Raw genomic sequence first — 57671 nt, 5'->3', positions numbered from 1 at the left:
CCTCAACTGCAGAAGTCCATTCATTCTAATGTAGCAGGAGGAACGTTACTATGACCGTTGAACGCTGGCTTCGCCTTATCGCAGGTGCCTTTGTAATGCTGAGCGTCGCTTTGGGCTATTGGGTAAGTCCCTGGTTTTACGCCTTCACGGCTTTTGTGGGGCTTAATCTGTTCCAATCGGCCTTTACAAACTGGTGCCCTATGGTTTGGCTCTTGCGGCGCCTCGGCGTGCGGCCTTGCGTGCCACTAGAAAGCAAGTAGATTCGGGTTAACTCCGCTTTCTAAAAATTAGGCGTGGGATGGGGGCTGCCAATCTCGCGGCTCTAGAGCCAGTACTGCAAAGCGTGCTTGTCTTGTTCGCCCCCTATCCCGGCCTTTCCGTCTTGCAGACGGCGAAGCATCGGCCAGAGAGATAGCCGATGAAGGGAATAAAACAGGCAGCAAAGGCGCCGTCCGCTAGGACGCCCACCGCGAGGTGCCCCTCTCCCTGTAGGGGAGGGTGTCGGTCTTGCAGAGCCGCAGGCACCTGTCATTTCTCGTGAGATAGACGCTTGTCATTTCGAGCCGTAGGCGAGAAATCTTAAGTTTCCGTCCTTCACGGCTCTAGAAACAGTTTTGCAAAGCGTGCTTGTCTTGTTCGCCCCCTATCCCGTCCTTTCCCCCGATTCGGGAGGTGCTAGCGCACGGCGATGCAGCGGCCAGCGAGATAGGCGATTAAGGGAATAAAACTGGCCGCTGAGTTGCCCACCGCGAGGTGCCCCTCTCCCTGATAGGGGGAGGGGGAGGGGGTCGGCCTTGAGGGGCGGGGGGGTGGGGGCTTGTAGGGGTGAGGCTGACAGTCTCACGGCTCCAGAGCCAACCAGCAAAGCACAGCGACCATGCTCCCGCCTACAAAACCTCCTCTGATGGAGAACTGCTACTCTTGCTTTATGAGAAACGCCCATTTTCGAGGAACAACGGCTAGAAATCACATACACTCCCCTCGCTATTATTTAAGCTAACAAATCCAGCAGGGAATCGCGTTTCTAAAGATGAAGATATTTGTAACAAGCTTTCGCGTGCAACGAGGCAAACGAAAGCGAGGAGAATGGGTTATGCAGCTAGAGGAAGAAAGCGTCTTTCCCGAAACACGCCCCCTTATCTATCATGCGCGCTGCCTCTCAAATCGGCCATGGGAGCAGCGCTTCACGCCGTTTGATAGCGTCGGTCAGCTTCTTCAGACGCGGGCGCAAGAGCGTGCAGCCGAGCGCTACTTGACCTTTTACGATGAGAGCGGGCCGGTAGTCTCCTACACCTATGCCGAATTTCTACAACGCGCCTCTCAGGTTGCTTCCCTTTTACAGAGCCTAGGTGTTACCGAGGGACATCGCGTTGCAACCCTCATGGCCAACGACCCCCGTACCGTGTTCCTCTATTTCGGCGCTTGGCTTCTCGGAGCTACAGTCGTTCCGCTCAACATAGGTTCAGAGGACGAACAGCTTGCCTACATCCTCTCCAATGCAAAAGTGAAAGCGGTCTTCGCCTTTGACGATCAGCTTTCTCGGGCACAACAGATGCTGCCTGCAAATGCCGCCTCTCATGTCCTCATCGCAACCGGCAGCAGCAACGGCCGTAATGGCATACCGTACTTTGAACAACTTCTCAACAACTATGCAATCCCCTCCTCTCTACCGAGCCAATGTCCCGATACGGAGGCGCTGATCGTCTACACATCGGGCACCACCGGCCCCCCCAAGGGGGTTATTCTCGATCACGCCAATCTGCTGGCAGATGCTTGCAGCATCGCCGAATGGAACCGTTTCGGCCCTAACGATCGAGCCATCAATGTCCTTCCTATCCATCACGTGAACGGAACCGTAGTGACCCTGCTAACTCCGCTCTACTCAGGTGGCAGCGTCGTGTTGAACCGGCGGTTTTACGCGCAATCCTTCTGGAAAACGGTCGAAACGGAGGGGTGTACCTGGAGCAGCGTGGTGCCCACCGTGCTGGCCTTTCTCTGTGAGCGTAACGACGATATAAGCCAATACAACCTGTCGCGCTTCCGCCATATCCTTTGTGGGGCCGGCCCTCTCACCACCGAGCTGGCGCGTCGCTTCGAAACCCAGTTTCGCATCCCGCTCATTCATGGCTACGGCCTTTCCGAAACGACCTGCTACTCCTGCTTTTTACCCATCTCTCTTGATGAACCCACACGCCGTTACTGGCTTACCGAATGCGGATTCCCCTCTATCGGCTGCCCGCTGCCGGTGAATGAGATGGCCATTCACGACCCCAACGGCAACCCTCTTCCACCCGGCGAGCGGGGAGAGATCGTCATTCGTGGGCACAACGTCATGCGCTGCTACTATGCCCGCCCGGAGGCCAACCGCGATACCTTTGCACATGGGTGGTTCCGCTCAGGCGATGAGGGGTTTTATCTTGTCGGCCAAGATGGTAATCCTTACTTCTTTATCACCGGCCGCATCAAAGAGTTGATCATTCGCGGCGGGGTGAACTACTCTCCCTTCGACATAGATGAGGTTCTTAACGCGATTCCGGGGGTGCGTGCTGCCATGGCAGTAGGCTTCGAGAACGACTATTATGGAGAGGAGATTGGGGCCTATGTGCAGCGTGAAGAGGGCAGCGATCTTACCGAAGAGGCCATTCTAGCCGCCTGTAGAAAGCGCCTGCCCTTTGAAAAATGCCCCAAAGTGGTGGTCTTCGGCGATACTTTCCCGGTTACCTCTACCGGCAAATATCAAAGAAACAAGCTGAAGCCCCTGTTCGCCGCCTGGAAATCGGTACAATTTAGGGAAGAAAAGCATACGAATTAGGAGCGTGTCTCTCAATGCAGCTTGGAGAACAGAGTTGGCCGGAAGCCCGTGCTCTGGCGAATAAGGTTGTTGTGCTGCCCCTCGGCTCTTTCGAGCAACACGGTCATCACCTTCCCCTACTCACCGATACGCTCATCTGCACCGAAATCGCTCGCCGTGCCGAAGACGCACTTGGCGATGCCGTTCTTTTTCTACCGGTGCTCTGGGTGGGAGCTTCCGATCATCATCGCGCCTTTCCGGGAACCGTTAGCATCGGCAATGAGCCATACGTCGCTCTTCTGTGCGATATGCTCGATAGCCTTATCGGGTCGGGCTTCCGACGCATCTTCCTTCTCAACGCCCACGGGGGCAACATTACACCGGGGCGTATGGCCATCTATCGCACTCAGATGCAGCATAAGCACCTCACCGACCTGTGGATTGCGTTAGGAACCTGGTGGACACTCGCTGCCGACTCTGTCGCGGCCGTGCCGGGGCTTCGGCAACCTGTCGTTAGCCATGCCTGCGAACAAGAGACCAGCATGATCCTCTGCCTCCGTCCCGAACTTGTGCGTTGCGACCTCGCCACCGGTGCCAACATCCCTTTTGAATCGGCCTTCTATTGCCCAGACTTCTCAAGACCTAGTCGAGTGGATGTGCCGCGTGCTTTTGATCAACTAAGTACGACCGGTGCCTTCGGCCACCCAGAACTCGCCACTCCCGAAAAGGGCGAGGCGCTTTTTCAGGCCGTAGTCGAGCAGGTTGTCAGCTTTCTACGCGAATTTGCCACGTGGCCTGCACTAGCACCCCGATGAAAGGAACATCCATGCAAAACCCTAATCTATCGCATCCTCTACAGCGGCATCTGAATAGTGTAGTAACTATTTACTACCATACTAACTATTCCGATAGCGGTACGCTTACCTATCTGGATGCCCATTGGGTGGAGTTGGTAAAAACAAATGGCGAGCACCTCCTTGTGCCCACCACGGGCATTCGTCTTATCAAGTTACAGACCGTGGCGGAGACCGAGGCGAATACTTTAGTTCGTGCCAGCGCTCCCGATTCGCCTCAAGGAGACCAGTAAACTAGCTCTCGGTTTCCTTTCATATCCTTCCTTTCGGAAACCGACTTACTAGCCCCCTTTCTCCCGAATCGGGGGAAAGGCCGGGATAGGGGGCGGGCGAGGTAAGCTTGCTTTGCAAAACTGTCTCTAGAGCCGTGAGATTGGCGGTTTCTACTGCCCCACTCCCTACCCCCTCGGAACTGGTAGAAATTGAAACTCAAGATTTCTCGCCTTCGGTTCGAAATGACAGGAGTTCATCTCGACTTCAGCCCCGCAAGCCCTCCCCTCCCCCTACAGGGGGAGGGAGACCTAGCGATAGGCGCCTCAAGGCCGACGCCCCACCCCACAAGGGTACCCTCTGCAGCCCCACCCCCACCCCTATAGGCGGTCGCCTTGCTCGCACGCATGGGCAAGAATGGTGCAAACATGCCCCTCTAATCCCACATCCATCACGGTGGGCAGGGTTTTTGGGACGGCGATCAGCAATTGCAGGATACGCGATAGCGTTGGCCTATCGCCTACAGTCTCTGCAGCCAAAGCCCACCATACCACATAGCTTAGCTCATCTTCCGTTATAATGATGGAGGGCAGCTTCAACTCCCCCCTACACAATGCAGAGTAGAGGCCACACGTTCTGCTCGACTTGGGCAGCCACGCGATTGCCATAAGCTGAGCCACCTGATCGGGATACCACACCATCGGCTGTTTAACCTCAATGCTTGCCCCATTGGGCTGAATGCCGATAAGAAAATGGCCCCCTCCTCGGTTATCGTGTACCCATAGCAGTGTATCAATAGCATGGAGGGTTGCTTTTGCCAACCTCCCATAGATGTGGGCGAGATCGGCACGATGCATTTTTTGCGCCAGTTGCGCCGACGCAACCCATCCTTGATAGACCTCAACGTTATCCATGGTATACATAGCAGGATAGTTCGGTTTAGCCGTGGTTAGCCCGTCACCTTGCAGAGTTAGACGAATTGCATTGGCAAGTTTTGGTAACTCGGTTAGCAGGTGCCGAACCCACAAAGGGTCTTTAGCGACTTGGGCATACCTCCAGACTAACCGCATGAAGGTGGCGGCATAGGCATCGGTGGAGTCATAATCGTTGGTGGGTTGCCAAGCGCCCACATCACCCGAATAATCATAGATCGTTCCATCCACATTCAAGTGAGCTAAATACCACTCCTGCCATCGCTTCACGGCCTGAAGCAAGCTAGGGTCGTGGGTTATCTGGTAGGCACCGAGCAACCCGAGAGCCGCGTAGTTCGCGACGTAGGGCGAGAGGCGATAGGGGGCCCGATCACCCATAACAATGGCACCATCCGATCTCTGCTGTGCCCTAATGGCTTTTGCCATAGGCACCAAGCAGGCTATTAAAGCCTTTCGCTGCCATTTGGAAACAGCGGTATTGGGAGCAGAAGTTTGCCATGTCCCCTCTCCCATGGCGAACATAGGTAAACAGATAAGCCAAAACAGAAGATGCCCGTATTTCATCTACAATTCCTGTTACACTCCTTCTATTTTGAGAGCATATGCCTAGTTTACCCCGAGTCCGTAATGCCTCCCTTGACTCTCAGAGTACGGTGCAGGTAAACTCCCAAAGTAAAATTTTTCATAGAGTAAATGAGGGTTTGCAAGCTATGGTTTCTGGAACGCCCCAACCTGTTAGCCCCGAACGAATTCTTCAACTTATGTGGGGGCATGCTGCTCCCATAATTATCCATGCTGGAATTCATAATAATATATTTGAGGAGCTGGCATCAGGCCCGCTGACCATTGACCAGCTCCACGCTAAAACAGGTGCTTCATTTCGTGGACTGAAAGCACTTTTAAACGCTCTGGTCGGCTTGGGCCTGTTGGCCAAAGATACAGAAGGCCATTATCTGTTAACCTCAGAAAGTACTACCTTTCTTGTGCGCAAAAGCCCACACTACTATGGAGAGCTTTTTTGCCATATTTGCGAACAAGTTATTCCCAACTGGCTGGGGTTGGCCGAGATTGTACGGAGCGGAAAACCCGCGCTGCATGTTGATCAGGCCGAGGATGGTGCCGCCTTTTTTGAAAGGTTTGTTGAAGCGCTCTTTCCACTCAACTACGGCGCCGCGAATGCGCTCGCCGAGTCGTTATGCCTTGCGCAACTCAATGCTCCCTACTCTGTGCTCGATATTGCTGCCGGGTCGGGTGTGTGGAGCATCTGCATTGCCATGAAGTCGCCCCAGGTACGGGCTACGGTGATAGACCTACCGGCAGTTTTGAACGTGACACGTCGCATGCTTTCGCGCTTTGGGCTTACCGATCGTTTTCGACTGGTGGCGGGAGATATGCATACAGCCGATTTTGGCAAAGATTACCAGGTGGCTATTCTTGGACATATTTTGCATAGTGAGGGTGAGATACGCAGTCGCGAACTGCTTGCAAAGACCTATCAGGCGTTAGCGCCAGGAGGAACGATCGCTATCGCTGAATTTCTCGTGAATGAAGAGCGAACCGGCCCTCCCCATTCGCTCATTTTTGCCGTTAATATGCTTGTGCATACCGAGCAAGGCGATACCTACTCTTTTAACGAGATCAGGCGTTGGCTTGAAGAGGCCGGCTTTGAGCATGTGAGGCCTTTGGAAGTCCCTGCGCCCTCGCCCCTTATTTTGGCGACGAAACCTTCGGCTTAGAATGCTGGACTGCGGCCTGCTAGCACCCGATAACGCTCACCTCTCCGAGGAAACCTCTGTTTAACTTGCAGGTCTCCCCTCCCCCTGTAGGGGGAGAGCGTCGGCATCCCATGTCACCTCGAAGCAAAGCTGAGAGGTCTTCTCATTTCATTCCCACTGAAGGCGAGAACGTTGGACTCGAAGTGTGGTACGCCTGCCATTTCTCGTGTGATAGACGTCTGTCATTTCGAGCCGGAGGTGCCTGTCATTTCGAGCCGAAGGCGAGAAATCTTAAGTTTCCATTCCCACCAGTTCTGAAGGGCAGGGGTGGGGGCTGCAGAGGCTGACAATCTCACGGCTTTAGAGACAGTTTGTAGAGCAAGCCGACTTTGCTCGCCCCCTATCCCGGCCTTTCCCCCGATTCGGGAGAAAGGGGACTATAGCGTTTAGTTTCCACAGGGAAGCTTAGCAAAGAAAACCGCAAGTTAGCTTGTTGGTCTCCCCTCTCCCAAGTTGGGGGAGGGGCGGGGGGGTGGGGGCTTGTAGAGCCAAAAGTCCGCAGGGGTAGGCACAAGGCCTACCCCCAATACACGAAGCGGAACTGTTTACTGCCCCACCAGGTCTGGATAAAATTTGGGCGCGAGAGCGGCCATGTAGAGGTCGGTTGTGCCGGCGCGGGTACTTGCCCAGAACACCCAAAGCCGGTTCATCAACGGGTCTTTTAACACGGCGATCTGCCCTTCGTTAACAGCCCCATTTACCGGCAACGGCGCCTCGTAAACATCGTTGCCGAGGGTGTCGCTCATCTCATCTCCCCAGGCGACCTGATAGGTTAGCGTGCCGGAGTTTGCCGTGGTGTTGGTAGCCGGATTGTAGTAGGTATAGGCCACCTGTACCTGGTTGCCCTCATCCGCTTCGGTGAAGTAGATACGTCCACGCTGCCAGTCTACCTCATAAGGCCCTCTAGCCCCTGTTACCGTAAGACCTACTATCTGGGTAACTCCATTGTTGTTTTTGGCGACTGCTACCGGGTAGGGCAGCTTGATCATCAGGCGCATCGTCTTGAAGTAGACGGCCGACTTCGTTTTGCCCGTGACGTCTGTTTTATGGTAGAACAGCCACAGCCTATCCGTAAGCATGGCCGGCCCATTGGCTCCTAGCGGGTTCCCCTTAGAATCGAACACAACGGTTGGATTAGTAAGCAGTTGGCGTGGGTTGGGGCTGCGATCCAGCAGCACCTCCGGCGCGGTGTTGATGCCCACCGTATCCACCGCAGGATGCGCTTGGAAGGCCGGCGGCAGCGGGTTGGTTGGGATATTCCCATAACCGCCGGCAACAACCAGGTTGCTATCGTCTCGGCTGGTGTTCAGCCGCATGACCTGTGGAATGTAGCTTACCCGAACAATATCGGTACTTTTCGGAGGAACATCCGGGAAGCGTACAATGCCAGACTGTGGGTCAACGACGATACGTCCACCGAGGGCTGAATTATAGGTGATTGTTTGCGAAGCGGGATCAAAGGTGCCTGGGCCCGCCAACAACTGAAGCACATTGCCGTTTTGGTCAATCCGTTCCAGGGAAATGTAGGGCTGGACGTTGCTAAACGGCTGCTGATTGTTGTAGCCGATATACCAACCCACATCGCGTGAGACGAAATGGTTTGTAGCCCCCGCTCGGGTCAGTGTTTCATCCGTTACCGGAGGCAGCGGCAACACGAAGAGCTGGCCGGGCACCATAGCCGGAGCATTCGGGCCTAAGTTCTCCCCACGATATATTCCGTACCGGATCATGAGCGTCTCGGCATGATCGCCGCGACCTGGCAACACACCGGTAAAGTAGAGGTCTATGGCATCGAAGACGCGCACATCCGAACTTGTATTGAACGGATTTTGCGCATAGACGCGCCGATAGATAGCCGACGGATGGCTCTGTTGCCCTAAGGTGATAGGCGTGGGCAACAGAATCCCATCCGGTTGCCAACCCGCTTGCGAGATGGAGCCGTTCAGACTGGTGCTTAGGTTAAAGTTGTAGTAGATTTGTGTATGGTCTTGGCGCCCAACCGAGTAGAACAGATAGAGGAGCTTCTGAGCAGGAACGTTTCGTCCGCTATCGGCAGCCAGCTTTACCAGCAGTGGGGCAGGGTCGTACTTTGGCACATAGGGATTTCCGGGCACAAAGTTCGGTGTTCCCTGTGGTACGTAGGGATAGGTTGTGCTCAAGGGCTGCCAGAAGAACCGCATTTCGGTAACCTCCTGGTTTGGCGCCGTCTGTTTTTGTACCTGGCCTGCAAAGAAGAGATAGGCTTCGTTGTCGCTAGGCGGCCCCACGGTAATGTTGCCGTTGGCATCCACATCGTTCGCTGTCGCTATGGCGGGGCTGGCAAACTGCACCGTACCCGGTATCGGGGTACCGGGCACCGTGTTGTCACCGGTAGAAGGAAAGAACGTCTGCAGTAATCCGGTATTGGTTATATCCAGCAGAGGTGTCATGGGATTCCACCACTGCTGCTGATTCGGTTGGCCGAACTGAGCAAAACTCATGTATCCTACCCCACCCAACGAGCCTAGATTAAGGTAGGGCATGGTAAGCCAGCTGTAGAGAATATCGGATGGGCTTGTAGGGCCTGGAGCCGTATTGCCGCGCAGCGAGTTAGAGGCCCAGTAGAGATAGAGGCCGCTGGTATTATCGCTTGCGGGATAGAGAACGGCTGCCGGCAGCATATTGAAACCGGTGGGCAAGGTAGCGCTCGGGCTGGATTTGCCCAAGTTGTTCGGCGCAGCAAAGTTCACCGTATCTATCTGGCTCAAGCTGCCCTGCGTGGTTCCCCCTGTAAGGCGGTTCGGCACCACAGTTACCTTCACCTGAATGTCCGGATTCGCGTAGGCCTCCAGCGCTTGCCCTACAGGATTAGTATTCAAAATATCGTCATCGTTGCCGGCCAACGCACTACTGCCATAGTTACTCCCCGATGTGGCCAGCCATTCCCGCCACTGTAACGGCATCTCATCCTCATAGGGCACCACCGTTCCTACGTAGGTTCCCACCGGTGTGCCGAGGGGGACGGCGATGCCGAGCTTTGGCGGCTGAGGTTTCAAACCGTTACCGCTCGGCACATAGCCATGCGGCACATCGGGAATGGTAGCCACCGTGCCCTGCGCATCTCCGGGCAGAGGTTTGTGCAGCGTGGGATAGGGCTGCAGTCCGTTGGTTGGCGTCCAGAACGGATTGGGGATCGGATAGAACAGGATGTCGCTCAGGTTCGCCTGGCCGTTGTTGTAGGGATGGTCAAACGAGGAAACGATCCCGATGTTGCCCGTTCCCGGCGTGGGAATGGGGCTGTTCGCAGAGCCGAAGGGGGGCGCAAGCAGCCAGGAGGAGAATAGTTGGTCAACCTGATCGCTCTGTAGCCCTTGCGCCACGGCGGCCCCTGTGGAAGGTGCGAGGCCAGGGGCTAGGGAGGCAGCGCTGAACGTAGAGCCGGGCTGCCCGATCAGCGTGGCGATGCGCAAATCCACGAGGTTCACGTTGCTGTCGCTCATCAAGGTGAACGGTTGGAAAAACTCGCCGAATTGCTTTGGGTCGTCCCACGGTGAGACCGTATTGGCATAAGGTGCCGTCCCCGTTGGGGCAAACGGAATGCTATGCACACCGTTATTGTTAACCGGCGAGTAGCCCGTGCCTGCCGGCACGTTGCCGAAATCGAGTGCAGCGCCCTCCACATGGAGGCGGAACGAAGGTGCCACGCACATGCCAAGGTTGAACTGGCGGCGCGCCTCCTCGATTTCTGCGCGATTGTATCCATTAAAGACCCCGGGTCGCAAAGGCCGCCCTGGCAACTGAACAACCACCTGTGCCCTCTGGGCGATGTAGCCTAAAGCGGGGAAAGTACCTGTTCCCGGCGTGGTCGGCGGCTGTCCATCGTTGAATGTGCGGATGGGACCGAGCACCGGCGAACCGAGCGCCCCGAGCACCTGCCCTGCCTCATTCGTAAACGAGTCGCCGAAATTCCCGAAGGCAGTCTGCACGATGCCGCGGTTTACATTGGCCGGTTGATACTTCGGCACGTTCACCGTAAGGTTCAGCTGTTCCGGTGTGGGGTTGCGGTCGGCCACATTATTGTCTCCACTAGGCAATGCGGGAGCAGGCAAAGGCAAGGCAGCACGGGTAGCATCCACCCCGTTTTGCCCTACGATAGAGACATTGGAAGCCGCAATGGCCGGGTAATCCGGCGTGCTTGTGCCGTCACCGGGAAGCTGCTCCCAAGGCAGCGGGTTCATCACCGAGCTGGGTCCGCCCCACCAAACTAGCGAGGGCATCTGCACAATAATGTTGAGCGGACTCCCCGTAAGTAACTGGTAAGCGCTTCTATCCTCCACATAAAACGCCGGAACTCGGTTCCCGTTTGCATCTATGCCACGATACTGCACGCTGTTGCCATCTACGGCCATATCAAGTGGGGCAAAGAGCGACTTTACACCGAAGTTGCCTATCCAACCGGTCTGTGCCCCGTTGCCAAGTAGTTCGGCGATGTTATTGATGGTGATATTGGGATTATCCGCCGCCGGCGCCCAACCAATGATGTTGAAGATGTTGCTGCCTGTTTGGTCGGCACTTCCTGAACCGGACGGGTTTGTACCGGCGACGGTAAGCGCCAACGGGTTTGTAATGTAGACGCGTCGTGGCCGTCCACGAGCCGCGATGTTATTCGGAGAGCTTTGTAAGGCACGACTTAAATTGCCTAAAATGTAGCCATGGTCGGCCCCGTTTACATCCCGTTGTCCGCCGAAAAAGAGCGGTGAATCGAAACGAGCCGGCGTGTAGTTGATAGTTTGGTTGCCGTTTTTGTAAACAACGTTCTGCTCGATATGGGCGCGAGCCGAAACCCGGTAGCCGGATATGCCGGGGGCTACCGGGTTATTCGCATCCGGCTGAATCGGAATAGAGGCCACTGCCACCCACGGAAACACATAGTGTGTGGGGCCGGTAAGCAGACCCGAAGCGCCGTTCTGCGAGTTAGGAGGCGGATTGTTGGGGTCATCACCCCAGATAGTAAACTGCTGGTTTCCGGCACCGGCATCGCCAGGCCAACCGGCAGGCTGCCCATTGGCGGTGGTGGCAGGCACCTGAACGGTGATGGTTCGGTTGCCACGCGGCACATCAATGCGGAACGTCACCGTTATGCGCGGCGGCGCGGTGCCGTAGGCCGTCAACCCAGGCTGCTGAGGCTCCGCATGGTAGACTCCCCATGCCGCCACATAGAGATGGTCGCCCCAGTCTACAGCGAGGCCATTGGTACCGTCCGGCACTTGGCCAACAAGGGCGTTCGCGCTAAAGGGGGTTCCTGTGGTTCCATTCGGCCAGAAGGTGTTCCATACGTTCTGCGCGAAGTAATCTACGCCACGAATATCAATATCCACCAGGCTTTGGTCGTTCCCGCCGCCACGCAGCTCAACAGACGGCAATGGACTTACTAAACCGTTATTTCCCGTTCCATTTGTAAATGCCGTTACCTGTCCGCCCTCGTCGCCCTCCACAATGTAGCTATTGATCAACGCCGAGGCGGCAGAGCGTACACTACCAGAAGTTGTAGGCGGATTCCATATAAGCGGCAAGAAGATATTGCCGTTGCCATCGTTATAAGCTTGGAGGCCCACTCCATAGAAGTTGCCCGTATCGTCAGAATAGACGAGACAAGGATAGGGTACGTTATAGCTTAAGGTGGTGCCATCTAGCAGTCCCTCCGATGGATCGGCCTGGAGTTGGGCTATGATCGGCGATGAAAAGACGAAGCCCGATTGAGGGATATTCGTGGCGTAGAGCTTTGGATTCAAGCCATTGCCGTCCACCTGTATGCCGTCTACCGTCCCGTCGCTCTGCACCACATAGATCACGTCGGAAGGCAAAGTTCCCTGTGGAAGCAGACCGCTGTTGACCGGAACGGGCGCATTGCCCCCGAAACCGGGCACAAACGGTGCCGTTCCATTGGGGTTATTGGGGTCTGGATTCGGTGGATCGGGCGTTGGCGGAAAGACCCACGTTAATTGATTTGTAAAGGGCACGGTCTGTCCGTTGGGCGTCGCTTCGGGTAGTGCATAGACCCGTCCACCCCCATCAGGAGTGTCGCAGGTGAACACCAGATAGCGATTATTGGAGCCTGTTGGTTGGTAGAAGGCAACGGTGCTGGGTGCTGCCCCCAACCCAGGGCCGGCCGTAGAAGGATAGGTCCAGTAGAGCCGCTTTGTATTATCGTAAGTCACCTGAGTGCCGTTCACGTTGGGAACCGTGTCGTGATGAGCGAGGATGGCGTAGACATGGCCATCGGAAGCGCCCACGACCAGAGGCTTCTCGGCAGTTCCTCCGGCATAGTTCGGGTCGTACATAGGGGACCCAGCAAGGAACCCGATTTGCGGCTCATCGCTAAAGTTGTCGGCCATGTTAAATCCGCCGGTGGCGCTCGGTGTATTCACCCTATGGAAGGTATCGGCGCCGAAGCGTGGCCATGTCCAGATGCGCTGGGTCGTTCCTGCAACGGCCAACTGCTGATTATTCACGTTAATCGTGCCGAAATCTCCACGCCCCCCGGCGTCGAAGGCATAGACACGCCCATGCCCACTATCCGATCCTTGTGCGGTTACGATCAACAGTTGGGGCCCATTCGGGTTATCGGGGTCGTCTACTAGCGTGGGCGTCCAAGTCATTCCCGTCATGGTGAGAAGTGTATCGTTACGCACGATGTAGGGGGTCGTGGCCGCCGCCGTCGTGTTGGGATTGGGAATAATATCTCCATCGTAGATGAGGTGGCCGCCCGAATCGGTGGGCTGATCCGGCCCGAAACTGAAGGCCGGATAGCCGGTACGGCTATAAGCCCCCGTATTTGCCGGAAGGCTGAAGTTGGGGTCTTCCCACTGAGCCGGCGCATTGGGTGGCTCATTTGCCGTTCCTAACAGGGGTCGCACCGACGGATAGACCCAATAGGCCGTTGTGGTACGAGTGGACAGATCGCCGGGGTCTGGGCCGAAGGGGTTATTTCCAACCGGGTCCAGGGCGTAGATATGCCCCAAAGCTCCGCCGGCTGCAGTGGTCACAAAGTAGACCATCGGGCGAACCTTGCCATCACGGCAGCGCACATTGGCAAGCAGAGGTGAGGCCGTGCAGGTACCCGTCCCCGCATCCGGTAGCGCCACATAGCGCCAGCGCACACGGGTTTTAGAGGGCAGCTCTTGGGGCTGGCCGTTTACAATCTGAATGCCGTCTTCATTGTTGAGACAGTAGAATACCGGTACGGTGAAAGTGGTGTAAGCATCGTTGCCAGGCGTTAGGGGCGTCTGTGTTGGGTCTACCGGTGACGTAGGTGGTGTGTTCGCAATTGCCTCTTCACGTGCCACGTAGTAAACGGTTTTTCCAAACTCCGGATCGTTGGGGTTTGTAACCACTTTGTTGCTACCAACCACCGGAGCAAGAATACGGCCTTGAGCGCTGATGGGGCCTAGAGGTGACTGCGCAATGGCGCCGCCATTATTCCCTGTGTTGGCGATGCCAAGCGGCACAAACTCCACAGCGTCGGCGGTGACGTAGGGCGGATGAAGATAGAGGGAGGTATCGTTGGGATTATCCGGGGTGAGCACGTAAAGGGTCACCACGATCTGGCTGGTAGGGTCGTTGCTGTTATAAGGAAAGACGGCAGGTGTCACCGATGTAGTACTAGAAGCCGCATAGGGGCCGATAACGCGCCAGCCCGGCCCGCCGGAAAGGTCTATCATGTAGATACGGCTGTTAACCACATCGTAAACTCCGCCTCCGCCCGGAGTGCCGGTGTTGTTGATGGTATTGCCGTTAACCGTGTGAAACCAGCTTACCCGCACAAAAGCGTGCTTGAGATCGGGATGAGGAACGTCGTTGGCATCTAAAGTCCCATCTCCTGGAGACCAGATGGACACGGTGTAGTTCAGGGTAACCCCTTGTAGGGCAGTGGGGAGTATGGGGTTCCCCATAGTCCATTGGGCTACCGGCTGGGCATTATTGAGCGCGTTGTTCACCGCAGCGTATAGCTGAGGAGGAACATAGGGCAGCTGGGTTAGCTGGTCTGTTGTTGCCGTCACCGTGCTGCCGTTCGAGCCGGTATAGGTAATGGTAACCGGCTGCGGCGTGGCGATGCCGTAGTCGAAGTTGTTGGGGTCGGTGGGGTCGGTTCCAAAAGAGAAGCCGGCCTGCGGCACCCGCTGCGCTATGGGAGGAACGGTAAAAACGTTCGTATTCCACACCGAAAGGGCGTTCTGGGTGACGTTAGGATCAAAAATCTCCTTATTTCCTGGAAATCCAGGAGGGTTATCCACGATGATGGGATTGAGAGCGGAGACGCCAGAGGTTTGGTTTGAACCACCGTTCTGTGCGCCGAGCAGGTCTACGCCGGTAGGCCATACCCACCGTGGAAGGCCATGAAAAGGCTGGTTGGCGAGGTCGGTGAAGTTGTTATAGCCTTGGCGCAACGCAAGCCCATTGTTATTGGCATCCAGCGTTAGCGCACCACGGTCTAACGTCCAGTCGTCGTTGGTAAAGGCGAACTGAGCGTGTGCCCCCATCGCCGCCAAAGCGAGGAGCAACCCGCACAGTGATATTATCCCAAAGGAGAGCGCACTCTTGTGCCTCATCTCTCGTTCCCTCATCTTTTTCCTAAGGCTGAAGACTTGCTTTTGGATCTTGTAACGTAAAGCTCGAAGCAGCGCTGCCTGTAAAGCTTATGCTGCGCAAAATAGGCAGTTGCAGTAGATTCCCCACCGCATCCGACTGGATTAAGGTCTCATGCGGCACCATGCGCACGATGCTACTCAACGGATTGCCAAGCAGCAGAGTCTGATTTTGGAAAGGTGTCGGTCCGGGGCCTGGAGCATAGAGCCTTCCTGCATTTTGATATCCGTTATAGGTACCGTTCGGCCCCGTTGCCGTCGTATAATAGTCTATCCCACGTATCTCGAAGACCTCTCCATGCACCTCACCATCCCGCACGTTTGGGTAGTTTCCAAAAGCCTCTACCACGTTGTCCGGGCCGGTGTAGGCATTGGTAATGAGATAGTGCGGCACAAACTGCCCCAACACAGAGCTATAATCGCCCTGCGACAGGCGCTGAATGCTTACGGCATGGAGATGCCGCCCCGTGAGATAGTAATAATCTGCATCCGTAAGCTGCCAAACGATGTCGAGGTTTTTGCCATCGGCATCCGGCGCCAACTCGTAGCACCCGGCATTATCTGCGAGCAGATAGCGAATCGTACGATTACCCGTTTTCGGATCGGTGTAGGGAAAGGCATGGAAGTAAACCGGATTGCTCACCGGCACATAGGCGACGAACTGCCCCTGCGCATTATAGAGTTTAAGCTGGCTGATGGAGGCGATCACATTTCCATCGGTATTCCCGTTCGGACCGAAATAGTTGTAGCGCGACAAGATCATTAAGGCGCCTCCCAGCCCCTCCTGGTTATCCGAAGAATCCGCAACCGTCTGTCCACCGGAAACCGTTGGTAAACTCACATCGCTCACCGCCGCCACCATGTCAATCTGGTTCGGATTGGTTGGGTCTACAAACTGCTGTATAGTTCGATAGCGAAAACTGCCGTTTTGTTCCCCCAACGAGCGGGTGGTAAAGATCACCTGATGATACATGGTAACCGCCGGATAGTTCGAGTTATTCGGTGTTAATTGGATGTATTGTCCCGTATTGGGATTAAACACATCCACCACTTCAATAGCGCGATAGTTTCCGGCATCGGCGATCACGTAGTGAACGGCATAGTAGGGGCCGGTGTAGGTGTAGGTAACCCCTGTGAGCCGGCTCAGGATGGTAATGGTACCGTTGGTTTGGCTATCGGTATAGATTTGAGCATCGGTGGGATGATTGAGGGCGAGCGGCTCTCCGGGGCGAAGCGCTTGGATGTCATTGTTAAAAGTCGTTATCTCTTGCAACACGGTGCCCGATGGGTCGAATACCACGACGCGATTGTTGCCCGAATCGGCCACCACGTAGTTGCCCCGCCCGAACGTACCGATAGAGGAGGGTTGCCGGAAAGGTACTCTCACAGCGCTGACCGTGTTTCCGTTTGTGGAAACCGCCTGCGTGGTGTTGAGGCTCCAAACGGCGCTCCCGCTGGCATCTACCTCCAAAACACGATTGGCATCGGCGATCACCGTCAACTGGTTGTTTAAAGCGGCGATACCGGCACCCGACCCCACGGCCACGATGCCCTGAGCCGCAGCCGGAGGATTGATCATAACCTGGGCAACCGGGCTTCCGGTGCTCGGATCAGTAAGCGTGGTGATGACATGAACGCTGATTTTGCCTTGTTGAGCGGCGTTCAAATCTACGGCAGCGATGCGCCCATCTACCGTACCGTAGTAGAGCGTTTGCGCGGCAACCGTTGGCCCCGAAGCAGGAAGCGGAGTGGCCTGAGTGCCGAAATTGGGAATAAGCAGGTACCAGGCCAAGTTATCGAGCGGCCCGAAGCCGTTACTGCCATAAATTGCCTGACGCACCCCTGTATTGCCCAACGAGATAAAGATGGGCAATGCCGTGTTAAAGGCATCAATGCCGTTGACCGGGCGCATATTCAGGATATGGATGGCCGTGGCAAAAACCTGCCCGGTCTGCGCATCCGTCTGCGTATCCAGCGTGTAGCCGGTACCGGCCGGCAATGTGATATAGGCGGGTGAGGTGGTGGAGTTAACAAAATCGGGCTGCTGCACCTCCAACTGAACGGGTGCGGCGGTCGCTGAGGTTTTGTACAGGATCGGTGGGTTCAACGGTACCACAGGGTTGATCTGGCTGTTGAGCGCGAGAATGGCAGTGAACTTATCCCCATTGGCATCCGCAGCCACTCCAACCACATACACCGTACCGTTCAGAAGCGCGGGCTGCCCCACCACACGAAACTGCACGATGGATGCCTGGGCATTGGTAGTTGGATCGGTATAGACCAGCCTCGGGCGAATGGTGTTGCCGTCGAAAGTGCCGCCGTACATGGGGGAGAACATCCAGTTAACCACCTGTCCGGAGGCGGGGCCGCTCAACGTCGAGTATTGGCCGATAACGCTGTAGATACGATCGGGTAGCGGATTGCCCGATATCATCACCTTGTCCGTAAGGCCTTGCGGTGAGGAAGCAAAGATGGCCGCCCCCTGGTCATCAAGCACAGCCCCACCTATGAGATAGTGTGGAGAGGAGACGGAGCTTTCCGGGTAGAGCGTAAACGTCCTCCGCTGCACGACAAGCTGCATATCTTGTTGGCTTGGGCTTAACCCGTTAATTGCATCGCCCGGCCAATCAAGCGTATAGTCCACACTGACCGTGCGAACGATATGGTTCTGAGTATCGTTCAGCAAAATCCCGTTGTTGGGATTGAAGGTCACCATGATCTGATGTCCACTCGGCGAGCCGGTTCCATCGGGTGGCGTAGGTCCGTTATAACTCACCGTAAAAACGCCGTCGCTTAGATGATAGGTCTTTACATCTATCACATTACCGGTGTTCGTATCAGTCTCGGTAACGTGCACCACCGGTGTTAAATCGAGCGTGTTGGCACCGCTCGGTGGTGTAAGGTACCACGGCACCCAGGCTCGTGCTCCATGCGGTTCAAACTTATAATTAAGCCCGTTCTGAGGTTGGTCTACCGGCTGCAGAGGCTCATTTTTGGTTGCGAACCAAAGCCCTACCAGTTGTCCTTGTGACGCCGGCGTTCCGTTCGGCTCGGCCTGTGCCGCAGCATAGACCACCTCATCTTCCGCCCCGGTCTGCTGGTCGGGTACCCATCCAACCGTCAGCGGCCCTACCAGGTCGCTCAATCCGTTGGCCAAAGCGCTTGGTGCCACAGAAGGAGCCACTCCATTGGCGTTGTTGGAAAAGGCGTTGACGACCTGTCCTGCGGAGATCGAGCCGAGCAGGTCTACGGCCACCACGTGCCAGGCATGGCCGGCATCGTTGTTGGCATTGTCATAAACCGGTGCAAACAGCACCCCTCCGGCGTAGGCAGGGCCGGGAACCGGCAGCGGATCGAGCAGCGAGGCCGTGTCATCAATGGCCGTGTTGGCCTGCCCGGCCTGCCCGACCTGAAACAGCAACGGCGATGTGGACTGTAGAGGGCCGGGAAAACCGGGCAGCGCGTTAAACACACCGGTCACCCCCAAAGAGTTGGTTACTGCACATACTTCCACTGTTTGGCCGTTGGCCGGGTTTGTCACCGATGCCAACAGAGGTGTGGAGTAGCGGCTGTTTGCGCCCAAAAAGGTGTTCCATATCTCATCGTAAGGGGTGCCATACACGAAGTCGGGAATGCCGTTATCCGCAAAAAGGGAATAACCCGTTAAGGCTTGTCCAGGATGCAGGTTATAAACATGAAGTCCGTTATTTCCGTCTACATAGGCGGCAACGTTTTGGTCAATGGCCACTCCGGAGCCTGGGTTGGGAGGATTGTTCAGGGGCACGGTAGACCAGGCCGTTTCCAAGTTCGCCCCGATGATCTCTTGGGTGGACGAATCGCGATGGGAGTTGGCGTTCGCTGCCGGCATCGCCCCTGTCCATGCGGCAACGTTGTAGGCGAACTTCAGCGGTGTGGTGGGAGCGGCGATCACGGTATCACCGCTAACGGCCCCATCGTTGGCGCTGCCGGTAACATTGGTAGGATTTGGGGCACCCAGAGCGGCATTGATTGCCGCCGCGATGCCAACGCTGGAAAGCAGAATATGCCCTGCCCCATAGTTGCCCGCATAGACAAACGGAGCCGAAGCGCCCAATATCGGTGCCATTGTGTGCGGGTCTACAAGCCCTCCACCTAGGGCAGCGAAAATATTGCCACTAAACGTATGCACAAAGTTGACCGTATCCGCAACAGAGAGCGGATAGGGATCGTTGAAGAGGGTGGATAGGGGCTGCAAAATATTAAATCCAGGGCTGTCGGTTGCAGCGGTCAGTTGCAACGGAAACAGGAAGTTGCCACCGTCCGAAGTGAAGCCGGTAGCTCCATCGTTCTCTATCCAAAGGATGCCGCCCGAATCGACGAACTGGCGGAGTTTCTCGACCTCGTTTTCATCGAATTGAATGGTTCCCGACCCCAATCGGCTACCTTGCAGAGGGAGAAACGCGATGTCGTAACTGTCGAGCGCCTGCTGGCTTATCGTGTCGAGGTCTTCCTCCCAATAGGCGCCCATATTTTTGCTAACCGACGCTCCCACACGAAAGATAAGCGACTGGGGGGTGCCGTTTTGGAAGGCCGGGTCGGGATTGATCTGCCGCGCCAACCAGCGGTTATAGATGTCTTGAGTAATCGTGGAGGGGGCTAATGGGTTGACGAACTGCCAACCCGCCGGTTTATAATCGCTACGCGCATCAAGGGCATAGAAGAGATAAGGAACCGGATCGTTCTTAATGACCTGTCCGTTCACCACCCGCGAAGTCGCGTTGGAGACAAGCACACAAGCCTTGATCTGCCGGGTTTGTGTGGTGTAGCGTGTGGCATCGGCGATCGCCTTAGGACAAGACAAGATAAGGCCTAATATCCCCAGAACCGGCCCCATCCACATAGCATGTTGTAGCGGAGATATCTTGCATCTCATAGTCGGTTTATCCTTATCGAGCACAATGCCCTCTTCGGTGCGCATGGCAACCACCTATCCTCCAAAAGCGGTAAGGTAGCCCAAGTTATCGGTATCCGTCGGGTCAGACCCGATCTTTGTCGAGTTCTCACCCGCATAAAGATAGTTGGGGCATACGGGCAGATCGGGTATCGGCGGCAAGGTCTGAACGAATGTATAGGCAGTGCCGTCGGCGCCCGTCGTTTGAATGATGTTCACCCGCAAAGCTCTCTGTCGCCGCAGAAGCGCCGAGTTGGCCAAAGTAAGGTCGGTAGCGCGATAGTAAGGCATGGCCAAGATCGGTGCGTACTCGTAGCGCAGGCCGTTGGTAATGGCCAGAGCCGGGTTGGCGGTGACGTTTTGCAGGTAGTTGGCGTTCTGCTGTTCCAGCGGAGTGCGATAGTCTATGGTATTATCCTGTCCCGGATCGTAGCCCTCAAAGGGCGCGTTCGGGTCGTCGAAATCCCTATTAAAGAGATGATCGTCGGGCACCTGAACACGTGCCGCCGTATTCTGGTAGTAGGCCGTCGAGCCATAGTATTGCGGGATATAGCCCCAGCGATGCATCCAGGCCGCCTGATCGCCCTCCGAGGCCGCATAGTTCTCCGCTATCGCTCCCCAAATGGTGATGCGCACGTCGGGCGGCTCATCGTAGAAGGGAAACACATCCTTCGAGGCGCGTTCGGCCGAGGGCGTTGAATTGGCCACATCCGCGACATCTTGCGCGTTATAAGAGACACGCACATTGTTGCGCGCCAGATAGGCCGAGCGAGAATCGTTGGCATCCGGGTTGAAGGCGTAGCCCGGTATCACGAAGAAGGAGCGGTTTTGGGCATAAAGCAGGGCCTCGATGCGCACATCGAGCGGGGTAATCATCGCCGCGCTTAACTGATAGTCGCTCCCGCTGATCGGCGAACCGGAAAGCTGTTGCGCCGTCTGATCGAACTGGAAGCGCAAGAGATTATCGTATCCCGGTGCGTTGATCGGCGGGTAGTTTTGAGGAGCAAAGAAGTTATTTGATGAAAAGATGCCGGGATAGCTGGGTCGTGGGCCATTGATCAGCAGTCCGATCTGTTGGAAACGCGGTAGAAGAGAAGAATCATCTAGCGGTAGTCCCGGAACCTGCGGAAGAATTCCCAAAGCACCTGTCGGCGACGGACTATTGCCAAACCCCAAGAAGAACGGGAAAAGATAGAGGGCGTTGTTAGGGTTGTTGGTAAGGCCGGGGTTTACCAGAAGGTTGAAAAAGGCAGGATTCGGACCGGTTGCCGCGTGGCGCATCATGAGAAAGATGGGCACGGGGTTCCCATTGGAGGTATAGGTAGACGGATTAACTCCCCAGTTAAACTCCATGTCCAAATAGGGCAACGATTCGCTCCCTACCCCGATCGGAGTAGAGAAGATCGGCAAATCCGGGTTCACCCGGCTGAAGACATTGGCCGAGACGGTGCGCATGAACTGCGTTGTATTCACACAAACGTAGTCCTCGGCGAGAATGGCACAAGTAGAGGCGTGCTCCATATGAATGCCACCATTCGAATCCACATAGCCATCGCCGGCCACCACGCTGCCGTCAATGTAGGCCGTACCACGGGTGACCAGAGTGATATGAACCCGCGCAAGCTTGCTCGTCGTAGCGCTCTCTGCCGTATCCTGAACGTTCGTGATGGCTCCATAGACGCCATGAACGATGATATTGCCCTCGGCAAACAGGGTGAGATTCACCCCATAGGCATTCGGGTCGCCACCAACAGGGGGCAAGCCGGCAGCTTGACGCGCCGCAGGGTCATCTCCATCATGCGGCAGAGGCGGCAAGCCCATCTGCTTTCTGGCGTAGTCCCAAAGCGGAATGGTGATGGTGCTGCCGGCGGAAGAACCATCCGGATTATAAAACACTTTCCCATCATGCCGAGTCAGCCGAATAGCGTTGCCCAGCAGCGTTACCTCCACTCCAGGCGGAACATAGAACGGCCCATTCCAGTAGTTATGCACAGCACCGGGGTCTATCCAGTTCGCCCTTAGCGAATAGCCGCCGTTCACACCGGGCACGCTCGTCTCTTTTTGCAGATCGCTCTGATTATCAATGTAGATGTTGGAGCCTAACCCATATTGCCCCGTGTTGAACTGGCTGCCGTTGGGTAGCTTCACCCAAAAACCGGAGTTTTTCGTCAACACTCGATAGCGAAGGTCGCTGCTGTTATAGAGATCGGTATCGAGGCTAGGTGGGTCGAGACGGGGAACGCTGCGCGTAAAGCCGTTGGCATCACTGGAGCCTGCTGCGTCACGAATGACGCCGCCGTAGGTGTTGAATGCAAGGTTTTGCTGCTGAACCGTAATGCCGTCGGAGGGTATCACTGCCCCACCGTTATTGTTCGGGGATAACAGGGTAGGAGGCAGATTGATCGGCTCGTTAAGATAGGCAGGAAGCGCCGTGTCATCTAGAGTAGAGTAAAAAGCTTGTGGATGGTTGGAGGCTACACGAATTTTGCCGTTCACAAACACCCCTTCTTGAACCACGCCGGTGTTGCCCCCACGATGGCTTTCATAGAGATAGGTATCCCCTCCCAAGGTGAGATCGCCGTTACAGTAGATGGGAAAGCCGAAAATGGAAAACCGTTGGTTGCCCACCTGTGCCGCCCCATTGGCATACGGAGCAAAGCCCAGCATAGGGTTGCCCAACACGGTGGCCGGGTAGGCGCCAATGGAGGGCGTTCCCACGTAGTTGGGCACGGTACGTCGGTCTTTACCGGTAATGTAAAGCCCGTAGTCCGTCAGCCCGATCTCTTTATAGGCCACCAGCTCGCTGCGCAGGGTTGGCGAGTTGCCGTTTGGGACGAAAACGGTTGGGTCACTGCCTGGTGGGTTGGGGAGTTCTCCGGGACGCCCCACCGATTCGATGGTGAGAGCTTGGCCCAACGGATTATTCGGGTTGGGATCGTAGGCTACACGCACCAGGGCGCGTCCGCCCTTCATGGGAATACGAGAAAACCCGCGAACCAGCCAGAAGTAATCGGGGTCGGTAGGGCCGATAGGGGGAGTGGGGTCGGGGCGCCAATCCGCCCCTTCCAGGCTACTATTAAGCATGGTATTGCAGTAGTCCAAGCCGGCTTGAGCGAGTTGCCGTGCCTCCGCCGAATCGCGGCTGTTACCGGCAACAACGAGGTTGCGGGCGATGCGGGCCACGAAAAGCCCGCCGATCACCAGCAAGAAGAACATCACCGCCAGGGCGATGACAAGCGTTTGACCGCGCTCGGCAGTGCGGCGCCTAAAAACCCGATCGAGCGATATCTGCGGATTGGACATGGTTTTTATTCTATTCGACCCAAAACGGCTCGAAATTCATGATGATATTGGCCAGCAGCCACTCATTTAGAAGACATTTTAGCGCTGAAGGTTCCGTACGCGCACTTTAGAGACGAGATTGGTATCTTGGGCTGTCGCCGAAGAGGGATCAAACAGACGCGCGCTCAGCACCACATCTATTAGGCTGCGAGTACGGTAGCTCACCTTCACCACATCCGAAGGCTCGTTGAGTTGGAACTGATAGCTCACCTGAACCGGGTCGGCAGGCACATCTTGGCCGTTGACGACCTTCTGTGTGGGCAGGTTATTCCGATAGAACAGCCCGGCGAGGGGGTTATCGCCACCAGCAGACTGTAACGTCTCCGGCTGGTTATCGAAGGCGATATACCCCACCATTAAACGCGGGTCGTTAGAATTAGAGCCGGGCAGCGGCATGTAGTTGATTTTATACTGGTTAGGCCCTATCACATCCTGGCTCGACGGCACACGTGTGTACTGTATAGCGTAACCATAGTGCGGGCCAGGACGCTGATCAGGGCCGACAACCACTTCACTACCGGGAACGATCTCCGGCGTTACCCCCACCGCATTCAGGAAGTATCCGAGCGGTGAGATGGTATTCTCCTTTTCTGGCGGCGCGCCGCTGAGATCGGACAGCAAAATATAGCGTGAGTTATACGTCCCGCCGTAGCCCGCATTGATGTCGGCCGGGAAGTAGACTTGCGGCCCCTTATAGCCACTCTGAAGGTTCAGCACCCACTGCGGAAAGGCGAAATTGACAAGGCCGGACGCCGGGTCCACGGCAAAAGCAAATTTCACATTGGTGTTCGTCCAGAAACCGAGCGGGTTCGGATCGGGCCCGATATCGGTAAGCGTTGCGGGGTCGGGTGGCAAAGCGCCCTGACTGACCGTCTGTGCCACGATGTGCCCGTTGCCGAAAGCATCCACATAGTACTGGAAGTAGGTAAGTGGGTTTTGTGAAAGGGGATCGGCACCAGGCGTGCTCGAACGATAGACAGAAACTCCATAGGGCATAGCCCAAGCCCCGTACCGCGCCTGATAAAGCGGAGGCGCCGAGTAGGGCGTCTCATCTCCGGTAGCGCTCGCGCTCATCGGTGTTGCCGACTCGTTTTGCACCGAGGAGGGCACGAAGCTGATAAGGAGATGCGGCGTTGGATGACCATTAGCATCGTACACGATGTTGCCGCTGTTATCTCTGTCGAGGTAGATGGCGTCGCCTTTATTGGCCTGAATCAAGTTTTGTGCCAAGGCGGCCCAATTCTCCCAGCGATAGACCACCGTTGTGGGCATGCCATACCGTTCGGCTATCTTTTGCCATCCCGGCACACCCCATTTGGGGTCGCCCGTATCTCCCGCCCCTGCTTTGGTGGCATCGTAGAAAAAGTTCGGATCGTCTAGGATGAGCGGATCGGTTTTGGAGTCGGTGGGCGCGCTAGGATTTGTGCCCGTATGCAGCAAAGAGAGATTAGGGATGAAGGTACTTGGGTTATCCGGGTCGGGAATATAGGGAGTAAACTCCACCCGATAAAGTGTCATTCGGTTGTCTTTGGAGGCAAGTTGGGGGTCGGTCCAGCGGTTGGCATAGCCGTGGTAGTTTCCTTGGCCATCTACCGGCATGCCGCTCTGCGCATTGCCTGAGGTATCCACACCGGAGCGATTATCGTGTAGGCCGATGAAGAAACGTGTGATGGTGCGACCCGGCGCCAAAGGCAGCGAGACCTGAGCGCCTGGCACAATAGGCAGACCGGTGGTCGGGTCTATCGGCTGGTTCGAATTGTTGCCCTGCTCCCCTTGAAGGCCTGGGGAGACAAACTCGATGAGGCCATAGGGCACAGAGGTTAGGTAGGGATTTCCTTTCATGTCGTAGAGCCAAAGGTTGATCCTGGTTTGCGGTGTGTTGTTGTCGTAGACAAAAACCGCGTTGGATAGCTGAGCCGACAGCTCCCGCAGGGTATCACGGGCCGTATCCTGGCTCTCTATCTGCGTGCTGGCACGGTTTACAAGGTTAAAACCATCTATGAGAGGCTTCGTGATGATCACCAACAAGATAGAGGTGATGGCGATCACCACAAGCAGCTCAATCAACGAGAACGCATGGTTCGCGGTGCTTTTTACCCTCTTTAGTTGAATCCCACCCATTGTTTCCAGCTCCTTCATACCACGCAACAGAGGGGTCTACTGCGCGCTCGGCCGCGTCAACACCGTGTCGCGGTCAATATGTCGCCACAGAATATAGTTCGAATTGCCTGGGTCACTCCATACCACGCGGCTACGCACCGACATGCCGGACACGTAATCCACCGCCCGCCCCGTCGGCACCGCCGACAGGGCAGTCGCATTCGGAATTTGATCGCTAATATCGGCGTAAACGTACCGCGCCCCATTCACCACATCCACCCGATTAACATCGCTGATCTGCAGGGTCACATTATGGACAACTCCGTAGGTTGTGGGGTCGTTGGGGTTCGTATTGGCGGTTGCATAGTGCACCTCGCCGATTGTCACCGTTTTCCCGGCTTCACTCAGCGCAAAGTAGATGCGCGTGGGTGAAGAGCCGTTGGTGCCATCTCCCACCCAGCAGGTCGTTGAGGTGATTTGGGTCGGACTACTTACAAGTTGATAATAGGGGTTTGCCGTTTGGATCTGCATCCCCCAACGCCTATCGGCTCGATAGAAAATACGAATAGGTGCGTTTTGAAGATTGTTGTTCTCGATTCCGGCCTGACTGAAGGTGAGAATGCCGTTTTTTGCATCCAAAGTGGCCGCCACAAGGCTCCCCTGTGTGCTCTGCCCGGCCACGATGCGGCACAGTTGCTGCCCGTTATCCATATCCTGCACGATCAGGTCGGCATCATCCGGGGAGGTATCCGCCGGGTCGTTATGAAAGAGGCCATTGTAAGTGGTCTGATCGGGCAAGGTATCGCCCTGAGACAGAATGTGTCCTAGGGAGAGACGAATGGTGTAGGGAGCTTGGCTTGGAATGACCGAATCGTCTCGAATAATGTGGTTATCATACGTCAAATAGTCCACATAGGCCACGAGGTTTTGTGGCTGAGTGAGTGTACCACTGGCGGTAGGCGTCGGGGAGGAGACATGGCCCAGCGGATTAAAGATAAGCACGCCTCGGTTTGCATTGTTCGGCTCTTGGGGGCTAAGCCAAGCATATTCATAAGGATCATCGGTGAATGGCGGGTTCGGCCCCGGCGTCATGGAGACAAGCCGAAACTGACGGCTTACCTGATCGCTGTAGGGAACGATATTGGGCTGTGGCGACGTGTTTGGGAAGATCGGCTGCCAAATCGGTACCAGCGGTTGACCTGCGGGAATATCGGGTACCGTAATGGTAACCGTTTGGGTTTGATAAGAGCTAGGAATCGGATAGCCGTTCGTATCCGTTTGGTAGGTTTGATAGCGCATCAGAAAGAGGCGGAAATTGGGCCGATTTTCGGTGGGAGTAGGCGCCGGGCGTGGATAGAAAGCGATCTGATTGTGCGTGTAGTCTATGGCGTACTCGTTAGGCGAGTTGAGCACGGGGATAGGATTTGGGTTGTTGATATTGGGTTGCGAGTCCTCCACGGTCCGAGTCATAGGAGGGCCATAGACATTGAGACTATCCACGGGGTTCCCGTTGCTATCGGTATGAAACACGTTATAGACCGGGCCATACTGCAAAATATGGATGGATCCTCCTACCCCTGTGGCCTCCACGGGGATGGTAAACGATTCCCCTTGAATATAGCGAATGCGGTTAACATCGGAGAAGAAGTAGGGCAGAAAGCCGGTGGGTAAGGTAAAGTTGTACTGCGCCTGCAGGGCTGTTAACTCTTGCGCCGTCGCCGGGCTGAGGTCATCCGGGTTCGTGCCGTTGAGAATCTGGATGGTTCCATCGGCCTTTGGAAGCGCAGAGAGCACGGCGATGGGAGGACCTTCCATGTGGCGCAGGTCGGAGAGCTGCTCATTGGCCAGAATTTGCGCTGTAGACATTTCGCTGGTGCGCTGCAGCACCACGAAACCACCGGGGAAAAGGCTGACCAGCGAGAGAATGCCGATGGCCAAAATAACCATCGCCACCAGAGTTTCGATAAGCGAAAAGCCGCGTCTGTGCGAGCAAGCCTCCCTTGGAGTGTTTAGAGGAGACCACGGCACAGGCCACTTCAGAGTTGGTTCTTTGCAGGAATAAGACGGTCTCATAGTCAATTTGCCTTCTCCCGGGCGTAGGTACGGCGGCGCTAGCACAGTTCTGCCTAGACTCCCGATTTTCCTTCTTTTGAGACTACCACACCGAAAAAATTGTTCCATATGTTGCCGCTTCTCTCCGATTTTCCGCGACAGCACGTTTTCTAGCCCTCGCCCCTACTCCTCCTCTTAGGAAAAGGGGCACCTAGGCGGTGAGCATCCTCGCGGACGGCGCCTTTGCGGCCTGTTTCCCTTCCTTAAGGAGTAACCTCAAGGCCGACGCCCTCCCCCTCCCCCCATTGGGGAGAGGGGAGACCAGTAAGCTTACTAGCGGTTTCCTGTGATAACCTTTCCTTCGGAAACCAACCATTACCGCCCCCTTTCTCCCGAATCGGGGGAAAGGACGGGATAGGAGGCGAACAAGATAGGCTTGTTTTACAAACCACCTCTAGAACCGTGAGATTGACAGTTTCTGCAACCCCTCACCCTTCCCCTCGGAGCTTGTGGGAATTAAAACTTAAGATTTCTCGCCTTCGGCTCGAAATGACAGGTGTCTATCTCACCGGTACTTCAAAGCCGACGGTGCTGCGCTCAAGGCCGACGCCCTGCCCCTCAAAGTCCCCACCCCCTCAAGGCCGACGGTGCTACGCAATGCGCCTTTTCCCTCAGCGGCCTATGCTATTGCCTTACTCGTCTATCTCTCTGGCCGCTGCATCGCTGTCTGCAAGACGGAAAGGCCGGGATAGGAGGCGCACAGAGTAGACTTGCTTGCTGAATGGCCTCTTGAGCCGCAGCATTGGCAGTCTCTGCAGCCCCCCAATTGGGGAGAGGGCCTACCCTCGCCTCAGCGGCCTATGCTATTGCCTTACTCGTCCATCTCTCTGGCTGCTGCTTCGCCGTCTGCAAGACGAAAAGGATGGGATAGGGGGCGAGCTAGACAAGCTCATTCTGCGAACTTGCTCTAGAACCGTGAGATTGTCTGCCCTCATGCCTACCAGAGGGAAGGGCGACCCGATGGGTCGCCCCTAACACAAATTCAAAGCAGCGTGGCGAGCCTCAAAAACAGTTTAGTGGTAGTTGAGAGGGAGCTGCTGTTGTGCCTGCTGTAAGCTTATCTTTCGTGCCGTACCGGAAAGCAACAGCACGATCACGTTGCCGGAATGCGCCACGCCAGCATGATAGGTGTTCCATGTGATGACGGTGGTCTCCGGCGAAGGGTTTTTGTATTTTAACTGATTGCTCAACACCACCGGCGGGTTGGAGGGTAAACCGTATACCGAAACCTGAGCAGTGGTATCGCAGCCGTTTTTCTGGTTATAGAGCTGATGGGTCCAGTCTACTGCATAGTGATACTCATAGAGCGGGTTTCCGTTGGCATCGTGTATCCAGTTACCGTTACTGTCAAGCAGAGGGCCAATATCCATACTATCCATCACGTAAAACAGTTTTGGTTGCCCCACATAGGTGGCACCAGGGTTAGGCCCGTTCGGTTGCCGTGTCGGCAGATCTGGGTCGGAATAGTTAGGGCAGGCAGGCGGTGGGTTGGTGTTGTTATTCCCCTGCACCCAGGTAACCGGAACCAGTTGGCCATTTGTTAAGGTGAGTGGCCAGTAGGCGATCGTCACTTGCGTTTGATTGGTTGCCGGGTTATCGGGGCAGAAGAAGGCGTTCAGGTCTTTCAACTTGTTGGGATAAAGGTAGGCGCCTACACCCGTGGCCTGAAAATACTCGGTCGCCTGCCCCATCGGCACAATGGGGTCACCGGGCAGCGCAGGTTCCCCTGTCGGCATTCCCGGCTGAACGTTCGTCAGCGCCGTCTCGGCATACCCAAACAAAGCCGGCGGATAGGTGCCCTCATCCTCATGATAGAGCCGAACGGCCTCATACACGTCGTGCATGTTGCCCATTGTGGTCGCTTGACGTGCCTGCTCTCGTGCAGCCGCAAATACCGGAAACAGAATGGCCGCCAATACGGCAATGATCGCGATAACGGTAAGAAGTTCCACTAAGGTAAAAGCACGTGATGCAGTTGTGTGCGACTTTGCAGGCATTTTCATCCCCCATTCAGCTGCCTATGTGCTCTGGAACGCTTCATAGCAGCTTTTTTGTAGTTTCTATCGGACTCACCATGATAATGACGTAGTTACTGAGCGAATTTGAGCGGCCCTTTTTGAGCAAAAGTTTTTGCATCCACCGCCTTGGCCGTACCGTTCAGCAGGATAATAAGCGTTTTATCGGCGCCATTGACCGCAGCATGATAGGTACACCAGGTAACAACGGTTTGGGATGGGTTTGCCGTCTCGGCATACTTGAGCTGATTTGGGGCATCCCCAGGCCCCGATGCACCTGTCCAGTCCAAACTGTAGTGCAGTTCGTAAACGTAGCCGCCGGCGTTGCGCACCGGGTTGCCGTTACTATCCAACTGCGGGCCGATATCGTAGGAATCGAACGGATAGTAGGAGGCGTTCTGCCCCACCGGCAGAGTCACGGCGTTGCCGGCGTTGTGTTGCATAAGCGGCGTGTAGACAACCGGCTGGTTCGCCAGTGTCGAGCTGGCCGTTGCAGGATAGACCACTTGGTTCACGGTAAGGGTTTGGTTGTTGGTGGGGTTGTCGGGACAGGAGAAAGTGGCGTCACTGTTGAGGAGCTTGGCGCCAAATAGAGGTTTATAGCCGGATATACCGGCAAACTGCCATAATACCGGTGGATAGGAGTGATTGTCCGTTTCATAAAGCTTGAGGGCTACATAGATATCGTGCAGGTTGGACATGCAGGTCGACTCGCGAGCCTGCTCTCTGGCCCTGCTGATAACAGGAAACAGAATGGCAGCAAGTATAGCGATAATCGCTATAACTACAAGCATCTCGATCAGCGTGAAGGCCGAACGACTTTTGCGCACAGACGGCACGAACATGGCACGAAGCTCCTCTAAAAACTCCCTCTACAGAAGTATAGCACGCCTCTGTTGAAGTTTGACGACATTTGTCTTTTTTTGGTTCCTCACCGAGGGAATGCGTAAGCGAGATAGGCATCGGTGAGCGCATTGCCCCAAAAAAGCGCTAAAAAGAAGCCGATCACCAGGAAAGGCCCGAAAGGAATGGCGGTTGGTGCAGGCACCCAATCGCCGGTTGCGAGGTGTTCATACTGAACTTTCTCCCCTCTCCACCGTTTCCAGAGGTCGCGCAGATACGCCCAGAGATCCCCTAGAAGCAAGCACCAAACCACAGCCCAAATCTCGTGCAGCAGATACTCTGCCGGGCCTACAAGTTCGCCCTCTTGTTCTCCCTCTACCGGAGCGGACTCTATGGGGGGAGTTGGGGATCGGCGCCTCCGAAGATAGATTAAAACAGGCCCGACGATGAGGCCAGATAGGCTCGACAGCACCACCCACACCGGCAGCAGACGCAGCGGGTTCTCGCCTCGTGCCACCTGCAAGGCCAGCATGGCGCCCATTCCGCGCCCTAACAGCACATCTCCCAATCCCATGGCCTCGATGCCTTTCCACAGCCAGCCCAAAATGCGAATGATTCCGAAGATAAGCGCCCCGATAACGGCGCCCCACACCGAAACCGGCAGCCATCCCCTCACAAACGGATGGATGGGAGTATGTCGTCCCCACTCGATAAGCTCTAGCCCCACCGGAATACAGAACAGAAGGATGTTCAGTGTATCCGGTATGGTGAAGGTTTCCAGGTCTATAAAAAAAACCGGTATCAGCACGGCCGTATACGCCAGTAAGGCGAGGCAGAAAAGCGTCCCCGCCTCCACAAAGCGCAGCACGATGAGGACGAAGAGAACACCGGTCAGCAGCTCCACCCCGAAATAGCGCCAGGCGATGTGTTTTCCACAGTAGCGACATCGGCCACGCAGCAGCAAAAAGCTTAGCAGCGGCACGAGGTCTATGGCGTTTAAGCGATGCCCACAACTCGGGCATATGGAAAACCGAGGTTCTAAAAGCGACAGCCCTTTTGGAAGCCGATAGATAACCGCGTTAAGGAAACTGCCTATCGTGACGCCAAAAAGAAAGGCCACAGCTCCTAGAAACCAGAGGGGCACAAGAATCATGAGCGTGCTTCTACTTCAACAGTTGGCTGCAACCAGGCTCCCCTTGGGGGAGCCTGGTTGGTTCAAACAGAGTGCGAGCAAGGCGGTTGGGATGGTTTAATCTCCGCCGCCGCCACCGCTCAGGTTGGATACCACCTGAATCAGCGGCATGAAGAGCGCGATAACGATGAAACCTACGCAGAACCCTAGGAACACGATCATTATCGGCTCGATGGCCGCTGTGAGCGACTGGAGCTGAGCATCCACTTCGCCCTCGTAGAAATCGGCCACCTTCGTAAGCATGTGATCGAGCGAACCCGATTCCTCCCCGATGGAGATCATATGGACGACCATCGGTGGGAAGAGCCGGCTCTTCTCTAGAGGGTCTTTAATGCGCTCGCCCTCACGAATGCGGGCACGTGCCGCCATAATGGCGTCGCTTACAATAACGTTGCCCACCGCTCCGGCCACCGTCTCCATCGCCTGCAGAATGGGCACACCGGCGGAGAGCAGCGTTGAAAGCGTGCGGGCAAACCGTGCCAAAGTGACTTTGTGGATCAGCTTGCTGAAGACGGGTATCCAGGAGATTTTGAAGCGGTCAATAAACCTTCGGCCCGGGCGGGTACGGCCTAGCATCTTGATGGAAAACCACACGAGGAAGATGATAAGCAGCCCGATGTACCATTCGCTCTTCAGGAAGTTGCTGAAGTCCACCAGCACCTGTGTCATCCAGGGCAGCTCTTTCACGCCCAGGTCTTTAAACAGGTCTATGAATTTCGGCACGATGAAGGTGGTTAAGCCCAACACAATGAGCACCGCCACGATCACCACGATGGTGGGGTAGGTAAGAGCCGATTTCACCTTGCGCCGCAGCTCCATATCCTTTTCGAGGAAGTGGGCAAGGCGTTGAAGTGACTCCTCAAGGACACCGCCGACCTCTCCGGCTCGGATAAGCCCGATGAAGAGGTTATTGAACACGGCGGGGTACCTCGACATGGCCTTTGAGAGCGTGGAACCGCCCTCCACCTCCACCTGAATCTCTTTAATGATGCGACGGAGCTTGGGGTTTTGGGTCTGCTCTCCCAACACATCGAGCGTACGCACCAGCGAGACGCCCGCGTCAATCATGGTAGAGAACTGGCGACAGAAGATGGCAACATCGCGCAGTTTTACCCGGCCGAAGCCGGTGCCGGAGGTCGTCCCTCGTGCTTTACCGGTTTTCTTTATGGTGGTGACGCGAAAGCCCTGCTCTTGTAGGCGTCGAGTAAGTATCTCTTCGCTTTCGGCTTCCGACGTCCCCGTGCGCACGTTACCCGTGGCGTCGCTTACGGTGTACTGAAAGATAGGCATGAGCAGCCTCCTAGTGTCGGTTCATACCGCCCTGGCCGCCGGGTTGTCCCCCTTGCGGCATGGTGACGGTACGGATCATCTTTTCGAGTTCGGTTGGGTTCATCGCGCGCGACATGGCCTCTTCCAGCGTAATCAGGCCGCGTAGATAGAGGTCGCGCAAAGCTTGATCCATCGTCTGCATACCAAGGCTTCCACTGGTCTGGATCATCGAGGTGATCTGGTGGGCCTTGTTTTCACGGATGAGATTGCGAATGGCCGGGCTGGCCCGCATGATCTCCATGGCGCACACGCGACCGGGCTGGCCGGCCCGCGGAAGCAGCTGCTGGCAGAGAATGGCCTGAAGGTTGTTAGAGAGCTGCAGACGCACCTGCTCCTGCTGGCCTGGCGGGAACGAGTCGACGATACGTTCCACCGAGGTTGCCGCAGAGTTCGTGTGGAGGGTTGCAAACACCAGGTGCCCCGTTTCGGCGGCGGAGACCGCCATCTGCATGGTTTCTAGGTCACGCATCTCTCCAACGAGGATTACATCGGGGTCTTCGCGCAGAGCGGCACGCAGAGCCTTGCTGAACTGGCGCGTATCCTGCCCCACCTCGCGCTGGTTTATGATGCTGAACTTATGCGTATGAAGGTACTCGATGGGGTCCTCGATAGTGATGATATGGCGGCTCTGCTCCGAGTTGATGCGGTCAATCATGGCCGCAAGGGTGGTGGATTTACCGGAACCGGTAGGCCCTGTTACCAGCACCAACCCGCGTGGTAGGCGCGTTAGCTCGATAAGCACGGACGGAAGTCCGAGCTGTTCGATGGTAGGAATTTTTTGCGGAATTTGGCGGAAGGCGCTCGCCACATTCCCCTTATCTCGAAACACGTTTACGCGGAAACGAGCCGACCGCGCCATCTGATACGAAAAGTCGAGCTCGAGGTCGGTCTCAAAGCGCTGTATCTGCTCGTCGGTGAGGATTTCGTAGACGAGGCGCTGCGAGTCGCGCGGGGTTACTTTTTCGAACGGCAGCGGCTGTAGAGCGCCATCTATGCGCACGACAGGCGGGATGCCCACGGCCAGATGCAGGTCGGAGGCTCCCTTCTCTACAACGATGCGCAGGAGGTCATCTATGTGTGCGTCATCGAGCGGTGCGGGGCGTGCGCTTGTTACCTGCACCGCCTGAGGCGGAGGGCTTACCGGTGGCGGGGGCGTTCCTCCGGTTGTCGGAGTGCCCATCAGTGGATTGGCCACCGGTGGTGTCCCTTGTTGGGGTGGACGATTAGGCGGATTCAAATTTGACACTTCCGTAAAACCCTTTCAGAATTCAAAAGAGTGCTTTTTCAGAGAGCGCAGCAAGCATAGCGCGCTCTCTAAATAGTATACGCACCAAATCTTCAAGAAGGCTCAATAGCCTGCCGTGAAGACCGTACGCATCACCTCTTCAGGAGTGGTAATACCCTGGAGCACCTTCGCCAACCCATCCTCACGCAACTCCATCATGCCGTTGGCCTTTGCAGCCTCCTTCAGGTCGGCCAAAGGGGCGCGGCGCACGATCATTTCGGCGATCTCGGCATTGAGACGCATCAACTCGTAAATGCCGATACGCCCTCGATAGCCGGTGTGGCGGCAGGCCTCACATCCACGCCCACGCGCCAACTGCACGGTTTGGGCCGGGTCTTCCACCTTAAAGCCAAACTTCCTCAGGTCGGAGGCCGGCGCCTCATAGAACTCTTTGCACTCATTGCAGATGCGCCGTGCGAGGCGCTGTGCCAGAACCCCTATCACCGTTGCCGAGATAAGGAAGGGTTCCACGCCCATGTCAATAAGGCGGATGGTGGCCGACGGCGCATCGTTGGTGTGCAGCGTGGAGAGAACGAGGTGACCGGTAAGAGCAGCCTCAATGGCGATCTCTGCGGTTTCGAGGTCGCGCATCTCTCCTACCATGATGATGTCGGGGTCTTGGCGGAGGAAGGCGCGCAGGGCTGTGGCAAATGTAAGCCCGGCCTTTCGGTTGACCTGCACCTGCGTAACGCCGCTAAGCACGTACTCTACTGGGTCTTCAATCGTTAGGATGTTCTTCTCCACTGTGTTCAATTTGTTCAGCAGGGAGTACTGGGTAGTGGTTTTCCCATGTCCGGTAGGGCCGGTGGAGAGGATCATACCGTTCGGCTGCGAGGCAAGCTCCTCGAGCTGCGCCTGCACCTCCGGCAAAAAACCGAGTTTGTTTAGACCGATCATCACGCTGTTTTTGTCGAGGATGCGCATGACGATCTTCTCACCGTGCAGGTTGGGCAAGCAGGAGACGCGCAGGTCGTACTCTTTGCCCTGATAGCGTGTGGCAATACGACCATCCTGCGGCACGCGGCGTTCGGCGATGTTCATTTCGGCCAGGATTTTGTAGCGGGCCACGAGAGGGAGCTTGAGATAGGCGGGCATCTGCATGATCTCATGGAGCACGCCATCAATGCGGTAACGCACGCGAATTCCACGGCGATCCGGCTCGATATGAATATCGGAGGCACGCTCTTTAATGGCCTGTTGCAAGATGGTGGCCGCCAGGCGAACAATGGGTGCTTGATCCACCAGCTCACGCAAGTCCGATTCCTCATCCACCTCTTTAGCGGCCTCGCCACGGGCGCCATATTCGGCCATTGCTTGCGCCATGGCGGAACGCGCATCCGAGTCGACCAGCTCTGTGCTCGGCTTGGCGCCGTCCGAGTTGGCATTGGCCGACACGCCTCCTCCATAATAGGTGGTAAGCGCCTGCTCTATCTGGTCGGGCACGGCGAGAACCGGCCGTATCTGGCACCGTGAGACCATACGCAGTGTGTCTTGCACTTCGAGGTTATTCACGTCGCCCATAGCCACATAGAGCACCTGGCCATCTTTTTTCACCGGCAGCACATTGTGGGCCTTGGCCACATGGTCGGGCACCACGTTAATTGCGCTCGGATCCGGTTTGTAGGTGGTGAGGTTAACGAAAGCGACTCCCATCTCCTGGGCTTTTGCCTCGTAGACGTGTACGGGATTAATGCCCATCTCGATGAGAATGCGCGCAAGGTCTTGCTTTGTTGTCTGCTGGATTTTACGAGCCTCTTCTATTTGGCTCTGGGTGGCATAGCCCTTCTCCAGCATATAGTCGCCCATACTTTTGCGTGCCATTACCATGGTAGTTATCTCCACCCTATGCGAGTTCGTGTTGGTTTCTATCTATCTTCCTATCGCTGCGACGAACGCAGCCACCACAGAACTGCGCTTGCGTTTACTGATGTCAAACGCTGCGCCGATTATATCACAAGCTTTCTGTGAGTGCAAGCACTTTTTTTGTGCTGCCCGAAGGCACCCTTCGGCAGAAACGGTCTACTAATGAACGAATAATGAGTGCTTTCGGATAACCGTCTCCGCTACCACGCATTTTTGCCAACACTGGCCGAAAAGACACGCAGACCTTGCTAACTATATAGAACACTTTTGTAGTCTTTTTTGTTCCCTACCACCAGGAGCATCTGTTCTATTTTCGGCTACGCCTCTAGGCTCCCTGTAGTTTACCTCTTACGGCCGCTTCCATCGTTGCCACCGGTGGGCTTTGCCCTACCCATCTTTCAAAAGCCGCAGCGCCTTGCCATACCAACATCTGCACGCCGTCTATGGTTGCGCAACCGCGCGCCCGCGCTGCCTGCAAAAGGCGTGTCTCCATAGGATTATAGACGAGATCATACACTAAACAATTCGCTTGAAGCCACTCCGGCGGGATCGGCGGCTCGGCCTCGTGATGAGGATACATCCCCACACTCGTTGAGTTTACCAGAAGCTGGGCCTCTTTCATCACTGCGCGCAGACGCGACCGGCAGTCTAAGCTTATGGCCTCTACCTCACAACTCAAGGGACAGCGTGCATGTACCCATTCCGCAAGCTGTTCGGCACGCTCCGGTGTGCGGTTTGCGATTGTCAATTTCTTAATGCCTTTCTGAACTAACGTGTAGGCCACTGCCCGTGCCGCTCCCCCAGCTCCCACGAGAAGCGCGGCTTTTCCACCCACATCATAGTGGCGCTCCTGCAAAGGGCGAAAAAACCCCTCCCCGTCGGTGTTATCTCCCAAAAGCCCCTCCGGCAGACAGTGCACCGTGTTAATAGCACCAATCGCCTCCGCTATGGGGGTGAGTTCGTGCATATATTCTATAGCCCGCTCTTTATGGGGAATCGTTAGGTTTACCCCTACGATCCCTAAGGCGGGTAGCGCCGCAAGTGCCTTTTGTAGCCCATCCGGAGGCACCGGGAATGGCACATAGACCCACGAAAGCCCCAAAGCGGCAAAGGCGGCATTGTGCATGGCCGGAGACAAACTGTGTTCTATCGGCCAACCGAACACCCCTACCACCCGCGTTTTTCCGCTTATCTCATGCATGAATCCCTAAAGTCGCGCCTCCTTTAAATGCCCTCTACGCCGAAAGTACCATAGAAGCAGCCGCTCCGGTGGACGACTTACCAAACGTGTGTAGAGAAACTCATGCGGATGCAACGGCTGCACCATAATGGTGTATAACCCCATGCGATTGCCACCGAAAATGTCTGTAAACATCTGGTCGCCTATGATCACCGTCTCCGCAGGCGAGGTGCCAAGCGCCTCTAAAGCGCGTCGGAACCCGCTCCGCGAAGGCTTCCTTGCCCACCCCACAGCCTCAATGCCAAAACGGCGGGCAATGCGCTGCGACCGCCCCGTGCGCAGGGAGTTGGAGAGCAGACAGATGCGAATACCTAGTTGCTTTAGACTTTCAATCCAATTCGCCAACTCGGCCTCGATCTCCTCTTTTTGCCACCGCACCAACGTGTTATCTAAGTCCAAAATAACCCCTCTGAACCCGCGCTCCCATAGCTCTTGAGGGGCGACATCGAGAACGGAACGCACATAACGATGAGGACAAAATCGTAAAATCCCTTTTCGTTCTCCTATCTCCATACTCGCATCCAGCGGCTCTTCTGCGGCTCCCCTCGAACACCCACCCTCTTTCTGCATCCGCCCTTTATGCTTGCCAGATAGTGCCATTCAAACACCCATCATAATGCGCTCGTCACTTGCCTATAAGCAAAATGCTCTAAGCCCACAGAGACTCTTTTATTATTGTACACGATTCGACGAGCGAGAGAGCGAAGGAAGCACCCAACGGGCGTATGGTTTCAACCAAATCTGCGTAAGTACGACATTTCCTGCACGGTCGGCTCGCTGCACACCTCTTATCTCGGCGATTCCGGTTTGAACGGCTCGTTTTGCTTATTCTGCCGACGGTCTAAATAGGTCTGCAAAATCAAACTGGCTGCGTTCGCATCTATTACCTCTTTTCGGCGCATCGGGTCTGTCTCCAAAGCACGCAGAGCCTTCTCCGCCTCCACTGTGGTTAGACGTTCATCAAGAACCTCTATGGGAATACGCACATTTCTACGCAAAATGGCAATAAACGCCTCTACTTTCTGAGCTTGAACGCCTTTTTGTCCGTCTAACTGCAGGGGCATTCCCACCACAATCCGCCCGATCTTCTCCGCCGCTATCAACTCACGAAGGGCTGCCATATCGCGTCGCCACCCCTCCTGGCGAATAATAGTTTTCAGCGGAAAGGCCCAACGCCCCTCCTCATCGCTTATAGCAACCCCTATCGTTTTTTCTCCAACATCCAGTCCTAATATTTTCATAATAAGATTGTACGCATGAAACCCGCTGACCTAAGGCGCGCGGGGGAAGTGTGGTTTCCTCCTCTCTTCTTTTAATGTAACATAGATGGCACCGCAAACAAAACGGGGCATCCTCCCCATGTGAAACTCATCACCCAAATTAGACTACTCTCCACCCCTAACAGCTAACAGAAAGAGGTACTCGAACGTACCACTCAAACAGCCGATTCTATTTAACCCCGTTAGCTGCACTGCCTGGACAATTCAAACCTTCTTCTGCCACAAAATTGTGCGCAAGAGAAATGAAAGGCAAGAGGCTTTTTGTGCACATCATGCTAGTTCGCAGGCTCTGCCGCTAGGGCAAAGCCGTCGCATGCTGGGCGCGCAGCGCTTACAACATTCCCAACTCACGGGAGATTTCTTCTTCTTTTCTATTTACTCGCTGACCGTTAGTTCCTCCGACGGTACGGCTAAAAGTCAAACAGGCCTCTTACCACTTCTCCATTGTTCAATAATACGTTGTGTCGTACTGCCTACCTCATTTAGGTGGCCTTGTTCATCCATTAAGTTCTCAAGCACACCGACGAAGAGGCCATCGCATCCTAAGTCCCATGCAAGTTGGGCCTGTTGCAACTGTCGGTTTGGGGTCGGAGTGATATCCCACTCACCGATTGTACGCAGCCCAAGTCTGCGTAAGCCATCTACTTCCTGCCGGGTTTGCCATCCGGGAACCACCGACACAATAGCCACATCGGCACGCCCAAGTCGGTGCAGATGGCATAGATAGTATTCCGGATACCTTGCAGCATAGGGCCGCTGGTCAGGAGCAATAAAATGGGAGAGCCATACCCAACTTTTTGGCTGGAACCTCGTCGCAACGGCGCCACTCCATGCTTCCGCTGTTTCCAGAATGCTCTGCCGATAAAAATCTAAAAACGTGCGGCACGCTGCCGTTTGCTCATAGCGTAATGGGGGCAAAATATCGGCAAACTCTACATAGCGGGTTCCCCACATCGTGTTGAGGTACTTTATAGAGGGAAAGCGACCCCGAAGAAAATAACGGTAGGCCATGAGAGCGTAGGGGTCGAATGCCCAAAACGAACCCCACAGATAGGATAACTGCCCTTCCATTCCCACCCCTACTTCCACACCATCCACCAGATGGAGTAGTTCGTGCCTACTCAAATAGGCAATAATCTCTTGAATGCCTTTTAGAACCTCTACATGGACTTGTGGGCTCCAGATGGAACCGGCCCAGGTACCATGTTCTCCCTGAGCGTTTTTTGGCTTCGTATCAGGATACTTTTGCCAAAACCAATCCGGCACACCGTGGCTGAAGATCGACACAACAGTCTTGAGGCCGAAGCGCTTCAGCAAGGGTAGATAGATAGCGGCTGCTTGAAAATCGTACTCGCCCTGTGCATTAGGCCATGGACTTAGCGGAAGTCGATGGGTATCTATACCGAGCGAAGCCGCACCTTTTACACGATTGGGACTGCCAATACCACCCCAAGAGACAAATTGCACAGGTTGCACGGATTTTCGTGTTTCCGCAGATTTATTATGGACTTCCACATAAGCACCGATCAAACATTGGCCCATCCGACCTAAAAACTCCCGACGCTGCAACTCTATCCTCCTTTCCTTAGGGCGTACTAGGATAGGCAATATGGCGACCATCTTGAGTAACCCACTCTACACCGTCCCATTGCCAACCTCGATAGGTAAAGGATGTATTGTGCGAACCGGTAAACCAATTTGATGGTGTCGTACACTTTTTGATTTCACCAGGGCGGAGGTTCACAAAGACGATTCGTTTTGGAGGGCCATACTTTCTGAGGAACCCCATAGCGGTAGCTAATTCCCGACGGAACGGGGTGGGTAGGTCTTTCCAATTAGGGAGCCGATGCTCACTAAGCGCCACTAGAAAATCCTCTCCTATCCTGTCCAGCGTACCACCAGGGCTCATTTCCGCTAGTTCAAAGGCACGATGTTCAAAAGCTGGTTCGTCTACAAAACTGGGGCGATCGTAGCTATTGCCTACGGAAAGCCACCATAGATCGGGCATGTCGTGCTGAATGCCAGCTCCGGCCACAAATCCTCCCAGCCAGGACGTTGTACACTCTCCCCAAAGACGATAACCCAGCCAAGCGGCTGTACGATAGAAACGCCACCAATAGGGTTGGCAGGGAAGAGCTTCTTTCGTTTTACCCTCAATAAGAGGCGTATAGTCAACTCCTTCTAACCCACCGAATCCACCATCTACCAAAATCCCCTCAAACCCTAACAGACGGCCCATGCGAAGCGTAGGATAGAGCTGGTCATCGAACCAACCACTTGCCATGCTCATAGGTACCCATCCGTAGGGGGTATCTTTAGGCCATTCCCCATCCTTGTTACGCCGTATCCATTCCATGGCGTGCTCACGAACTCGTTTAGCACCTAACTGCTCCAAATAGGGTGCTCCACAGGGAAACTGTTGATACTCCTCTGCACGCGGATCTCCTCCCCAGAAGCGATCCGAAAGCGCTAAAGGCAAGCTCATAGTCAGCAGTTCCCCTCTCATCCAAAACACAGGTTGAATGCCATCTTCTTTGAGCTGTTTACACAGGGTGGCTATTTCCCTATTCGCTCCATAGTTGGGATCGCGCAAGTACTTGGAAGAGACTGAGTAGGGTTGGCTAAGCCAAAAATCGTGCCAAAATGCGAAAGCGTCTATCGAGTTACGGTGCCACGCTTTGGCCAACTCCCGAGCGAAAGGAAGTAGTCCAACCTTGGCTAATCGTTGACCATCGAGTGTTCCTGTGTAGACGGAAGCGGTTAGGAAGGCAGGCTTAAAGCCAAAAGTCTCAGCATTACGCCATAGAAAATGGAGTTGTGCATCCGTATAACGTTGCGGTACCGGTGGAAAATCCCGGCTTATTTTCGGACTGCTATAAAGATAGTAGACCGTATCTACCACAAACCGACGCCCCGCCTCGCCGCAATCGAAGGCAAGGTTGGGCCAAACTCCATCATGGCCTTCTTCTGGGTAACTTGCAAATTGGATGTGGGCGCAGTGATAGAGCTGCCGCACTGCAAAAATCAGATTCCCATTACCCCAGTCGAGAAAGCCCATAGGCACGGCCTGCAGACAGCCTAGATCCGCATGATAGCCGCCACCACGCCGAGGTGTTCCGGCTAGCATCGGTTGGGTAATATCCCAAGAGGGTGAAAAGTCTACAATTCCCGCCGAATGAAAATGGGCATAGTAAAGGCTCACGTTTTTGCGAACCCCCTCTGGACCAAAGCCATCGTTCAGACATATCTGATACCCCCACTTAAAATAAGAGGGCACGAACACCTCTATTTTGCGAGCCAGTCCAACATAAAGGGTTCCCCCTATTTTCTTCTGCACAGGCCAAAAGGTTTGCCAGACCCGAATAGCTGTCCAGCGTGTCCAACCTGTATCCTCTATGGGCAACCAACTCTCAAAGGTCACCCTTTCCCCGTCTATATGGTAGCTGACCAACCCCCGAAACGTGCGGTCTCCTAGCTCGCGCGTGGGCGAGGTGTAGTCTACTGTATAAGCATCACCGAGCCATGGATGGTCCTTGGTTTTTTGTGGCATAGTGGGAAAGCCCTGGGCGTCCATCTTTACCATATCAATGCCGTTACCGTAAGGGATAGGATAGAGCAGGTGCTGCCCATCGGCAACCTGCCAATCGCGCCAACGGGCAATATCTTCGTCGAAAACAATGCTCTGCCCATCAGCCCAGTGAACAACAACTCCATGTGAAATCGACTCACGGTAAGGGCCGAACGATAACGAGACCGGCTCGGTTTGTAGTGTAGGAGGTTTAAGGGTGGTTGGCTTTACATCTACAGAGCAGGAACGCTCCGTTTCGGCTCCATCGTGCAGCAGGGCCGCCACGGCAAAAGTATAGGTTTTTCCGTTATCTAAACCGGTTGCTGTCCATTCAGTCCGATTAGGACCAACAGTGGCAATAGCTACCCAGTCCTTGCCTCTTTTTTGGAAAACTCGGTATCCTCTTACTTTGCCGAAGGCAGCCTCTGGACATGGGTTCCAACAAAGGTAAGCCTTTTGGTCACCCCTATCAGCAAAGAGCACAGGCGGCAATACCGGTGGGATCAGAGAGGGATTTTGCGCAACTGTAGAGGATAGACTGTAGGGGATAGTCTTCATGTCTCCGTAGAGGATAAGGCCAGAAATAAGCAAAAGCCATAAGCTTCGTCTTCCTTGAGGAGACAGCATACAGAACTCCTTTCCACACTTTTCTGTCTTTAATGCTTTAATGAAAGAACGAACAATAAAGCCTTAAGTTAACGTAGAGAGAGTAGTAGTTCCAACTGCTTTGACATCCAAAAAGATAAAAAGTGACAACAAAATAGTCCATATCGCCCTGTGCCCATCTCAAATCCCGTTTGGCTTTATGCCCGGCCGGTTTCATGACAGTAAGTTTGTTCACCCTCTACCTATCATCCCCCAGCCTCTGCCTCTGCTCTAAAAAGCAAAAAGGTAGAACTTCGACCGAAGTTCTACCCTGTCACCTTTTTAACTCCCCGCGATGGACTCGAACCATCAACCCTTCGGTTAACAGCCGAATGCTCTGCCGATTGAGCTAGCGGGGAATAGGAAGCCTTTCCGAAAAGCCTCTACTATTTTGGCACGACAGCCCGCCTCTTGTCAAGAGATTCTTCGGTATCTTCGCCTCCAAACTGGAGCCTAGCCATACGTTTTTAGCAGACGGAACGGCGAGACACCTTACAAGCCCACCAGCCCCGTAGCGATGCGGAAAATGATGGCGCTGGTGGTAAGGGCGCGGAAGAAGTCCTCAATGTTGTTTCCTCCCCCTGAAAGCTTGGCGGCAAGGACCTTCGTAGGAACAAAGATCAGATCTCCCGGCTCCAAAGAGCGCACCTTATAGCCTGGAGTGAGGCCACCCCCTGCATGAATCACCACGATATGGTCTAAAGCCGCATCCGGAGCATAACCGCCTGCTTGATTGACGTAGTAAGAAATTCCCTCACCTTTACGATAGATCACCCCTCGCGGTTGAACAACAGCGCCGATCACCTGTACCGTTGTTGGCACGGTTGGAATGGTGAGTTGATCGCCATCTGCCAAAAGCAGATCATCCGGCCCACCCGGATGTTTCAGCGCTTCCGGCAGGTTAATAGCGATGTTGCCGTTGGGCTGCAGGTCGGTTGGGCCAAGCACGCGCGGTGGCGAAACCAGATCGCGCTTGGAAAGCTCCAAAGCCAACGTGGCTGCCGCAGAGCTGCCGGCTGCCTGCCCATTGGTGGTGAGTGGCACGCTGCTTGTGGCCGCATTGCCGGCAGCCTTAATGCGCTCCAAATCGGAAAGCGCTAGCTGTCGTTTATAGTCACTTTGGTTATAGAGGTCAGCAAGGTCGCTAATGACGCGAGCAAGTTGTTTCTGCTCCGGCGAGGCCATTTCATCCGGGTTTCTGTTGAACTGGGCACCTTCAGGAAACGCCTCTTTGGTTAGCCCACCGGCCATGCGAACGAGATCGCTGATACGGGTCGTCTTGGTGATAATGTAGGGGCCCGGATGTTCTACCTGCCCTTGAATATAGGCCACCATCGGCTTTTCCTGATAGTGCCCCACTCCAGGCACGGTTACCACATCCCCATCGCGCAACAGGGGGTCTTGATCGGGCACGCACTCGCCGTGAGGGCCTCGTGTGACCATCACGGTTTGCGTAGGACTTTCGTTGCCGCTTACGAATTGGCGTGCATGGGCTATCACAATCTGATTGCTGGCGTTTGGCAGCAACCCGCCGGCGAGGCGTAGTAGATCGCTGAGATGCATATCCTCGCCTCTATCGTACTGACCGGGAGCGTTCACCAGTCCCAAGATCACCACCTTATGTGCCGGCATATATTGCGCCTGCGCCTCGGTGTAGACGGCGACGACATCGTTATCGTGCACCGCAATGTTCTTCTGACCATCTCCCGCCTGCAGCTCATCTATGGTGGCGTAGTAGTAGCGCTTACTTCCATCTCCATTTTGGCGCTCATCCACCACCAAGGCAGCATCGGGAAGCGGCCCACCGGCCTTCAGCAGCAGATCGCTGAGATGCATTCCTTCGCTGTACTGATACACGCCTGGGCGCTGTACATCTCCGCGAACGGTTACCTTACGCTCCCCCATAAAGGCCGCTTGTTGGACGGTATAAATTTCCAGTTTATCCCACCGCTGTAAGGGAATATTGGCTGCCGGATCGCCCTCCAGAGCGGCGGCCAAATGAATGGGAATGTAGGTCGGAACGCCGCTTGGGTTCCAACGATAGAGAGCGGCGCGTTGGAGATAGGCCTCACTGAGAGGGCCACCGGCCATCTGCACCAGATCGGCTATGCGCATTCCGGGGGTTAGGGCGTAGGCACTTGGCTGAGCCACAGCCCCATCAATCCGTACCACGTTCTGGATAGTAGGCCGTAACTGCAGTACGTTCACAATATCGCCATCGTAAAGGCGAAAATGCGCAACGGCAGAGCTATCTGCGAGGTCTACTGTGTGAATTACCCTCGCCTTTCCGGGCTGCACCGTGATTACCTGCACCGCATGGCTAACTCCGGCAGCGCGAACCCCCCCGGCAAGGTGTAGGAGATCGGCCAACGTCTCCCCTTGCTTCAACTCATAACAGGCAGGTGAGCGCACCTCCCCCATAGCATAGACCCGTTCATCGGTACCGGGCACGAAGATGACATCGCCTGGTTGAAGCGGAATATCGAAGCGAGAGGTTCCTCCCTTAGCGGGTAGATCGGCCATGAGTTGATAGAGGTCAAGAGGCAACACCTTATTGCCGCGCCGCACCTCGATATCGCGAAACGAGCCGTCCTTTGTGGGGCCGCCGGCAGCGTACAGCACATTAAAAGCGGTTGCCACCGCCGGCACAATGTAGGTGCCTGGCGCAAACACATGCCCCATCACGGTTACCGAGATAGTGCGCAATCGTGAGAGGCTGATTGAGACATCCACATTACGATAATAACGGCTCAGATGCGCACGTAGGGCCTGCTCTGCCTGGGCCAACGTCATCCCTGCCACGTTCACTCGGCCATCTTTACCTAAATCCAACTCCCCTTGCGGGCTTACCTGCAAGGTAAGAACGCGCGGCTCCATAGCCGGATTAGAGTATCGAACGACCACCACATCTCCACCAAAGAGTTGATAGTTCAAGGGAGGAGACGAAATGATGTTGAACACCATCTGCTCGAGTGGGTCGGCCACTCCATTGTAGGCATTGATCGCGTTTTCGCCGGGCTGTTGCGTTACGGGACTGCCATAGACGCCATTAGGCACCGCATAAGGGCCACCAAATGGTGGGTAAAGAGGGTTGCCATAGGGATAGCCCATTAGGGGAGGCATATGAGAGTAGGGAGCATACGGATAGTTATAGGGAGCGGCATACGGATATTGGTTCTCCGTTCCTAAAGAGGGCGTTGGATTCTCGGAGTTCTGGGAGGGTACGGTGGTTTGCCCCATTACTCCCGCCGTTAACGCCGCAGCGCCAAGAGGCCCTAAAGGAGGTTGCTGGGTGGAGGTTGCTCCAGGCAAAGGAGGTACAATGGGTTGAGTTGGCTGAGGCGCATTGACGGGAGGTTGAGGCATTGGGTTGCCTGTCGCGATGCCGGCTGCATTCGGATTGCTTGTGGGCTGCGTTGGGGAGATCGGAGGCGTAGAAGAAGTAGAAGAAGATGTTGCAGCGCCTCCAACAGTCATTTTGAGATAGGGATAGTACTGCATCAAAAAGGCGCGTCTGGCGAGAATGTATTCTCGTGCCGGCTCGAAAAAGTCGTAACCGAAGAGAGGGAGGTCTTCAGGGCGCTTGAAGGTACGGGCATCCGGCGGATTCGGACTAAAATCTCCGAAATCCTTTAGGCTCTGCTCTAAGGTCTGCTCCACCGCCTTGTTTGGCGTACCGTTGAGGCTTTTGCCGCTGCTATCTGTGGGCTGCACCAGCGGATTGGCGGGCGGTGCAACAGGTGTTTGCTGCTGTTTTTGAAGAGCCTTTAAATCCTCCTCCTGCTTTTGGGGCGTTGGAGTGACCGTAGTGCCTGAAGTCGAAGGGGGATTCTGATCGCCGTTCCCTTGCGCATTGGCAGGCCGGTTAGGGCTTAGAGATAGCCCCCAAAGCCCTAAACCAAGCCCACTTAACAAAGCAACACGCCCCCATACAGAGATTAGCGACCCTGAAGTACGACCTAGCATCTTCTGCGTCCCTCTCTAGCAAAGCATCTTAACGCCCGGCCTGAGGTGGCAAGCCCATAGGGGCCGGAGGTTGTAGGTTGTTTTTCAGACCGGCCTTTTGAGATAGCTGCGTGATATACTCGTTCGCCTGTTGATTGAGAACCTGGTCAAGCACCTGCTGGCGCTGATCGGCCGGAATCTGATCCCCGGTCTTTATCACTTCGATGAGATGATAGCCGTATTGCGTATGTACCGGCTGGCTGATCTGCCCCGGTTTTAGGCTAAAAACAGCCGCATCGAAGGGAGCCACCATCTGTCCCCGCATGAAGACGCCTAAATCGCCACCGCGGTTTTTAGAGCCGGTGTCATCGCTATATTTCTTAGCAGCATCTTCAAAGCTGATCTTTTTAGCCAGGATCTGCGCGCGAATCTGTTCGGCTTTCGCTTTTGCATCGGCATCGGCCTTTTTATCGGCGGCCGAGGAGTTCGGTTGAATGTCGGGCGCTTTGATGAGGATATGACGCGCATCCACAAAATCGCCCGGCCCTATGGGGTGCCCAAGCTTCTTCTCAAGGTCTTTTTTCATCAACCCCTCGAGCAACAGGCGAAAACGCTCCGACACGCGCAGTTGATCGCGGCTGATGTGGCGCTGGGCAAGAAACTGATCGTCCGTAAGACTGGCAGGAATAACCCCCTGCGTTCGCAGCTGTTTGAGCTGCTGATCCAGCGCCTGATCGACCTCGGCAGGGGTAACGGTTACCCCCTCGGCAGCAGCCTCATGCTCCACCATCATGAGTTGCAAAATGGCATTTACCGCATTATAGAGACTAGGCGGTGGATTTTGTTTTAACTGTTGTAGCACCTCATCCGGTGTCAACGTAACCGACGTTTTAGGGCTATCGCCAAAGAGCTGATCGGCCACCGACGGGCCGATCACCTGGGCAACGGTATCCTTAAACTGCTGAGGAAAGTCCTTACGAAACTGGGAAATAAAGTCGTCCCAGGTCAGATTCTCTCCAAAAACGCTACCTACAATTTGAGGTGCGCCCCCGCCAGGAGCCGAACTGTTGGCCTGTTGGGGTGCCCCGGCATTCGGTTGCGCCTGAGGCGCCGCCATAGCGCCTCGCCACACCATCGTCAAAGCTATTCCCAGTGCAGGGAATAGCACCCGCTTTGCTTTAATCATGTTGATTTGAAATGCTCCTTCGCAAGCATTGTTAATTGATACTGGATTTGCCTAGTCCATAGTAAGGAAAGAGAAGGCTTTTGACTTGTTGAACGGTTCTTTTAGCAAATGCCCATGCAGCCTGGCGTTCTGCATCGGAGACTGCCGGCTCGATGGGGTCGGTAAGCTGCGGTATGCTTTCGTGATAGGCATAGCTCTGCGGGGTTGTGTCCGCTATCTCCTTGCCGATCAGAGTGGCCACCGCCAACGTCCACATGCGCGGAACGGTGGTTAAATTATAGCCGCCTCCCCCTACGGCGACAATGGGTTTGCCCAAAGCTTTTACATCCTTAACGGCCTGCAACCAGCCTTGCGCACTCAAACAGACATGGGCGAGCGGGTCGTAGGCATGGGCATCGGTTCCCATCTGCAGAAAGATGGCGTCGGGATGGTAAGCTTCTAGGATAGGAATCGCCACCTCGCGCCATGCCCAAAGCCATACCTCATCGGGCGTGTTTGGTGCCAACGGAATATTAACGCTTGTGCCCAATCCAGCCCCTTCTCCTATCTCCTCAGGGAAACCGGTGCCGGGAAAGAGCGTTCTTCCATTCTCATGGATCGAGATGGTCAGAACATTCGGATCACGATAAAACGATTCCTGAACCCCATCTCCATGATGTACATCAATATCCACATAGGCCACCCGTGAAAACCCGCGAAGAAGGCGTCGTATTCCTACCGCACAGTCGTTTAACACGCAAAAACCAGAGGCACGACTGTAGTGCGCATGATGCAGCCCTCCCGACAAGTTGAAGGCTACCGGCTGGCCCTCTTGTGATTTCGCCTCGATCACGGCCTGTGCCGCCCCTATGGAGGCCCCTGTATAGCGCATAGAGGCGGTATAGATGCGAGGAAACAGAGGGTTATCGGGCGTATTTAGCCCATATCGGTACACATCAGCCACCGGCTCGCCCCTCTCCAAACGCCGCAGCACATCAAGATACTCCGCACTATGAGAGAGACAGACCTCTTCGTCGCTTGCAAGTTCTGGTTCTACCTTTTCCAAGGCCTCCTCAAAAAGACCATAACTCTCCAGAAGAGCGTAGGTCATTTCCAGCCGAATCGGCTTGAGGGGATGGCCTGGCCCCATATCGTATTCAAGAAGCTTCTCGGAGAAGAAGAAGCGCGCCGGATTCATATCGGCCTAAGTCCCTTCATACAACGCCGAAGTGGCACTGCCTGTGCATTTTACCGGATTTTGCTTGCAAAGAGGTTCCCATTCTCTTACAGATGTGCTTTTCAGCTGGCGAAATTTTAGGAGAGCAACGATAAGGGTGCTTCTAGAACTCGCTTCAGCTCCTGCAAAAATCGGGCGGCCACCACTCCATCGAGCACCCGATGGTCGGCGGAGAGGGTCACCTTCATGCGGGCGCGGATGGCGATCTCGTCGGTGTCGCCCACCACTACCGGCTCACGGAAAATGCCGCCAACCGCCAATATTGCAGCGTCTGGTGGGTTGATGATGGCCGTAAATTCATCCACGCCCATCATGCCAAGGTTGGAAATGCTGAATGTGCTGCCGCTATACTCTTCCGGCTTCAGCTGGCCGCTGCGGGCTTTGGCGATCAGTTGCTTGGCTTCGGCGGATATCTGTCGCAATGTCTTTGCTTGGCAATCGCGCACCACCGGCACGATCAGCCCCTCCTCAATGCCCACGGCGATGCCGATATGAATGGCCTCGTGCCGCACGATGGTGTTATTATCCGTCCATGAAGCGTTGACTTCGGGCACACGGGTGAGAGCGACAGCGCAGGCCTTAACGATGAGGTCATTAACGGTGATCTTATTTCCATCGCTTGCATCGGCGTTAAGCTCCTGCAAAAGCGCCCGCGCCCGATCCATCTCGATGACCATAGTTACGTAGAAATGGGGGATATTTTGCTTGCTCTTGCGCGTGCGTTCGGCTATGGCGCGGCGCATGCGCGACGGCTGTATCTCCTGTCCCGGGACGGTTGTGGGCACCGATTCCGGCGCTCGCTCCACAACGGGAGCGGTTTCCGGAGCCGTTGGTGTTGTCTGGGTTTGCAGAAAGGCGCGAACATCGCGCTCAACGATGCGCCCGTTCGGCCCTGTGCCTTTAATCTGATGCAAGTCTATGCCATACTGCTTTGCGATGGAGCGCGCCAGGCCCGAGGCACGCACGCGCTCCTCCGACTGAGCGCTTGTGGTTATCGTCGCTTGCGAGAGAGGGGTAGCCGTGTTGGTCGTTGTTTGAGCAGAGGAAAGCCGATTTTGGGATTCCTCGGTGGAGGAGGCCGTTGCGCCGTTCGAGCGTTGCGAATCGGTTTTCTGGGCGGTTGGCTCCCCAACAATAGCAACAGCCGTTCCAATAGGGACGGTCTCACCTGGCTGCACCAAAATCTTTGTTAAAACCCCCTCCTCGTACGACTCCAGAGGGACTCTTGCTTTATCCGTTTCGATCTCGGCGATAGCCTCACCTTTGGCGACAGGCTCGCCCTCTTTCTTCAGCCAAGCGATGATCGTCCCCTCTTCCATGCCATCGCCCATTTTAGGCATGCGAACTTCTGCCATGAGTTCACCTCAACAGATAGAAAGGAGGCCATGCCTTTAGGAGCGCAGCCTCTTTTTCGACCTTTCTGGAATGATAAAATACTTTGTCTAAAGACCTAGGCGAGAGTGCGCCTCACCGCGGCTACAATCTCGTTCTCATTGGGAATGGCGGCTCGTTCCAAATTGCGCGCGTAAGGCATGGGTACGTCGGCCCCGGCCACGCGCTCGACGGGCGCATCTAGCTCGTCATAGCCCTGCTCGTATAGCCGAGCGGCGATCTCCGCGCTAATGGACACATTTCGCCACTCATCGTGAACCACCACGGCACGATGAGTCTTTTTAATGGAACGCAACAAGGCATCCACGTCTAACGGCACGAGTGTACGGAGGTCAATGACCTCACAGGAGATGTTCTCTTTCTCCAACATCTCTGCCGCTTTGAGGCACAGATGCAGGCATCGCAGATAGGAGATCAGGGTTACATCGGAGCCTTCGCGCACAACCGAAGCCACCCCTAACGGCAGGGTGAAATCGGGGTCTTCCGGCACCTCGCCGGCAAGCCCATACAGGCTGGCATGCTCCATAAAAATCACCGGGTTATCGTCTCGAATTGCGGCCTTTAAGAGGCCCTTCGCGTCGGCTGGCGTGGAGGGAACTACCACTTTAAAGCCGGGAGTATGGGCATACCACGATTCAAGGCTTTGCGAATGTTGAGCGGACAACTGCGTGCCCACCCCGGCCGGCCCACGAAAGACGACGGGGCAGTGGATTCGACCGCTAGACATATAGGTGATCTTCGCGGCATGATTCACCAACTGGTCCATCGCTTCCAAAGCGAAAGACCAAGTCATGAACTCGGCCACAGGCCGCAACCCCACCATGGCCGCTCCGGTAGCAAGGCCTGCAATGCCGATTTCACTAATGGGTGTATCGAGCACTCGTCGAGGGCCAAACTGCTGAAACAACCCTTCGGTCACCCTATAGGTTCCCTGATACTGCCCCACGTCCTCGCCGCAGATAAACACATTGGGGTCGCGCTCCATCTCCTCCGCAAGGGCAAGTCGCAGGGCCTGATTATAGCGCATTCGTGCCATGGTCTAAAAAAGAACTCCTCCCTTTTGGTGTCGGCATCTACACATAGACATGATCGTAGAGGCTATCGAGAGGAGGTTCAGGGCTGTTTTCAGCAAAAGCAATGGCATCGGCGACCTCGGCGCGGGCCTCTTGCTCGATCTGATCTAGCTCTTCTGCGGAAATAAGGCTGTGCTCTTGGAGATACTTCTGAAGCTGCAGAATCGGGTCGCGCTGACGCCACTTTTGAACCTCTTCTTCGGTTCGGTAGAACATCCAACCTTTGGTGTTGTCATCTCCAATGCCGTGCCCCACGAAGCGATAGCAGTCGGCCTGCAAAAAGTAGGCCTCCCCCGTCTTCCGGATGCGCTCAATGGCTCGACGAGCGACCTCATGCATGGTCAACACATTCATGCCATCTACCCGCTCTCCCTCAATGCCGTGCGCCTTCGCCTTCAACACGAAGTCGGGCTGCCCGGTGGAGCGCTGCACCGAAGTTCCCATGGCGTACTGGTTGTTCTCCAGCACATAAAGAATGGGGAGCTTGTAGAGACCCACCATATTCAAAGCCTCATGTACTCCCCCCTGGTTCATGGCCCCATCGCCGAAATAGCAGACGCAGATATTGTCGCCCCCTCTATATTTCAACGCGTAGCCAACCCCCAACGAGATCGGCACCGGCCCTCCAACAATACCGTCGCCGCCCAGGAAGCCGCGATCCGGATTGATAAGGTGCATCGAGCCTCCTTTTCCACCGGCACAACCGGTGGCGCGCCCTAAAAGCTCCGCCATGATGGCGCGCATCTCGGTGCCACAGGCCAACGCATGGGCGTGATCGCGATAGGTGCAGAGCACATAATCACCAGGAAGACGCAGTTGGGGAATGACGCCGGCTACAAGGGCTTCTTGACCGTCGTAGCGATGCAGATAGCCCCCGATCTTGCCCTCGTGGAATTTCTGATAGACCGACTCTTCCATCCGTCGGATACGGAGCATGAGACGATAGAGGTCAATAAGCTCATCGCGTGTTAGCTCGCCCCTCGCGGAGCGTTCGGCAATGGTTTTTGCCATGATGGTTCCTCTCTATCTAGCCTATTTCAACTTCTTGTGGAAGCTCAGAATCTCTTCAAAGTAGGGAAGGTTCCTTCTACCCTACCTTTCAGATTATACCGCATTTCGCGCGAATACGGGAAAACTTTTTACGCCGATTGCAAGATTTTTCGAAGCGCTTAGCGTAACAGCTCCTCCGGTCGAAACCAGAGCGCTATCTCCTTCTCCGCCGTCTCCACCGAATCGGAACCGTGCACGAGATTCGTGGTGATCTCGGTAGCAAAATCGCCTCGTATGGTTCCCGGAGCGGCATCAAGCGGGTTTGTGGCACCGATAAGGGCTCGGGAAAGGCGTACTGCATTAGGCCCTTCCCATACCATCGCGACTACCGGCCCACTGGTAATAAAATTCACAAGGTCTTGAAAGAAGGGTCGCTCACGATGCACTGCGTAGTGATTCTCGGCAAGCTCGCGGCCGGGCAGCAGCAACTTCATGCCGACCAGTCGTAACCCCTTCTGCTCAAACCGCCGAACGATCTCGCCCACAAGCCGGCGCTCCACACCGTCCGGCTTTACCATAATAAAAGTACGTTCCATACTCTCCTCACGTGGCCTACCGCCATTGGAAAACCAAGTGCAGATTATAGCACTCTCACCCGTAAAATCGCAATATTTCGGTAAAAGTGCTCTATTCAGACAATGTGTGCGTTAATACCCATTCTCTATCATTCATTGCAGCCTCTTGAATGGCCGCGGCGGTGCGGGCATCCTGCTTGATGGTGATCTGCAGCAGACCGAGGTAGACAACCGCCATAAGGGCTAGCGCAGGCCACAGCAGACTACGAACCATTTGAAAAGCCCCCTCTAATGGCCTGCTCTTCAACAGGAGACTCCTTATTCCACCTACCACACAAACCACAAACGCAAACGATAGGCCGAGAAACCAACGTACTAGCATTTGCACTTGGTCTTCATGAGGCCCAACACTATCTAATCCCGACAACACGCGCGCCAAAGGGTGCATCTGCCCTATCTGAGCATGAAACCCACCCCACAAGGCCGCCGTTACCCCGAAGCCTAAAATAACACAAAGGGCGCTCGCTTTCCAAGCAGGCTCTGTTTGTGGTTCCTCCTTGCCAAAAAGGCGACCAGATAGCCAGGATAAACCCACCAGCCACAACAGCCCCCCACAGACAAGAACCCCTAATGCCCACCCCATCGAGGGTAACAGGAAAAATAGGTAGAGCAACCCCATAAAAAGTGTCGCAAGTGTTAGAAAGAGCAGAAGTTGAGCACGCGGAAACCGTTTTATCAACAGCGCCCCGCCACCGAGAATAAAAAAGCTACCCAAAAGTCCTATCATCTGCTGCAGTGTAAGCACTCCTAACATCCAATCGGACAAAAGGGCCTTAAGAGGAATGCCGGGAGGTACCCCATCATAAGGTGCTGCGGAACGCGCCAGCCCCAATGTTTGACGCAGTTTCAAACTTTTGATGACCTCATGCTCCAGCCAAAGAGCCTCCGCCTCCTCCCCGCTACGGCGTAACAGAGCGAGATAGCGCCGGCCGTAAGGCTCCCATGTGGCTAACGAGTCGATCATCCCCTCTCCTTGTAAGGGCGTCTTATCCCCCGTGCTCGCAATAAGCACTAAATCGGTTCCCAAAAGGGCCTCGTAGGCCCACGGGGCCGTGTCGCGCAGTATCCCGCCCAAACGCGCTAGCGCATGATGCAGCCGGAACGCCTGAGAAAGGTGCCCTACCGCGATGTCTTGCTCGGCCTCATCATGCACATGAAAAGCCATGGCCCGCAAGGCCTGCAGATGCGGAAAAGAGAGTAGCGTAAGCGGCTCAAGCTTCTGTAAAGCCCCCTGATCGCCGAAAACCTGTGCATAGAGCCGCCATTCCCCTAACACCTGTTCATACAGATGCGAGTTCCACTGAGAGGTAGAGGCGACACGCTCCAAAGCCTGCTCGCCTTGTAACTCCTGGTGATCGGAAAAGTAAAGCCAGGCACGCATGGCCGGCCAAAAGGCGTTTTTCGGCTCTAGCTGTTCTCCTCTCTTCAAGGCCACGTCGAGAATCGCACCCCTTTGTGGTGCTACAGGGGAAAGCGCGTTCGGTTTGGAGGCCGGCACAGGGTTCATAGAATGGTCGCCAGCAACGACTTCGCTGCTCTCTTGCTGAAGCGCTACATGCACCAAAAGGGCGTACAAACCCGGCACATTTGGATGCTTTTGTATCAGGCCTACGAGCCGCGCAAGAGTGCCTACCGAGACATTTGATGCGGAAAGCGGATGATCTAGATTTGCCGAAATTAGCCCCATCTGCACGAGAACGTCTGATGGCTCTGTACTCGCCACCCACTCCAAACGGGCAGCATCACTTGCCGATAAGTGCATAGGCGCAACCAAGCCACTATATCCGGAAGTTAAGGAAGTCTCCCACTGGGCGAGGAGTATGTTCCGAGTGAAAGGCAGAAGTGCCAGCCCCCCCAAAACCCCAATAACGATACCGAAATACCAGCCTCTTACCGATCCCCACCCTTTGGGAGCGGTAACAAGCGGCTTAGGCTGATGAGGCTCCCATGGCTGCGAATGCGTAGCTGGCATCGTGACTATTGAGGGGTATACGCACGAACTTCGGGCGCTGAAGTCGAGTGCCACATGAGGGCTGCTCGCGGTGAAGAGGTGTTTAAAGGTAATGCCAGGGTACCCGGCACAAAACGATGGCTCTTCGTGAGCTGTATATCTCCAGGCACTCCCCGCGAGGGCTGCGACAGGTGAAGCGAAGACAGCAGCAAAATCCAGGTAACTGCTGCGGCGGCTACTGCACCAGCTGCAGCCTGAGCCAAAAAGATGATCGCCCCCTTTCTCTGTTCCCACCAAGTAAGAGGTTGTGGTTGCGCTAAAGCCTGCAGAATGCGGTCATCAAACGAAGAGGCAACCCTGCATTCGCAGTCTTGTTGTAGGTACTTTCGCATCTGCTGATAGGCCTCGTAGGCGTTACGACAAGAGGCACATGTCTTAAGATGCGCAAGCAGCGCCTGACGCTTCGCAAACGGCAAAGCCCCATCCATCTCCAGAGAAAGCAGTCGGCGCCATTGCCGGCATGGATCAGACATTCTCTATCTCCTCCTGCAAAGCGAGCCACTTTTGGCGAAACTGCTCTCGTGCGGCGCTTAAACGCGAGCGCACCGTGCCTACCGGAATATCCAATACTTCGGCTATTTCTGCGTACTCCAACCCCTCCACCTCTCGCAGAATGAGTGCGGCACGAATGGGCGGCGATAGCGAGTTGATGATCTGTTCGATGGCAAGCCGCTGGTCGGTGTCAACGCTCGGAGCAACGAGCGTTGACAGAGCCTCCGTATCGAGAGAGGTCTCAAGCTTGGCGCTTTTACGCCGCATCCTATCTAAACACAGGTTCACAACGATGCGATAGAGCCATGCGTAAAAACTGACTTCACCACGAAACTGTCCGATCTGACGAAACGCTTTTACAAACGCTTCCTGCGCTATGTCCTCCGCTTCACGTGAACTGCGCAACACCTGAGCGGCCAAGCGTACGACCCGATCACGATACTTTTGCAGTATCCAACGCACGGCGCGCTCATCTCCCTCCGCGCAGCGCTGCAGCCAGTACAGCTCCTCACGCTGCTCCGGAGTGGCCGTCGTTATATCATGGGCAAGCGAAAGCGACTGCTTCCATCGTTGTAACCCTGTCTCCATAGCGAGTGACTCCTTACTCCTTCCTGAAGTCGCTGCCATAGGAACGGCAGCAACTCTCAGGCAATGACCGATACTCTGTTAAGGAAACCATACCTGCGGTTCGATGTTTCTTTATTCGATTGCTCACGGGCACCAATGTGCCATAGGCTCTGAAGAGCTACGAATTAATAGTACCCTTAAATAGCGCTTGAACGAACATGTGTGCTTTTCTGTATTTTTTATGCTCGCTCCCTTCTCCATCTCCACCCTCCTATTCCGGAATTGTGGCAGAACCGCGAATCTTTTACAGGGCTTAAGGCTGTTGAGCCACCTGAACCTGAATCTGGGCGTACTGGTCGCCCCGATGAACCTCCAGAGTTACCGTGCTTCCTACCTTCAACCCCTGCGTAACCGCACGGAACTGGTCGCTATCCGTTATCGGGCGTCCGTTGATGCGGGTAATAACGTCGCCTGGCTCGATGCCGGCTTGGGCCGCCGGCCCATCACGGTACACGCCGGTAACGACAACTCCTTTCACCGGTGGCAGCCCAAAACGTGTTGCTAAAGATGGCGTATTGGTCTGCACTACCACACCAAGCCAAGGCCGTGGAACTTTGCCGTAGGCCTTAAGCTCTTCGGCAACTTGCAAGGCAGTATCAATGGGAATGGCGAATCCGATGCCCTCGGCATGCTGACGAACCAATGTATTAATGCCGATAACACGTCCCTCGATATCCACAAGAGGGCCGCCCGAATTGCCAGGGTTAATGGCAGCACTGTGCTGAATAAGATGGGAGTAGATGCGCCCATCGTCGGTCGCGATGGGACGATCGAGGGCGCTGATCACCCCGTTGGTAACGGTGAATCGTAACCCCAACGGATTTCCGATAGCCACACATATCTGCCCGGGCACCAAACCTCTTACCGTTCCCAATTTGGCAGCCGGTAGATTATGCCCATCAATTTTTACTAACGCCACATCGGTGGTATAGTCCGCTCCTACTAAATGCCCATTGAATCGCCTTCCATCGGCCAAAGTCACCGTAATCTTACGCCCGCTGTCGCTACGCCCTACCACATGTTCATTGGTCAGAATGTAGCCATCCGGCGTGATGATCACCCCGGAACCTTCCCAATGGCTCTGCTCCACCTGCGGCTCAACGCCCATCATCTCGTCAAAGATGTCGGGTTCAACCCGCACGGTCTCTGAGGCATCAATATAGACCACCGAACG

General features: G+C 55.3%; 35 protein-coding genes and 1 tRNA gene (1 of these 36 running past the window's edge). 6 read left to right on the top strand and 30 right to left on the bottom strand.

Translation table 11 applies throughout. The features are described from left to right. The 5 genes from VKV29_RS08990 to VKV29_RS08970 all read left to right on the top strand — a co-directional run. Positions 1 to 29, top strand: partial view of an efflux RND transporter permease subunit gene (locus VKV29_RS08990; protein WP_324200973.1) — the 3' end only. Its footprint begins 3361 nt before the window's first position; the window shows 29 of its 3390 coding nt (coding positions 3362-3390); the start codon falls outside the window, past its left edge; it ends in the stop codon at positions 27 to 29. Between the two features lie 21 nt (positions 30 to 50). After that, positions 51 to 260, top strand: coding sequence for a DUF2892 domain-containing protein (locus VKV29_RS08985; RefSeq protein ID WP_324200972.1), 210 nt, complete (start codon positions 51 to 53; stop codon positions 258 to 260). Between the two features lie 833 nt (positions 261 to 1093). Continuing rightward, a complete protein-coding gene (locus VKV29_RS08980) occupies positions 1094 to 2812 on the top strand; it encodes a class I adenylate-forming enzyme family protein (protein ID WP_324200971.1) in 1719 nt (572 codons plus the stop codon). Positions 2813 to 2826: 14 nt separating this feature from the next. After that, complete coding sequence (locus VKV29_RS08975; RefSeq protein ID WP_324200970.1) at positions 2827 to 3606, top strand: creatininase family protein; 780 nt, start codon at positions 2827 to 2829, stop codon at positions 3604 to 3606. Positions 3607 to 3617: 11 nt separating this feature from the next. Continuing rightward, on the top strand, positions 3618 to 3878 hold the full coding sequence (locus VKV29_RS08970; protein ID WP_324200969.1) for a hypothetical protein: 261 nt from the start codon (positions 3618 to 3620) through the stop codon (positions 3876 to 3878). A gap of 357 nt (positions 3879 to 4235) precedes the next feature. Here the strand turns inward: VKV29_RS08970 and VKV29_RS08965 are convergent, their stop codons facing one another. Continuing rightward, positions 4236 to 5351, bottom strand: a complete 1116-nt coding sequence (locus VKV29_RS08965; protein ID WP_324200968.1) for a hypothetical protein — start codon at positions 5349 to 5351, stop codon at positions 4236 to 4238. 146 nt (positions 5352 to 5497) lie between these two features. Here VKV29_RS08965 and VKV29_RS08960 point away from each other — a divergent pair, with 146 nt between their 5' ends. Next, positions 5498 to 6523, top strand: coding sequence for a methyltransferase (locus VKV29_RS08960; RefSeq protein WP_324200967.1), 1026 nt, complete (start codon positions 5498 to 5500; stop codon positions 6521 to 6523). A 584-nt stretch (positions 6524 to 7107) separates the two neighbouring features. Here VKV29_RS08960 and VKV29_RS08955 read toward each other — a convergent pair. From VKV29_RS08955 to VKV29_RS08815, 29 genes are all read right to left on the bottom strand, one after another. Then, positions 7108 to 15150, bottom strand: coding sequence for a hypothetical protein (locus VKV29_RS08955; protein ID WP_324200966.1), 8043 nt, complete (start codon positions 15148 to 15150; stop codon positions 7108 to 7110). Between the two features lie 22 nt (positions 15151 to 15172). Continuing rightward, complete coding sequence (locus VKV29_RS08950; RefSeq protein WP_324200965.1) at positions 15173 to 20143, bottom strand: hypothetical protein; 4971 nt, start codon at positions 20141 to 20143, stop codon at positions 15173 to 15175. Positions 20144 to 20152: 9 nt separating this feature from the next. Then, positions 20153 to 23419: a hypothetical protein gene (locus VKV29_RS08945; RefSeq protein ID WP_324200964.1), complete on the bottom strand. Its 3267-nt coding sequence runs from the start codon at positions 23417 to 23419 to the stop codon at positions 20153 to 20155. A gap of 78 nt (positions 23420 to 23497) precedes the next feature. Then, positions 23498 to 25579, bottom strand: coding sequence for a prepilin-type N-terminal cleavage/methylation domain-containing protein (locus tag VKV29_RS08940; RefSeq protein ID WP_324200963.1), 2082 nt, complete (start codon positions 25577 to 25579; stop codon positions 23498 to 23500). 36 nt (positions 25580 to 25615) lie between these two features. Continuing rightward, positions 25616 to 27631, bottom strand: coding sequence for a prepilin-type N-terminal cleavage/methylation domain-containing protein (locus VKV29_RS08935; protein WP_324200962.1), 2016 nt, complete (start codon positions 27629 to 27631; stop codon positions 25616 to 25618). Positions 27632 to 28683: 1052 nt separating this feature from the next. Beyond that, the gene (locus VKV29_RS08930; RefSeq protein ID WP_324200961.1) at positions 28684 to 29667 is read right to left on the bottom strand and encodes a prepilin-type N-terminal cleavage/methylation domain-containing protein; all 984 of its coding nucleotides are present in this window, start codon (positions 29665 to 29667) and stop codon (positions 28684 to 28686) included. 92 nt (positions 29668 to 29759) lie between these two features. Then, a complete protein-coding gene (locus tag VKV29_RS08925) occupies positions 29760 to 30530 on the bottom strand; it encodes a type II secretion system protein (protein ID WP_324200960.1) in 771 nt (256 codons plus the stop codon). Positions 30531 to 30616: 86 nt separating this feature from the next. After that, positions 30617 to 31681: a prepilin peptidase gene (locus VKV29_RS08920; RefSeq protein ID WP_324200959.1), complete on the bottom strand. Its 1065-nt coding sequence runs from the start codon at positions 31679 to 31681 to the stop codon at positions 30617 to 30619. Positions 31682 to 31777: 96 nt separating this feature from the next. Beyond that, complete coding sequence (locus VKV29_RS08915; RefSeq protein ID WP_324200958.1) at positions 31778 to 33010, bottom strand: type II secretion system F family protein; 1233 nt, start codon at positions 33008 to 33010, stop codon at positions 31778 to 31780. Positions 33011 to 33020: 10 nt separating this feature from the next. Beyond that, positions 33021 to 34286, bottom strand: coding sequence for a type IV pilus twitching motility protein PilT (locus VKV29_RS08910; RefSeq protein WP_343217356.1), 1266 nt, complete (start codon positions 34284 to 34286; stop codon positions 33021 to 33023). Between the two features lie 111 nt (positions 34287 to 34397). After that, on the bottom strand, positions 34398 to 36155 hold the full coding sequence (locus VKV29_RS08905; RefSeq protein ID WP_324200956.1) for a GspE/PulE family protein: 1758 nt from the start codon (positions 36153 to 36155) through the stop codon (positions 34398 to 34400). 367 nt (positions 36156 to 36522) lie between these two features. Further along, complete coding sequence (locus VKV29_RS08900; protein ID WP_324200955.1) at positions 36523 to 37398, bottom strand: shikimate dehydrogenase; 876 nt, start codon at positions 37396 to 37398, stop codon at positions 36523 to 36525. Positions 37399 to 37404: 6 nt separating this feature from the next. Next, positions 37405 to 38037 carry a YqeG family HAD IIIA-type phosphatase gene (locus VKV29_RS08895; protein WP_324200954.1) on the bottom strand — a complete coding sequence of 211 codons (633 nt, stop codon included), beginning with the start codon at positions 38035 to 38037 and terminating at the stop codon, positions 37405 to 37407. Positions 38038 to 38225: 188 nt separating this feature from the next. After that, positions 38226 to 38678 (bottom strand): Holliday junction resolvase RuvX, encoded by a 453-nt coding sequence (gene ruvX, locus VKV29_RS08890; RefSeq protein WP_324200953.1) that lies wholly within the window; start codon positions 38676 to 38678, stop codon positions 38226 to 38228. A 456-nt stretch (positions 38679 to 39134) separates the two neighbouring features. Further along, positions 39135 to 40259: a beta-galactosidase gene (locus tag VKV29_RS08885; protein WP_324200952.1), complete on the bottom strand. Its 1125-nt coding sequence runs from the start codon at positions 40257 to 40259 to the stop codon at positions 39135 to 39137. 43 nt (positions 40260 to 40302) lie between these two features. Continuing rightward, positions 40303 to 42912: a fibronectin type III domain-containing protein gene (locus VKV29_RS08880; protein WP_324200951.1), complete on the bottom strand. Its 2610-nt coding sequence runs from the start codon at positions 42910 to 42912 to the stop codon at positions 40303 to 40305. Between the two features lie 37 nt (positions 42913 to 42949). Next, positions 42950 to 43126 (bottom strand): hypothetical protein, encoded by a 177-nt coding sequence (locus tag VKV29_RS08875; RefSeq protein WP_324200950.1) that lies wholly within the window; start codon positions 43124 to 43126, stop codon positions 42950 to 42952. 90 nt (positions 43127 to 43216) lie between these two features. Beyond that, a tRNA-Asn gene (locus VKV29_RS08870) sits at positions 43217 to 43289 on the bottom strand. 133 nt (positions 43290 to 43422) lie between these two features. After that, the gene (locus VKV29_RS08865) at positions 43423 to 46896 is read right to left on the bottom strand and encodes an SLBB domain-containing protein (RefSeq protein ID WP_324200949.1); all 3474 of its coding nucleotides are present in this window, start codon (positions 46894 to 46896) and stop codon (positions 43423 to 43425) included. Positions 46897 to 46924: 28 nt separating this feature from the next. Further along, entirely contained in the window at positions 46925 to 48061 is a 1137-nt protein-coding gene (locus tag VKV29_RS08860) for a peptidylprolyl isomerase (protein WP_324200948.1), read from the bottom strand. Between the two features lie 31 nt (positions 48062 to 48092). After that, positions 48093 to 49238: an acetoin utilization protein AcuC gene (locus tag VKV29_RS08855; protein ID WP_324200947.1), complete on the bottom strand. Its 1146-nt coding sequence runs from the start codon at positions 49236 to 49238 to the stop codon at positions 48093 to 48095. A gap of 116 nt (positions 49239 to 49354) precedes the next feature. Further along, positions 49355 to 50632: a dihydrolipoamide acetyltransferase family protein gene (locus VKV29_RS08850; RefSeq protein ID WP_324200946.1), complete on the bottom strand. Its 1278-nt coding sequence runs from the start codon at positions 50630 to 50632 to the stop codon at positions 49355 to 49357. A gap of 95 nt (positions 50633 to 50727) precedes the next feature. After that, positions 50728 to 51705, bottom strand: a complete 978-nt coding sequence (locus VKV29_RS08845; protein WP_324200945.1) for a pyruvate dehydrogenase complex E1 component subunit beta — start codon at positions 51703 to 51705, stop codon at positions 50728 to 50730. A gap of 37 nt (positions 51706 to 51742) precedes the next feature. Beyond that, on the bottom strand, positions 51743 to 52753 hold the full coding sequence (gene pdhA, locus VKV29_RS08840) for a pyruvate dehydrogenase (acetyl-transferring) E1 component subunit alpha (protein WP_324200944.1): 1011 nt from the start codon (positions 52751 to 52753) through the stop codon (positions 51743 to 51745). Positions 52754 to 52911: 158 nt separating this feature from the next. Further along, entirely contained in the window at positions 52912 to 53328 is a 417-nt protein-coding gene (gene ndk / locus VKV29_RS08835) for a nucleoside-diphosphate kinase (protein ID WP_324200943.1), read from the bottom strand. 91 nt (positions 53329 to 53419) lie between these two features. Further along, the gene (locus tag VKV29_RS08830; RefSeq protein ID WP_324200942.1) at positions 53420 to 55339 is read right to left on the bottom strand and encodes a hypothetical protein; all 1920 of its coding nucleotides are present in this window, start codon (positions 55337 to 55339) and stop codon (positions 53420 to 53422) included. A 5-nt stretch (positions 55340 to 55344) separates the two neighbouring features. Next, a complete protein-coding gene (locus VKV29_RS08825) occupies positions 55345 to 55851 on the bottom strand; it encodes a zf-HC2 domain-containing protein (protein WP_324200941.1) in 507 nt (168 codons plus the stop codon). Further along, positions 55844 to 56458, bottom strand: a complete 615-nt coding sequence (locus VKV29_RS08820) for an RNA polymerase sigma factor (RefSeq protein ID WP_324200940.1) — start codon at positions 56456 to 56458, stop codon at positions 55844 to 55846. Before VKV29_RS08820 ends, VKV29_RS08825 begins: the two co-directional genes overlap by 8 nt. 292 nt (positions 56459 to 56750) lie before the next feature. After that, positions 56751 to 57671 (bottom strand): S1C family serine protease (locus tag VKV29_RS08815; RefSeq protein ID WP_324200939.1); only part of this gene is annotated, 921 nt, incomplete at its 5' end.

Source organism: Chthonomonas sp. (genome assembly GCF_035294165.1).
GTDB lineage: Bacteria > Armatimonadota > Chthonomonadetes > Chthonomonadales > Chthonomonadaceae > Chthonomonas.
The sequence above is the reverse complement of the archived record's forward strand: the minus strand, read 5'-3'. Positions and strand labels throughout refer to the sequence as shown.

What these genes read in the sequence shown, in the direction of transcription:
- VKV29_RS08850 (WP_324200946.1), bottom strand. Translation starts at nt 50,632, where the DNA reads ATGGCAGAAGTTCGCATGCCTAAAATGGGCGATGGCATGGAAGAGGGG.
- VKV29_RS08900 (WP_324200955.1), bottom strand. Translation starts at nt 37,398, where the DNA reads ATGCATGAGATAAGCGGAAAAACGCGGGTGGTAGGGGTGTTCGGTTGG.
- VKV29_RS08825 (WP_324200941.1), bottom strand. Translation starts at nt 55,851, where the DNA reads ATGTCTGATCCATGCCGGCAATGGCGCCGACTGCTTTCTCTGGAGATG.
- VKV29_RS08950 (WP_324200965.1), bottom strand. Translation starts at nt 20,143, where the DNA reads ATGCGCACCGAAGAGGGCATTGTGCTCGATAAGGATAAACCGACTATG.
- pdhA (WP_324200944.1), bottom strand. Translation starts at nt 52,753, where the DNA reads ATGGCAAAAACCATTGCCGAACGCTCCGCGAGGGGCGAGCTAACACGC.
- VKV29_RS08855 (WP_324200947.1), bottom strand. Translation starts at nt 49,238, where the DNA reads ATGAATCCGGCGCGCTTCTTCTTCTCCGAGAAGCTTCTTGAATACGAT.
- VKV29_RS08970 (WP_324200969.1), top strand. Translation starts at nt 3,618, where the DNA reads ATGCAAAACCCTAATCTATCGCATCCTCTACAGCGGCATCTGAATAGT.
- VKV29_RS08955 (WP_324200966.1), bottom strand. Translation starts at nt 15,150, where the DNA reads ATGAGGCACAAGAGTGCGCTCTCCTTTGGGATAATATCACTGTGCGGG.
- VKV29_RS08985 (WP_324200972.1), top strand. Translation starts at nt 51, where the DNA reads ATGACCGTTGAACGCTGGCTTCGCCTTATCGCAGGTGCCTTTGTAATG.
- VKV29_RS08820 (WP_324200940.1), bottom strand. Translation starts at nt 56,458, where the DNA reads ATGGAGACAGGGTTACAACGATGGAAGCAGTCGCTTTCGCTTGCCCAT.
- VKV29_RS08920 (WP_324200959.1), bottom strand. Translation starts at nt 31,681, where the DNA reads ATGATTCTTGTGCCCCTCTGGTTTCTAGGAGCTGTGGCCTTTCTTTTT.
- VKV29_RS08895 (WP_324200954.1), bottom strand. Translation starts at nt 38,037, where the DNA reads ATGGCACTATCTGGCAAGCATAAAGGGCGGATGCAGAAAGAGGGTGGG.
- VKV29_RS08935 (WP_324200962.1), bottom strand. Translation starts at nt 27,631, where the DNA reads ATGAGACCGTCTTATTCCTGCAAAGAACCAACTCTGAAGTGGCCTGTG.
- VKV29_RS08865 (WP_324200949.1), bottom strand. Translation starts at nt 46,896, where the DNA reads ATGCTAGGTCGTACTTCAGGGTCGCTAATCTCTGTATGGGGGCGTGTT.
- VKV29_RS08860 (WP_324200948.1), bottom strand. Translation starts at nt 48,061, where the DNA reads ATGATTAAAGCAAAGCGGGTGCTATTCCCTGCACTGGGAATAGCTTTG.
- VKV29_RS08845 (WP_324200945.1), bottom strand. Translation starts at nt 51,705, where the DNA reads ATGGCACGAATGCGCTATAATCAGGCCCTGCGACTTGCCCTTGCGGAG.
- VKV29_RS08925 (WP_324200960.1), bottom strand. Translation starts at nt 30,530, where the DNA reads ATGTTCGTGCCGTCTGTGCGCAAAAGTCGTTCGGCCTTCACGCTGATC.
- VKV29_RS08930 (WP_324200961.1), bottom strand. Translation starts at nt 29,667, where the DNA reads ATGCCTGCAAAGTCGCACACAACTGCATCACGTGCTTTTACCTTAGTG.
- VKV29_RS08945 (WP_324200964.1), bottom strand. Translation starts at nt 23,419, where the DNA reads ATGTCCAATCCGCAGATATCGCTCGATCGGGTTTTTAGGCGCCGCACT.
- ruvX (WP_324200953.1), bottom strand. Translation starts at nt 38,678, where the DNA reads ATGAAAATATTAGGACTGGATGTTGGAGAAAAAACGATAGGGGTTGCT.
- VKV29_RS08975 (WP_324200970.1), top strand. Translation starts at nt 2,827, where the DNA reads ATGCAGCTTGGAGAACAGAGTTGGCCGGAAGCCCGTGCTCTGGCGAAT.
- VKV29_RS08940 (WP_324200963.1), bottom strand. Translation starts at nt 25,579, where the DNA reads ATGGGTGGGATTCAACTAAAGAGGGTAAAAAGCACCGCGAACCATGCG.
- VKV29_RS08965 (WP_324200968.1), bottom strand. Translation starts at nt 5,351, where the DNA reads ATGAAATACGGGCATCTTCTGTTTTGGCTTATCTGTTTACCTATGTTC.
- VKV29_RS08960 (WP_324200967.1), top strand. Translation starts at nt 5,498, where the DNA reads ATGGTTTCTGGAACGCCCCAACCTGTTAGCCCCGAACGAATTCTTCAA.
- VKV29_RS08980 (WP_324200971.1), top strand. Translation starts at nt 1,094, where the DNA reads ATGCAGCTAGAGGAAGAAAGCGTCTTTCCCGAAACACGCCCCCTTATC.
- VKV29_RS08830 (WP_324200942.1), bottom strand. Translation starts at nt 55,339, where the DNA reads ATGCCAGCTACGCATTCGCAGCCATGGGAGCCTCATCAGCCTAAGCCG.
- VKV29_RS08905 (WP_324200956.1), bottom strand. Translation starts at nt 36,155, where the DNA reads ATGGCACGCAAAAGTATGGGCGACTATATGCTGGAGAAGGGCTATGCC.
- VKV29_RS08915 (WP_324200958.1), bottom strand. Translation starts at nt 33,010, where the DNA reads ATGCCTATCTTTCAGTACACCGTAAGCGACGCCACGGGTAACGTGCGC.
- ndk (WP_324200943.1), bottom strand. Translation starts at nt 53,328, where the DNA reads ATGGAACGTACTTTTATTATGGTAAAGCCGGACGGTGTGGAGCGCCGG.
- VKV29_RS08885 (WP_324200952.1), bottom strand. Translation starts at nt 40,259, where the DNA reads ATGGGCCAATGTTTGATCGGTGCTTATGTGGAAGTCCATAATAAATCT.
- VKV29_RS08880 (WP_324200951.1), bottom strand. Translation starts at nt 42,912, where the DNA reads ATGCTGTCTCCTCAAGGAAGACGAAGCTTATGGCTTTTGCTTATTTCT.